Here is a 56,651-nt window from a genome sequence, read left to right on the forward strand (position 1 = left end):
GATCGGCTTCGGCGGCCGCTCGACGGCCATGCTGAACGTCCTCAACGCTCACTTCGGCATCGGCGCGGTCCTCGGCCCGGCGCTGATCGCGTGGCTGGGCCCCGGCGACTACCCGTACGCCTTCGGGGCGTGCGCGGTGCTCGCGGGAGCACTCGTCCTGTGCACGGGAGGCGTCCGCAGCGAGGCGCCGCCCGTCTCCCCGGCCGAGCCACCCGCCGCCTCCGGTGGCCTGCTCTCCCGCGTCCTCGTCGGCTTCCTGCTCCTCTACATCCTGAACGTCGGCGTCGAGGCGGGCGTCGGCGGCTGGGAACCCACCCACCTGGAGACCGTCGGCCACAGCGCCACGGTCGCCGCCTCCGCCACCTCCGTCTACTGGCTGATGATGACCGCGGGCCGCTTCCTCGTCGTCCCCCTCACCCTGCGGTACGCGCCCGAGCGCATCCTCGCGGTCAGCGCGGCCGGAATGACCGTCTGCCTGCTGCTGGCGCTGATACCGGGGGCCGCCCCGGTGGCGTACGCCGGTGTGGGCCTGTTCATCGCGCCCGTCTTCCCGACCGGCCTGCCATGGCTCAACCGGGCCCTCCCCCAGGCGAAGAGGGCCGGGGCCTGGGTGATCGCGGCCTCGATGATCGGGGGCGTGGCGGCTCCCCCGCTGCTCGGCGTGGGCATCGAGGCGTCGGGGATCCACGCCGTCCCCTGGCTGCTGACCGCCCTGTCCGCGGCCTCGCTCGTGGCCACCGTGTGGCTGATCGCACTCACCCGGAAGGCGTCCCTATGAGCGGCAGCATCCACGTCCGGGGACTGTCCCGGACCTTTCACACCACCGTGCGCCGCCCCGGTCTGGCGGGCGCGCTCAAGTCCCTGGTCAAGCCCGAACGAGTCGCGAAGGAGGCCGTCTGCGACGTCACCTTCGAGGTGGCGCCCGGCGAACTGCTGGCGCTGCTCGGCCCGAACGGCGCCGGGAAGTCCACCACCATCAAGATGCTCACCGGCATCCTCACCCCGACCTCCGGCGAGGCGCGCGTCGCGGGCGTCGTCCCGTATCAGGAGCGCGAGCGCAACGCGCGCAACATCGGCGCGGTGTTCGGGCAGCGCACCCAGCTGTGGTGGGACCTGCCGGTGCGCGAGTCCTTCGCGATCCTGCGGGACATCTACGGGGTACCGGAGCGCGAACACCGCGTCCGGCTGGGCGAGTTCGACGAACTGCTCGCCCTCTCCACCTTCTGGGACACCCGCGTACGCCATCTCTCCCTCGGCCAGCGGGTGCGCTGCGACCTCGCCGCCGCGCTGCTGCACGACCCGCCCGTGGTGTTCCTCGACGAACCCACCATCGGCATGGACGTGGTGGTCAAGGAGCAGGTGCGCGGCTTCCTCAAGCACCAGGTGGAGGAGCGCGGCCGGACCGTGCTGCTCACCACGCACGACATGACGGAGGTCGAGCGGCTCGCCGAGCGGGTCGTCCTCATCAACCACGGCCGGCTCGTCCTCGACGGCACCCTGGACGAGATCAGGCGCAGATTCGGCTCGACCTGGCAGGTGCGGGCCACGCTCACCGATCCGCAGGCGGTGATCGCCCCGCCCCCGGGCATCACGGTGCTGCGCCGCGAGGGCCCCCAGGTGGTGTTCGGGCCGGACGGGCCGGGCGCCCCCACGGTCCACCAGGCGCTCAAGCAGGTCGTCGAACGGTACGAGGTGACCGACCTCGCGATCGACGAGGCGGACCTGGAGGACGTGATGCGCGCGGCGTACGTCCAGGCGGAGGCCGCGTGAGCGCGACCGTCCCCGGCGGCTGGCGGGCCGCCCGGGTCACCCCGCTCGGCGAGCTGCACACCCCGCCCCGGATGACCGCCGCGCTGCTGCGCCTCGTCGTGCAGGTCGTGCTGGTGGCATCGCTGTGGCGCGGCCTGTACGCGACGACCGGCACCACCGCGGGCCTCACCCGCGACCAGGCGGTCACATACGCCGTCCTCGCCGTACTGGCCACCCGGATCAGGGCGTTGGACCAGTACTCGGGCCGGGACACCGTCCAGCAGCACATGCACTTCGGCACCATCGTGTACTGGTACCTGCGCCCGCTGTCCCCGCAGCGCTACTACGCGTTGCGGGCGCTGGGCGAGCAACTCTACGGATTCGTCTGGGCGTTGACCGGATACGCGGTGTGTCTGGCCGTCGGGTTCGTCCAGCCGCCCGGGTCGGCGGCCGTGGCGGCGGTGTTCGGGCTGAGTGTGCTGCTCGGCCAGTGGGTCCTGTACTACGTGATGCTGGTCATCGACCAGCTGTGCTTCTGGACGCTCCGCAACGGCGCCGCGATCCTGATCCTGGTCTTCGCGCAGAACCTGCTGTCCGGGGTGTACGCGCCCCTGTGGTTCTTCCCCGACTGGTTCATCACGCTCAGCCGCTTCCTCCCTTTCCAGGCGACGCTGAGTGTGCCGCTGTCGCTGTACGTGGGCCGGATCCCGGTGTCGCAGGCGGGCCCCCAACTCGCCCTGCAGGCAGCGTGGGTCGTGGCGCTCGCCCTGTTCACCCGGCTGCTGTGGCGCCGGGCCGCCCGGCGCGTGATCTCGCAGGGAGGCTGACCATGACGGACAGGCTGACCACGTCGTTGAAGTCCCTGCGGATCGTGTGGCGGATCACGCGTCTCAACTTCCGCGCACAGCTGGAGTACCGCTCCGAGTTCCTGCTGATGATCGCGATCGGCGCGATCTGGCAGGTGTCGGTGATCGTGTTCGCGACGGTGCTGCTGACCCGGTTCACCGGGATGGGCGGCTGGGCGAGCGAGGACGTGCTGCTGATCGCCGCGACACGGATGCTGGCGCACGGTCTGTTCGTGCTCTTCCTCGGCCGGGTGCACGGACTGGGCCGGCACATCCAGGAGGGCGTGATCGACACGTACCTGGTCCGCCCGATGCCGGTCCACCGGCAACTCCAGCTCTCCGTCTTTCCCACGAACGCGATCGGCGATCTGACGGTGGCGACCGGTCTGATGGTGGGCGCGCTGACCCGCAGCCAGCTGGACTGGAACGCGGCCCGGATCTCGTACCTCGTCGTCTGCGTCCTGGGCGGCATGCTCCTGGAGGCGGCCCTGTTCACGGTGGTGGCCTGCGCCTCGCTGCGCTTCCCCGCCGCCGACTACTGGGGGCGCTGGCTGGAGGAACTGCTCGGCACGTTCGGCAGCTATCCGCTCAACGTGCTGCCGGGCGCGGTCGGCGGCTTCCTCACCTTCGGGCTGCCGCTGGCCTTCGTCGCCTACTTCCCGGCCGCCGTGCTGACCGGCCACGGCGGCGACTCGGGGGTGCCGTACTGGCTGGCGGCGGCGTCACCGCTGGTGGGGCTGCTCGCCTATCTGGGCGCGCGACTGCTGTGGCGCTGGAGCCTCGGCCACTACTCCGGGGTCAACGGCTGACGACCGGCGGCGCCGACTCCGTCCGTACGGGGTGGGCGCACCGGGGTGAGCAGGGCCAGCACGGCGACGAGCACACAGCAGGCGCCCGCGACCACACCCACCACCGCCGTACCGTGGCGCCCCGCGGCCCAGGTGAGGACGGCCGCGCCGGCCGGGGCCGCCGCGTAGTGCAGGGTCCAGAACGCCGAGGTGACCCGCCCGAGCAGATGCTCCGGCGTCACCTCCTGCCGCAGCGACATGGAGCACGTTCCCGCCACACTCCCGAAGCCCAGGAAGACCGCGGTCAGGGCCGCGACGGCCGGCACGCCGCGGGCCCAGCCCAGGCCCGCCAGCGCGCATCCGCACACCGCCACCGAACCGATCCAGGTCGGGCCGAAGCCCAGGCGTCTGCGTACCCGGGCCACCAGGAGGGCCCCGGCGATCGTGCCGAGCGCGCCGACCGCGAACACGGTGCCGACCACGGCGTCGTCGCGGCCGAGATCGTGCTTGAGGTGGTAGATCAGCAGGTCGTTCAGGCCGAGCGTCAGGAAGCTGAAGAAGGACAGCAGGACGGTCAGCACACGCAGCACCGGGTGCCGGACCAGGAAGGACACCCCGGCGAGCAGATCCGTCCACAGTCGCCGGACCGCTCCCTCTCGGGCCGCGGTTCCCGGTGCGGGGCGGGTGGTGCCCTTGAACCGTACGAAGCCGACGCAGACGGCCGACACCCCGAAGCTCACCGCGTCGACGCCGACGGCGGCGGCCGGGCCCAGCCACGCCGCCACCAGCCCCGCGCACACCGGGCCGACCACCCCTGCCGCCGCCGCGGTCGCGTTCAGCCTGCCGTTGGCCTCCGTGATCCGCTCCACGCCGACGAGGTTGCGGACGACAGTCACGTAGGCGACGGAGAACAGCATGCCGACGGCCTCGCACAGTGGCAGGACCGCATAGAGCAGCCAGATCCGTGGTCCGAAGACCCAGACCAGCGGAATGACCGCGTACAGGGCCATGCGGACCAGGTCGCAGGTCACGAGTAGTTTCCTGCGGTCCACCCGGTCGACGACGACCCCGGCGAAGACCCCGGTCACGACCGAGGCCGCCCCACCGACGGCCGTCAACAGACCCATCTGCGCGACGGATCCGGTCGCGTGCAGCACGAGCAGTGGCAGGGCGATCAGGGCGAAGGAGTCCCCGAGGACCGACAGGGTCTGCGCGACCCAGAAGACACCGAAGTCCCGGTCCCGCCGCAGCGGTTGCGGCAGCACTTCGTCAGCAGTGGCCTCCGCGGACCGCCCCGGAGGCCTGGGCTCTCTCCCTCGCCGCGCCCTGTACGTCACCGTGTCGGCCCCCGTCACCCGATCCAGTCGTCGACCAGGCTAACGGAGGAGTTGGACCTGATGGGGCCGGCGGTGGACAAGGTACTGAAGGGCGCACGGATGCGAACGTGACTGAATCTGCACAGCGAATGCGCAGCTGCGGCACGAGTGCGTTCCGTTGGTACGGAGTTGTCCTGGTCGGGCCTGCCGTGGCAATAGCTGTCGGCTTCCTGTGCGGGGCCACATGTAGAGAAGCTGCCCCCAATTCGTGTGCATGCGTACATGGATGAGGAGCTGACTGCTTCAACTGCCGTGCTGGGAGCAGCGACCGACTGGATGCCGGCCACCCTCCGTGATTTGATCCTTCGCGCCGACGGGATCGCGCCAAGACGTCCGGAAACGGATGGCGCGCGCCTGCGGTCGCGGCCCACCGGCTATCCCCAGCCGGGCCGCTTCCCCTTGTGGAACATCCATACGAAGGGCAGTTTCATCATGAACTCCGCTCCCCAGGTTCAGACCCTTGAAATCTCTGACGCCGAGCTCGACACCGTCTCCGGCGGCCTGAGCCCGCAGGTCGGCATCGCCGCCGGCCCCACGGCGATCAGCAGCTCGGACCTCGTGGGTCAGCTCGGCGCGGTCAAGGGCCAGGTCCTGGACACCGTCGGCCAGTACCACCAGGCCGGCGTCACCGTCTCCTTCTGATCGTCAGATCGAGGAACCTCCTCATCGCGGGATCGCTGACACCGGCAGCCTGACCGCCGATCGGCGTCCACAGCGACAAGTCCCCCTACCCGCGGGTCTCCGCCGGTAGGGGGCCGGTTGCTGTGGTTGCTGCACTTCGCTGCTGTACTACGGCTGGACTCCGTCGTCCCATGCGGGCAGTGGCCGTAGAGCCTGCGGAACACCCAGGCGCTTCACACACTGGTGCCCGGCGCCTGGGGCCATGAGCGGGCGCGGCTGTACATCGTGCTGACATCCGTCAGCATTTCGGCAGGTACCGCCGTCGCCGCCTACTGCTTGTGGATCCAGCGCGGCACACGCAAAGCCACGGAGCAGCGGGTTAGAGACATGTTCGCCGACGGTGGGCGAGCCGACGGCTCCTGAGGCAAAGCCGCCTTGTTCGTACCGCCCCCCGGACATCAACTCGGGAAGCTGCGGTCAATTGGGACTGATTCGGGCGCCGACCCGGGCAAAAGCCCGCGGTTCGGCCACGTCGGGCCTGGCGGCCTTCACCGTGGTTCCCCGCTGGTCCCGGCCCTATCTGGTGCGCTTGTGGTGCGTTGGACGATCACCACCTCGTAAGGGCGGCTGCACGAGGCAGCGAAGACACACAGGTCACCCCGGGTTCGGTGAGGGCCCAGCTCGGCGGCGCATCCTGGCACTCCAAGGAAGAGGTGCTCATCTGACCAGGAGTTCTTAGGGCCCTGCGTGCTCACCCGCGTCTCGTCAGTTGGCGACCGGCTCGCGCGGTTCGGTCTCTGGCCGGTGAGACGGCGGAACTGCCACCGTTCGCCCGCCGGGCGGGCCCTGACGCAGCCACCGCTGTGGCGTGTGCCGCCGCCACCACTTCTCCGCGGGCTCCTCCACCGCGGAGTACAACGCCCAGGCCAGCACGATGACGACCACGCCCATGCCGATCAGTGCGAACAGCGTGCCGTTGTTGTCGGGCATGCGGCCCCACTGGTAGATGGCCAGCCGGCTGATCGAGTGGTGCAGGAGGTAGAAGCAGTACGACCACAGGCCGAGCTGGACCATCAGTTTGGCGTTGAGTACGCCGCGCAGTCCGCGGACCTCGCGCTGGACGAAGGCGAGGATGATCAGTGCGGCCAGGACCGCGACCACCGGCCGCACCAGATAGTCGAGCTGCGCGGCGGCCCCCGCCGGCAACAGGGCCTGGCCCTGGTAGTAGCAGTAGACGTAGGCCGCCAACAGCACCACCGGCAGCGAGGGGTGCAGCGGCAGCCGCCAGCCGCGTTTGACCGCGAGCGCGAGCGTCATGCCGAGCAGGAACTCCGGCAGGTAGACCACAGGGTGGCGCATCACCCAGGCCGCGTGGCCGGGCGAGTAGTGGGTGGTGGCGAACCAGTCGACGGCCCACATTCCCACCAGTCCGCCTGCCGTGACCGACCCGAGCCAGCGGGTGCGCAGCCTGACCGCGATCCGGCCCAGCAGCGGGAAGAGGGCGTAGAAGAGCAGTTCGACGCTGAGCGTCCAGGTGACCTCGTTCCCGGGGAGGGTCGGGGTGACGTTCGGGGACCAGGTCTGCACCAGGAAGGCGGAGGAGATCAGGCTGGGCCAGCTGATCGCGAGGTGCGCCGCCGTGTAGTAGGCGTAGGTGCCCAGCAGCAGGGCGACCAGGTGGGCGGGCCATATCCGGCCTACGCGGCGCCAGTAGAAGGCGCCTGGGTGCTCGTTCGGTTTGAAGACCCAGGTCATCAGGAAGCCGGAAAGAACGAAGAAGAGGCTGACGCCGTTTCCGCCGAATTGCGCGTAGGGGAAGATCAACGGCGCCCGTCCCAGCCCGGTCTTGCCGCCGTTCCCGGTGAAGTGGGTGGTGAAGACCGCGAAGGCCGCGAAGAAGCGCAGGCTCGTGAGGGAGTCGAGGCGATTGGGGAGAGGTGTCACCACCGCCCGTATGCCTGGCAAAGACATGGGGTGTCGCCGTAGCCCTTCGGGGGTCCGCCAGTAACCGGCGCATTATATGACCACTGACGTAAGGCTAAGTAAGCAACAGGCTTCGGCAGACAGCGACGGGGTGTCGTGTCTTTCCCTGACCGGGTGGAGCCCAACTGCTTTCCAAGTCGGGGTGGCGGGATACGAACCCACGACCTCTTCGTCCCGAAGCAACTCGGGCGGGGGCGCTGCCTTGGGCTGGTGTGGTTCTCACCTGCGTTGACAGTCCGTAGACGTTCGCGGTCGTCCGCCGGTATTCGTCGGCGTTGTCACGCAGTTGGACACTCACTCCTGCGGTAGGTCAGTTGCGTGCTACGCGACTTGGCCAAGGGTGTCCATCGGGAGCTTGGTGCGCAGGTCGGCCCGCTCGAACGAAGTCGACATATTCGTCCTGGACCATGTTCTGGTTGACCCACCTCCCCCGTACTGCACCCATGGCCTCCTCGGCGACGGCCAGTGCGGTGGACGGGTCCTCGGCCGTGGCAACGCGTCGGCCGAACTCCTCCTCACCCTCCTGGACGTTGAGTGATGGAAACTCGACCAAGTCGAAGAACGTCTCATGGCCGACGTCCTCAACAGTCGAGCCCGACTTCTTGCGCTCGACCGGCTACTACAGCGGCGAAGAGCCTCTGCGTCCGGCGTACTTCGACGGCAGCAACTCCGATAGCGCGACATTCATCCACCGTGACCGCGTCTGCTACTTGCTCCTTACCAATGGCTCTCCGTGAGCAAGCCACGCGGTCGGGGCGGATTCCAGGGGCTTCGTTGTTCCCGGGACGACCCCGATCGGTTCGGCTTGTGGCGGTTGGTGGCCACAGTCTCATCAGCCCCATCGGGCGACGATGGCTTCCTCGACGCTGAAGACCGCATCACACTCGGCGCACTGCGCGTTACCGAAGACGTAGGTCAATTTGCGCGCGATGTCCGGATGATCGTCTGCGAGTGCGCGGGAGTAGAGCCTTTCGGCCAGCCCGTCCAAAGCTGCGGGGGCCTGAGGTCGCAGCGGCACCTGCCTCGCCGTCGTGGAAGGCTCCATGTACATGCTGTCCGTGGTCGAGAAGAAGCCATACTTGCCGAAGACTATGAAGTTCTCCGCGCTGCACGAGGGACAGGGCACCTCGTATTCCTCGTCGTTCAGCCCGTCGAGCTGCTCGCCCCAGATCTCGACGCCCTCGAAACTCAGCAGCGTGCCGAGCAGGTCGACGTAATTCGTGGGGTCGTCGGCGAGTCCCGGGTCCTGGAGGGCTTCCTCGGTGAGTTGCACCAGGTCGGACATCTGGGAGGCGTAGGTCACTTGGGGATCCTCATCGCCGTACGGCTGATCTGTGCTGGCCACAATGGAGCCGGCCAGGTACAGGGGCATCCGCCGGTCCGCCGCTGACCACTGACGCGCCATCTCGGTCAGAGGGGGCAAGGCCGCATAACTCGCCGAGTAGACGGTGCCCTGATGGCACAGCCGGGACCAGAGTTTGTCCCAGCCGGAGTCCTGCGCGTCCGGACCCACTGCGTCGAGCAGGCCGGGGACGTCTTCTGCCGTGCCGTAGGCGTGGTGGAGTCGAGACCAGTCCGTCATGCCGACGATCTAAGCAGCCGAGCGCGGCACAATGCCGCGGCGGGCGGTGAGGTCGCGTGAGCCGGCCGTCTCTGGAATCCGTCAGCGACCCACGGCGATGGGCCGAGATCCCGTCCACGCCTCGTCCACGGACCCTGGCATACGGCCGCTTCGGGCGGCATCCACCCGCGCATACGCGAAGACCACGGTCTCAGCGTTTCCGCTGCTGACGGGCTCTTTGGGCACCTCATACAGGGCGCCCCGGCAGGATTCGAACCTGCGCACACGACTCCGGAGGGCCCTTCGGACTCGTAGTCGTGCTCCGGGGCGGTTGCTGATCCACCTCTGACTACCCAGATCCATGATTGTCCGACGACGTTGATGTCAGCTGTTGATGTCGACCCGTACTGGAGAGGTGGCCGTTCACGCGGGGACCGGCGGGTCTCTCGCACGGTGCGTGCATGTGAATTCGTGAACTGTGGGTGCCTGGCAGCAGTGGAACGGTTTGGTGTCCGCCTGCGTCGTCCCTCTCCGGGGCGCGGTGGCTGTGTCCCGGAGAGGGGAGACCGGATGCATACGGGCGGCTTCGCCAAGTGGACAAGGCGGTTCGAGGACGAGCGCGAGCGCAGGCGCGTCCAGGGTGATCCGGACTGGGGGCAAAGCGCGACGCTGCATCCGGCGGTGTGGGCCGGCATCCAGCGCTTCCAGGTCGGCGAGGACGGTGACGGCGCCAACCTCGTCGGCAAAGCGGACCAGGCCGGCGACGCCGACTACGCGCAGGCAGTCCGGCTCTTCATCGCCGAGGAACAGAACCACGCCCGTCTACTTGCTCGGCTGCTGGCGGCGGGCGGCATACCGACACTGACCGGCCACTGGAGCGACGTGGTCTTCGTACGGCTGCGGCGTCTCATGGGCCTACGCATGGAACTGCTGGTGCTGATGATCGCGGAAGTGGTGGCACTGCGTTATTACCGGGCCCTGCGCGATGGCACCGACGACTCGCTCACTGCGGATGTTGCGGGACGGATCCTGTCCGACGAGCAGCGCCACGTCCCGTTCCACTGCGAGCGACTGCACGCCTCCCTGGCGGAGTTGCCCCGCGCGATACGCCGCCCGGTGATGGCCCTGTGGCGACTTCTTCTGCTCGCGGTCTCTCTCGTCGTCGCCGCCGACCACGGTCCGGCACTGCGCCAACTCGACATCGGGCGCCTGCGATTCGTGGTCGATGTCATGACCTCATCCCGCGCGGTGGTCTCCGCCGTGCTGGCGCCCCGCCCAGATGCATGGACGAGCACGGGCTGACAACAGACAGCTCCACCGCTTCGGTCGCTGCCCTTTATACGAACCCCGCCGTCACGGAGTCTTCTTGAGGACCTCCTACGCGGCTAGCCTCCAGACATGAGCCTGTCGCTCGCACTGAACCTGGTGGCTGTCCTGGTGGCAGCGATCGCTCTGGCTACTTCGGTCGCTGTTTCGCGGCGCCAACTACGGCTGGCACAGAACTCCAACGTCCTGCCCATCGTCCTCCAGCTCTTCAAGGAAACGAGAGAACCCGAGTTCTCACGAGCGATCGAGTACATATCCACACGCCTCGCCATCGAGCATGCGCCTGACCACGGGTACAGGAGTCTGCCGCCTGACGTGAAGCGCGACATCCGCCGAGTCAGTCTCTTCTATGACGACGTGGGCAAGCTCGTTGCTTTTGGGGTGGTGGAGGAACGCCTGGTCATCGGCTCCTACGGCTTGAATATCGTGAACATGTGGGACGTCTTGGCCCCGTACATCTACAAAGAGCGCATGCTCACGACCAGGGCGATGCTCTATTTCGAGGATCTTGCCGCACGAGCCAAAGCAAGGCCTATGGACTCGGTCCACGCTCAGCTGCGGCTGGGACAGTGCCCGCCGTAACACTCCGTCCCGCCCGCTCCACCCACACAGCCGCACCGCACGCCCCACGGCCCAGCCACGGCCCCAACACAGCAACAAGCCCCCTACCGGCGGAGAACCCGCAGGTAGGGGCTTGATCAGTCGGAGTTACTCCTTCTTGCGGCAACGAAGATCTACCTCGCCCGTGACGCCCGCGGTGGCGTACGCCGGCAGCAGCCGTCACGGAGGGTTGGCCGCCATTCGGCAGGCACCGTTCGCGGCGCCGCCCGGCGTGCCGGCCTGGGTCAGGGCGCTCACACAGCCCCGCAGGTCACCGTGCACACCTTGGTTGCACGCCGTTCTGACGGCGTCTGAGACTTCGACGCCTGTTTGTTTGACCATGTTCGTGCAGGCCGGGATGTCCGCGTGGGCGGCGGGGGCGGCGAAGGCCGCGCCGCCGAGTGCGAGGGTCAAACCGGTGAGAACACCGGCGATACGAGCCGCCGTGTGCATGGCAGGCACCTGCTCTCCGGGGCTGGTCGGGGATTCGTGGATTCAAAGCGCCGAGCAGCGGACACGCCCGATGTACGACCGTGGACTCGGGCCCCCGCGCCCGTCGGCCCGGCAGGACTGCCCCTCCTCTGTTCGACGCTAGAACAACCCGCCGCCGCGCGCACCGCGGCCGGACGGGGGGACACTCCTGACCGGCTCAGTTCCGTAGCGGAGCGCAGGATGCGGACACCCCGGCCCGAACCTAGACTGGCGAAAGAGCAGAAAGTCCACAATTTGGGAGATACGCACCATGGCTAAGCGAGGGAACAAACGACGCGGCCGTAAGAAGAAGAAAGCCAATCACGGCAAGCGTCCCAACGCCTGAGTCGACCGAGCGGACGACCGAGGGGTCCCATGTCTTCGCCGTCCGGATCGAGGTCAAGGACTGGGATCCCGCGGCGGTGCGGGAGCACACCAAAGAGCCGGCAGAGCCGTATGAGCTCAGCGAGCGGGGAAGGTGAGCCGCAGAACGATCTCGCCGTCGTCCATCTCCCCGGTGGGCTCGAACCCGAACTCCTGGTAGAAGGGCCACGGTTCGCCTTCGCCGGGCTCGTAGCTGGTCAGCAGCTCGGTGGCGCCGTCCGCGCGGACCAGGGCGGCGATCTGTGTGAGCGCCTCTCGGCCGATTCCTCGCCGCTGGTACCGCTTGTCGACGAGCAGACGCCAGATGAAGTGCCGCCCTTTGAAAGGACCGGCCGGTGGCTTCCACGACAGCATCACGAAGCCGACCGGCTCGTCGTCACGGTACACGGCGCGATACCAGGGATTGGTCTCCGGTTTCTTTGCCGCCTCCTTGAGCGACTTGGACACGGAGGCGACGAACTGCTTCTGGTCGCCTCGGACCCGGAGGGCACGAACGGCCTCCCGGTTCGCGTCGGTGATCTCCCGTAGGTGCACACCTGGGGACTTCATGCCACACCCCTTCCGCATCCGGCAGCCGCGCCATCCGGACCGACGTGAAGAGCCGCGACCGGGCGGCATTCCCTTGTGCGTACGCGTTGTCGAGAACGCCGGGTTGGACGTCCTCGCAGCGTATTCGACACGGGCGATCCGGAGCGGGACCGGCACGCCGGGCTGGGACCGCTGCGATACCGCGGCAGCGGCTGTCCGCTGAGTGCTTCCACGAGAGCCATGAAGACGCCCACGCCGAAAACAGCGACGGCAGCGAGGCTGACAACCAGCAGCGAGCAGCAAGAAGCGATCGCCACCGTGAACCATGCCCGCCCCACGGCTCGGTGGTAGTCGGTGTCGTCGTCCCAGTCCTGATCGCCCATGTCGCCCCCTCGCAGCGCACAGTACAGAGCGGTCGGCGGAGCCAAGTCGCTGGTGTCAGACGTCAGTAACTGCCGTCAGCTCCTCGGCGTCGGAACAAGAGCCGGGTTCCGCGCATGAACAGGATGAACAGTGTCCGGGCAACCATGAAGACCGTGGTGAGCGCGAGCACATGAGCAACCACGTCGGAGATCGTGATCCCAGGGTCGGGTACGTCGAGGAGCCGCGCCAGCTCTGCGATCGCTACGACCAGCCCGAACATGAACGGCAGCCATTCCCAGTGAGTCCGTGAGCGTGACATCACGGCAGCCTGGCGCTTGCGTCGCCACCGACGAGTTCCCAGGCTGAGAATGACACTCAGGGCCATCATCGAAACGGGTGCCCATAGATCCCCCCAGTGAACGGTGATCTGCACGGTTCCTCCCCCTCGCGCTCTGAGGCCTGGCCAGATCGGCGCTGAGCCTATCGCGGGACCGGTGGCGAGAAAGCGGGCCGCCCCTCCCGAGGGCAAGGGGCGGTGTGAGTCGTACCAGTTGATGGCAGCGGCCGGAGGCCATCAACGGGTGTGCAGCCGGAAGCAAGTATCTCGCGCACCTCTCGCAGCGAGTGACAGGACGCGTCGATCGCTGACATCACCGTGTCGGTTGCTGTCTCCTGGCGGGCCTCGACGCACTGCTGACGCGCTCCGCGGATGCGCTGCGGGAGCAGGAGATTCCGCGGCCGTACTGAGCGGCGCGAAGCGAAGGAGATGTGGCTTTCAGTCGTAGAAGAACGACTCGAGATCCTCGATGGATCCTGGCCCCGTCAGGAAGCTCTCGGCCTTGGCGATCTCGTCTTCCGGTGGCGGCCCGCCCTCTCGAAGCCGCGTCATCCATATCTCGCCCTGCTCAGCGATCGCGTAGATGCCGGACAGCAGTTCGGCCATACCCGCAGGATGCGTGGGGCTGTGCCCGAGGACGGGCTGGAGTCTCCACCCACCTGCCGCGGCCGCCAACCGGAGCACTCCGGCCCAGTTGGCGATCCGCCCGATACGCACGTGCCACAAGTCTTCTGTGAACGGGGCCATCCGTCCGCCGTGCAGGGGGTTGGTGGCCGCTCGGATGTCCGCCATCACCCGCCGTTCCAGGGCGTTACGTACCCAGCGTCCTTCCTGCGTTTCCTCAATGGCGGCAGACCACCACTCCCAGGCGCCGTCGAGCCGGCCCGCGAACGTATCCATGCCGCACAGGTTTCCATGCGCGACCCCCACGGCCTCGACCAGGACCTGTCCGGCCGATCAGCTCTGGCCTTGGCCGAGAGCCTCGGGTCAGTGATCCGCGCAGCACGGGGTGGGATCCGGTACCTCGAACGGGACCAGCGTCCCGCCCGCGGCCGGCATCGCGGCCAGGACCAGTCGCCCTTCGCGCCACTCCGGTCGTACGTGATCACGGGTGATGATCCGCTGGTCCGGGTCGGGACCGTCGGGTGCCCCGAGGACGACGATCCGCTCCACCGCGGAGACGGCCAGCAGCCGGGCGACGGTCACCGTTCCGGTGAGGGCGTCGGCCCCGGCGTAGCGGACGGCACGGCCCCCGGTGCGCGCGAGGTGCTCCGCGGCGGCGTGCGCGGCGCCGGCGGCCAGCTCCTGCGGACCGTGCCGCTCGGCGCCGAGGGCGGCGCCGAACTCGCGTTCCGTGAGCGACCGCCAGGCCGCGCGCGCCACCCGCTCCGAGGGGGTGGAGAAGGACAGCGCGGTGTGCCGCCGCCCCTCCCGCACATGGTGCGTGCAGCCCACTACCCCTTCGTCCAGGCCGAGTTCGGCGGCGAGGTCGAGGAGGAGATGGTCGGCTGTCCGCAGGGTTCCGGACAAACCGGTGTCCACCCCGACGACGTACCGTTCGGTCACGACGGCAGGACCCACACCGGGTTGGAGTAGAACCACAGGTCCTTCCACGGGTCCGCGTCGCCGACGACGTCCACGGCCGGGCCCGCCGGGTCGACCGCCGCGCCCATCAGACCGGTGGCGGAACGGTTGCCGTCGGTGCCGCGCAGCCGGACGTACACCGGGCGGTCGACCGTGCCGAGGGAGTACGAGAGACGCACCACGCCCGTGGACTTGTTCACCTCGTACGACTGGACGACCTTCGCGGTCGGCGCGGTGAAGGTGTCCTTGTCCGCGACGGCGCCCGTGACATCGCCCTGGATGACGTCCACGCGAGCCAACTTCGGTACGAAGCCCGCCCAGTTGGGGCCGTCGGCGAGCGCGATGTCGACCGTCAGCGTGACCTTCTGCCCCTTCTTGACATGCAGCGCGCCGCCGAGGGTCGCCCAGCGGCTGCCGCCCGCCACCCGCGCGTCGAGGCCGCTGATGAGCTGTCCGTGGTCGACCCACACGCGCCCGGCGCGGATGCCGTCCATGACGGCGGCGTACGAGAAGCCGTCGGCGCCGACGTGGGTACGGCTGTACTGGCCGGGCCAGTAGTCGCCCTGGGTGAGGTCGATCTTGCCGCCGTAGACCGGGTCGGTGTGCTTGCCGTTGGCGGTGAAGTCACTGTCCGGTCCGCCGCGGACGGCGGTGTCCGTGTACACCTGGTGGGAGTCGGAGTTCGCGGTGATCCACCAGGGCTTGCCCTCGGCGAGGAGGCTGTCCCACAGGCCGCCGACCGTGGCGGTCATCCAGTCGAAGCCGCCCCAGGTGCGGTAGCTCTCCAGCGGGTAGCCGGCGAAGGAGTCGGCGCTCGGGTTGTTGTCGTAGATGCCCCGGGCCCGCCCCATGCCGAGCGGCGTGGCGAGGCCGGCCGCCTGGTGGCCCGGCGCGCCCTCGAAACCGACGGCGATCTGACGGCCCGAGCCGGTCGCGTCGCGCCAGCCGCGGATCTCGTGCGGCGAGTCGACACCACGACGGGCCGGGTGGTTGGCGAGCATCAGCGCGTCCTTGACCTTGCGCCGCTGCACCTGCTCCGCGAGGAAGTTGAGGCCGGCGACGGCGAGCGCCTCGTTGGCGGGCGACGACCCGCTGGTGCCCTTCACCGCGCCGTCGTAGGACGTCTCGAACGCCTTCAGGACGCTGACCTCGTTGTTGCCGGGGTGAACGAAGACGGTGCCGTGCTCGGCGCCCGGGATGTTCCACTCCAGGCCCTGGAAGACGAGCGTGTCCTCGTACTTCTCCCGGGCCTCCTTGATGTCCGGGTTGACCTTGTCGACACCGATCTTGGCGTGCGTCTCGCTGCCGTGGTCGGTGATGACCATCCAGTCCAGGCCGTGCGCGGCGCCCTGCCGGACCTGGTCGCCGACACGGTACTTGCCGTCGCTGCTGTACTGGGTGTGGATGTGGTGGTCACCGGACAGCCAGAGGAACCCGTCCCGTCGCCGACCGCTCGTGGAACTGGAGGCGTACGCCGGTGCGGCCGCCGCCTCCCCCTGCGCGAGCACGCCGCCGGCGGCGAGTCCCGCGCCGAGCAGCCCCGCACGACGCAGCAGCGAACGGCGTGACTGCTGCTCGGGGGTCAGGGCCTCGTCGGGCACGGAGGCATCGAACGCAGCGGGAAGCGACTCACTCTCGTGGCCGTGACCGTGACCGTGATCGTGGCCGTGGTGGTGATGACCGTGCCCGTCTCCGTGCGTGTGCCCGTGCCCGTGCCCCATGGTTGCCTCCTGAGTCGTGCGCCGCGAGCGCGAGAGCGCGCCACGAGGAGATTCGGTGCGGAAGGTGAACGCGGGGCGGCGGGCGCGTTATCTGCGGGCGATGGGGGCGAGTCGACTCGCCACTCGCACCTCAACTACCCACCCTGGCTCACCCGTAGCTCCGCCCACACCACCTTGTAGGCCATCCCGATCCGCTCCTCCACACCCCACCGCTCGGCCAGCGCCGCGACGAGCACCAGTCCGCGCCCGCCTTCGCCGTCCGGCTCACGCGGCACCGGCAGCCGCTCGGTCCGCCCGTCGGCCACCTCCACGCGTACGACGCCGTCGCGCAGCACCAGCCGTGCGCGAAAGCTGCGCCCGCGCACGCTGCCGTGCCGTACGGCGTTCGCGGCCAGCTCCGCCACGACCAGGCTCACGTCTTCGCTCGCCTCGCTGTCGTACGCGAACCCCCATACGTCCATCCGGTTGGCGACCAGCCGCCGCGCGAGCCGGGCCCCTCGCGGAGTGCTGCTGAAGAGCTGCGTGAACGTGCGTACGGTGACCGGCTCTTGGGCCCGGATGTCTCCTTGCATGCCTCAACGGTCCCGGGCATCACGGGGGTCTGCCAGCGACGCCACTCGTACGCCGCGTTCTGTAGGAGTTCACGCTGTGGACAGTACGAGTCACCGTCCGTGACCATACCCAGCATGACCAACAGCACCACGAACGAGCCCGAACCGTCGGACAGTCTGAAGACGTTCGGCCTGGTCCACAAGGCCTGCCGCAAGCGGGCGGGGCTGACGCAGGAGGAGTTCGCTCCCCTGGTGGGGTATCAGCCGTCCACGGTGGCGTCGATCGAACAGGGGAGGCGGTTGCCGCCGCGGGCGTATGTGGAGCGGGCGGAGGAGGTGTTGGATGCGTTCGGTGTACTGAGAGCGGCGGCGAAGTACGCTACGCGGCAGCCGGGTTTGGCGTCCTGGTTCCGCGAGTGGGCGGAGCTGGAGGAGCAGGCGATCAGTCTCTATACGTACGAATGCCGCTTGGTGCCGGGCCTGTTACAGACGGACGGTTACGCACGGGCGGTGATGTGGAACGTGCCGCAGCGGCCGACCGACGAGCAGGTCGAGCAGCGTGTGGCCGCGCGCTTCGCGCGACAGGAACTGCTCAGTACGGGTCGGGAACGGCCCACGGCGTTCAACTTCATCATCGAGCAGGCGGTGTTGGAGCGGCACACGGGCAGCGAGGAGGTCACGCGCGTCTTGATCGACCACCTGCTGGAGGTGAACGAGCGACACTGGAACGTCGAGATCCAGTTGATGCCGCTACGGCAGCCGGTGCACGCGGGACTTGACGGCCCCATGCGCTTGCTGGAGACCCCGGAGAACGAGTGGCTCGCGTACGCCGAAGGCCAGAGGACCGGGCACCTGATCAGTGACCGTAAAGCGATCAGCGTGCTCCAGCAGCGATATGCCAAGATGCGCTCACAGGCTCTCACCCCCGAAGACACGGTGAGCCTGCTCCGGGAGATGCGAGGAGCGCTATGAGCACTACCGAACTGGCCTGGTTCAAGAGCACGTACAGCGGCAGCGAGGGTGACGACTGCGTCGAAGTGGCCCTCTCCTGGCGCAAGTCGACCTACAGCAGTGGAAGTGAAGGCGACTGCGTCGAGGTCGCCACCTGTCCCACCACCATCCACATCCGCGACTCCAAGCACACCTCCGGCCCTCAACTCGCCCTCTCCCCCGCCACCTGGGCCGAGTTCGTGGAGTTCGCCGCACACGAGGGCGTGGACCGGTCCCGCTGAATCCACAGCGCGGCCCCCGCCACCAGCGCGGTGCCGCCCAGTAGCCACGGCAGCGGACCCGACGGAAGCACCCCGACGACCAGACCACTGAGCGCCCCCACGAGTTGGAGGGCCAGGGACTGGACGGACAACGCGGTGGCGCGGCCGGCGCTGGGGACACGGCGGTGGAGGAGCTCGTTCTCACTGGGTGCCGCCGCACCGATGCCGAGGTAGACGAGGGCGTAGCCACAGGCGGCGAGGACCGTGGCGAACGGTGCCGTGGACACCGCCGTGGCGCCGAGCAGAAGCAGCCCGCTCGCCCCGGCGCCGAGGCTCACCAGGACCGCGCGCTGGCCGCTGCCCGCGAGCCGGGCCGTCAGCGGAGCGAGGTGGCTGCCGACGCCGGAACTGACGAAGCCGAGGCAGGCGATGACGGCGTAGACGACGGCGCCGGACTCCGAGGCCCCGGTGAGGGCCGCGGCGCGGCCCGGGGTGAGGAGTTCGAGCGCGGCCAGGGCGCAGCCCACGGCCCCGGCGCTGAGGAACACGCGCCGGACGAGGGCGTCCCGTGCGCCCAGCCGCAGTCCGCCCACGACGGTGGCCGGGATGCCCTGGAGGATGTCGCGGACGGTGGTTTTCGCGCGGGGCGGTTCGCGCAGGGCGGTCAGGACGTACAGCACGAAGGCGATGTCGACCAGCGCGCCGAGGAGCAGCGGAACGGAGAGGGGCAGTACGAGCCCGGAGGTCGCCCCCGAGAGACCCGCCCCGAGGTCGGGGCCGAGTCCGAGGAGCCAGGGCAGGGCGCCGCCGAGGAGCGTGCCGGTGGCGAGCGCGGCGGAGGTCGCGGAGCCGCCGCGGGCGAGTCCCGTACGGAGTTCGGCGTCGGGGCCGACGTGTGCGTGGACGGTGTCGACGTACCAGGCTTCGGCGGGGCCGCTGGACAGGGCGCGGGCCGTGCCCATCAGGGCCATGCCGAGGGTGAGGACCCAGGCGGTGGTGCCCAGGGCCTGGAGGGTCAGGGCGGTCAGGTTGAGCAGTCCGGCGGCGGCCAGGACGGCGCGGCGGCCGAGTACGTCGGAGAGTCCTCCGGTGGGGAGTTCCAGCGCGGCGGCGGTGAGGGAGTGGGCGGCGAAGAAGCCCGCGATGGCGGCCATGGTCATGCCCCGCTCGGTGAAGAGCAGGATGAGGGGAGCGATGGTCAGCCCTGCGGGCAGCCAGAAGAGAGCGCAGGCCGTGACGTAACGGGAGCGGGCGGTACGTAAGTCCGGCGACGTGGTCATGACCCGGAACCACCCTCGGTCCCCGACCCCGCCGTACCCGGCCCCTCTCTTCCTGGCTTCGCGTCGGGCCCACGCGACGCCAGCGGCAGGCCCGCCGCGACGAACACGACCCGCTCGGCCCGCGGATCCTCCGCGTCGCGCGCGGCCAGTTCCTCCAGCTTCCGGTCGATCGCCTCCGAGAGTTCGGTGAGCGACTCGGGGGTCAGACGGGGCATCAGGTCGGTGATCCCAGCCGCTTCCCGCCACTCCTGGCCCAACCGCCCTTCGGCGACATCCGCCTCGTACCGTACGAGCGACGCCTCCAGGTGCTCGATCTGGCGCCTGCGCGAGAGGCTCAGGAAATCGCGGCTGGCCGGCGAAGCCTCCATGGCCTTGTTGCTCCAGGAGGTCACGGAATGCACCGCCTGCCAGCGGCGCTCCCGCCCGTCCCGGTGCGCGGCCTCGGCGACGAACGCGTACTTCGCCAGAAACCGCAGGTGATAGCTGGTGGAGGCGGACGACTCCCCGGTCCTGACCGCGAGTTCACTCGCGGTGGCCGGGCCGTCCTGCCGCAACATCCCGAGCAGCCGGATACGCAGAGGGTGGGTGAGGGCCTTCAGGGCCCCCGCGTCCCGCTCGGGATCGAGTACGCGTTTGTGCTCGTCGCTGACCATGACAGGAGGGTAGAGCGCCCCGGACGCTTTCCCAAAGTATTTTTGCAAAATTTCTTCGGGAAAGACGCCTCGCCAAGGAGGTGCCCCCTTGACAGTCGCATTTCCCCTGACAAGGCTGAGCCAGACATGAGCTCCCAACAGCCGTCCCCATACGGCCCGTTCACTGAATCCACTGCCGCAGCCGCGGTGAAGTCGGCCTGCGGCGAAATCGGCGTACCCCCCCCCCATCGATCTTGAGCTGCTGAGGATCGGCGAGAACGCGCTCTTCGCCGAGCCCGCGCAGGGGCTGGTCTACCGAGTCGCCCGGTCCGACGCGCTCACCGAGAAGGTGGCGAAGGAACTGGCCACCGCCCGCTGGCTCGTGCGGCAGGGGTTCCCTGCGATCCCGCCACGGGACGACCTGCCGCAGCCAGTCGCGGTGGAGGGTCGGCTGGTGACCTTCTGGGAGTACGTGCCACCGGGGGCCCTCCCCACGCCGGAGCTGTCCGACCTGGCCCGGCTCCTGCGAGCGCTGCACGCGCTGCCGGAGCCGGACTTCGCCGTCCCGCCGCTCAACCCCTTTCCGTTGATGCAAGGGAGGCTGGAGCGGGCCGAGTGTGTCGCGGAGGCCGACCTCGCCTTCCTCGAAGCCGCCTGTCGCGACGCGGAGGACGACTTCCACGCCCTCGTCGCCGCGGACCCTGCGGCGTATGGGCTGGTACACGGCGACGCGCACCGTGGCAATCTGCTGCGGCGCGGCGAGCGAGTGCTGCTCATCGACTACGAGGCCGTCGCCATGGGGCCCCGGGCATGGGACCTGCTACCGACAGCCACGGCCGTGGACCGTTTCGGGTTGCCACCCGCCGAGTACGCCGCATTCGTCGACACGTACGGCATGGATGTGACGAAGCATCCGGGATATCGCATCCTGCGCACCGTGCGGGAGCTCGGCATGTCCACCTGGCTGATGCAGAACGTCACTCATTCCCCCGCTGAGGCAGCCGAGTTCGCGCTGCGCATGGAGTCGTTGAGGAGAGGGAACCTTGGCGCCCGCTGGCACGCCCTCTGAACCGGACAACGCGCCCTTCGCACCGTACGTCTCCCGCGACGGCACTCGATTGACGACTGTGTATGCCACCTCGTGGACGTACGCGCCGGGCGGCAGCGGAGACGAAAGCGGTCATCCGAACCACCCGGCCGGCCTACTCAAGCTGGGGCGGCTCGCCACCTTCTACGAGCAGCACGCCGATCAATTACCCCAGGTCCTGCTGCGCGAGCAGCTCGACCCCCTGACGGTGGCCTGCCGTCGGTGGAACACCACCGCGGCGTCCGGCATCACAGCCGCCACACTCTGGTACCTGACAGCACCGTCCGGCCAGATCCTGCTGGCGCTCACCCTCGATGTCGACACTCCCCTGATCGCCTGCATCCCCCTCCTCGAAGACCTCTACTACGCGGACCTCACGTGCGACAGCGTCGGACTGGAGGAGCTCGCCGCGTCCAGGGTCGGCGCCACCACGCCGGGGCTGCTCCAGGAGCGCCACCAGCTCGTCTTCCGCGCCTCACCGACCCCGTCGGACGTCCCGTCGGCCGACACAGTGCAGCGGGTCATCTACCGGGCCGATCTCCCCGCCCGCCCCGAACACAGTTCCATCTGCCTGCCCGACGAACTGAACCGCCGCCCCACCACGACCGGCGCCCTCGGACCGTACGTCAGCCTCTTGACGGGCCATCAGGACTACGTGGAGAACGCCGCGTTCCTCTCGGTCGTGCAGGCCGTCGCCTCCGCGGCCCGCCTGCGGGAGATCCAGGTCCTCGCGGATTCCTACACCCGCCACTTCCGCAACCGCTCGGACGGCAGCGCCCGCCCCCACGAACGGCGCACGCTGCTCGAACACATCACGGACGCGCTCGGCCACCTCGAACTCGAGCTGGGCTACAGCGTGGAGACGCCCGCCGATCTGGCCACGCTGATCCCCTCCCTCAGGCCGACGGCGTACCACACCGCCCTGTACGAGGCGATGGGGGTGACCGAGCGCGCCGCCAAGATCAGCAGGGGCCTGTCCCGCCTCGCCAACTCCGCGGCGGCCGAGCTGACGTCGATCCAGTCGGCCGAGCAGCGCTCCGCCGACCGGCGCCGCGTCCGTACGGTCGCCGCCGTCACCTTCGTCACCACGGTGACCGCGACCCTGGGGCTCCTCTTCGCCTTCTTCGGCGTCAACTCCTCAGAAGTCGACACCCACCGCTCGATGTTCGACCACACCTACACCCCCGTCTACGCCCTCATCGCGTCCGTCCTCGTCCTCGCGTTCGCCCTGTACGCCACCCTGCAGGCCGTCGACCGCGCGGCCCTGCGCCGCGACCGGACCCCACTCCCCACCTGGCACGGCACCCACCGCCTCCTCGCCCACGAACTGGGCGGCTCGATCCTGAACGGCACCCCCGTCACAACGTCACTGCCACCGCTCGCGGATCCGCACCCTGCTCCCTCCCCGACCCCCTCACCACCCCCGGCCCGCCAGTCGGCCGAGCGGTGAACGGAGACTGAGGCCGGCCCGCACGAACGTACAGACAAGGGGAGCGGCATGCGACTGGCCTTCCGTGAGTTCGGTGGGCATGGCCGCAGCCCGCACCCCGGTGCGTACTCCTTCGAACGCCCGATGCCGCTGGCGAATCCGCCGCCAGGGACACCCCCCCCCTCGGAAACCGTGAGCACTTAACCGTGTAAGTGTTCACGGTCTCCAGCACCCATGGGATCGGACCGACATCACCAGACGGATTCGCCAACAGCCTCCGCAACGCCTGCCGGGACCCCTCGGCCACGACTGGGCCGCCCACCCCTGGTGATCGCGCACGGAACTGACAGTCACCTGCCTCAGGAGAGGATCGCGGAAGTGACCGGTCGGTTTCCCGAGGGCCGGTTCCTGACGATCCCCGCCGGGCATCGCGTCCATATCACCCGTCCCACCGAGTTCTGCGCGGCGGTCGAGGAGTTCCTCAAGGAATGACGACCGCCTGACGAGCAGCCCCCGATCACTCAGGTATTGGCCCCGCGTGCCGCCACCCTCCAACGGTCCAGTTCCACGCCCTGGCTGGCGATCACCAGTTCCTCCGCGAGGTTGACCGGTTGGCAGACGTGGTTGGGGACGACGGCGAGTACCGAGCCGAGGCGGGGGGCAGGTACGCCTTCCGGGAGGTGGACCACCGCGTGGTGCTCCCAGAGGGCGGTGATCGTGGCCTCGGGGTACCGCGGGAGGTAGCCGTGGCCGGTCACCCACGCGGAGCGGTCCGCGCCGAGGACCTTGCTGCCCGCGTCCAGGACGAAACGGTTCGGGGCGGGGACGCTGATGACCGTCGAGGCGGCCGAGAGGGCCAGGTCGTCGACACCGCAGCAGCCCATGGCCAGTTGCTGGGCGTCGTTGAAGACGTAGACGCCGGGCCGGAGTTCGTTGACCGGGCCGGGGCGCCAGCGGCCGGCCGTGGGGGTCGAACCGCCGCTCAACACCTGGGGTTCCAGGCCCAGTTCGCGCAGGGCCTCCGCCGCCTCGGCCAGGGCCCGTTCCTCGTCGCGGGCCGCCCGCTCCCGGGCGTCGGGGTCATGGCCGTATCCGTGTCCGGGGAAGGCGAACGCGCCGAGCACGCGGAGCCCGGCGTCCGACGCGGCCCGGGCCACCCGTCCCGCGTCCGCGGCCGGCACTCCGGTCCGCGCCGTGCCGCAGTCCACCTCGACCAGGACCTCCACCGGGCGGTCACTCCCCCGAACCGCGTCCCCCAGCCGCCGCGCCGCCTCCACCGAGTCGACGCCGACCCGTAGCGCGACCACGTCGGCCAGTCGGCGCAGGCGCCGCGCCCTGCCCTCGTCCGGCCAGAGCGGATACGCGACGAACAGGTCGTCCACGCCCGCCGCCGCGAACGCCTCCGCCTCGCTCAAAGTCGCCACCGACAGCCCGCGCGCACCCGCCCGGAGCTGCCGCCCCGCGATCTCCGCGCACTTGTGGCTCTTGGCGTGCGGCCGGAGCGCGAAGCCGCCGGTCCTGGCGGCCTCCGCCATGCGGGCGATGTTCCGGTCCAGTACGTCGGCGTCCACGACCAGCGCCGGCGTGACGAGCCCTTCGGGCAGTTGTTGCTCAAGCACCACTACGTCCTCCCCAGTCCACTACAGACTCCCACTCCCCACGTTCCTGTGTATATTAGGGTGTCGCCTAGGATCCCTAGGTAGTCAGACGGCAAGATCGTCAGGCATTCAGGCAAGGCACTGCTCCTGAGGTGGTTGGTCCCATGGCTCGTGCCGGGCTCACTCCCGACCGTGTCGTCGAGGCCGCGGCCGATCTCGCCGACGAGGTCGGGTTCGAGAACGTCACCCTGTCCGCGTTGGCGCGCCGGTTCGGGGTGAAGGACGCGAGTCTGTACTCGCACGTCAAGAACCTGCACGATCTGCGTACGCGGGTCGCTCTGCTGGCCTCGGGCGAGATGATCGACGGCATCGCCACGGCGATCGCCGGGCGGGCCGGCAAGGACGCCCTCGTCGCCTTCGCGGGCGCCTACCGGACGTACGCGCTCGCGCACCCAGGCCGCTACGCCGCCACACACACGCCGATCGACCCCGCCGTCGGCGCCGCGTCCGACGCGTTCCGGCGAACGGCCGAGATCACCTACGGCATGCTCCACGCGTACGGCCTGTCCGAGCCCGACCTCACCGACGCCGTGCGGCTGCTGCGCAGCACCTTCCACGGCTTCTGCGCCCTGGAGGCGATCGGCGGCTTTCACGCCGCCAGGGACGTACAGACCTCGTGGGAGCGGGCCCTCGACGGCCTGCACACGGCCCTGGAGCACTGGCCACGGAGCGAGCGGAAGGAAGAGGATCATGCTTGACGGGCACTACGACGGACACTACGACGTGCGGGGCAGCGGGCCCCTGCTGCTGGTCATTCCCGGCGGGGCCGGTCACCCCATGGGGCTGGACGGCGCCGTCGCGCGCCTCTCCGAGCGGTTCACCGTGGTGACGTACGACCCGCTCGGGCTGTCCCGCGGCCCGCTCGTCGGGCCGGTCGAAGACCAGCGCGTGGAGGTGTGGAGCGACCGCGCCCACCAGCTGCTCGACTCGCTCCTCCCGGACGGCGAGTCCGCCCACGTCTTCGGGAGCAGCTCCGGCGGGATCGTCGCCCTGGACCTGCTGGCCCGCCACCCGGAGCGGCTGGGGCGCGTGGTCGCGCACGAGCCACCGAGCATCGGCGTGCTGCCGGACGCGGCACGGCAGCACGCGATGATCACGGAGGTGCATGAGATTTACCGTGCGGAGGGGGTGGCGGCGGCCGCGGCCCGGCTCGGCGCCGGTCTGGAGGGCCGGAGTTGGGAGCCCGGTCCGCGTCCCGCGTCCGCTGTGGCCGACGGGGGTGAGAGCGCGCGGAACACTCAGAACACGCCGATGGACATCTTCCTCGGACACGTCCTGCGCCCCTTCACCTCCCACGCCTTGGACCTGGACGCCCTGAAGGGTCTGTCCTCCCGGCTCACGCTCGGTGCCGGAAGCGACTCACGGGGCCAACTCCCCTTCCGCACCGTCGCCTTGCTCGCCGAGCTCAGCGGCGGCGACTTCGTCGAGTTCCCCGGGGGTCACCTCGGCGTCCTCCAGCACCCGGTCGCCTTCGCGGACCGGCTGACCGAGGCGCTCTGAGTCGCCCGGCAGAGGGAGGGATCAACCAGGCGCCGCGAAGAGCTGCACTGTGTACTTTCCGCTGACGGCAACGCCGGTGTCCGTGAACGAGCAGTTGAGGATGTTGCCCTTGTGGCCCTTTGTGCTGCCCATCCAGCCGTCGACGACCTGCTTGGCGCTGGTGTCTCCCCAGGACATGTTCTCCGCTGACGGCCCCGCGTTGTAGCCGGCGTCCTTGATGCGCTGTTGGGGCGAGGAGCCGTCGGAGCCTGTGTGCGTGGTGATGTTGTTCTTGGCGGCGTCGTCCGCGAAGACCTTGGCGGCGTGCGTCAGCTGCGCGTTCTCATGGAGTGCGGGGCAGTTGGCCTTTTCGCGTTCGGCGTTGACCAGTTGCAGGACCTCGCCGGGCGAGGTCTGCAGGGCGCGCGGCACGGCGGCGGGGACGGTGACCGTCGCCGCGGCGCCTGCGGCGGCCGCTCCGGTGAGCACCAGCAGAGGGGCCGCACACGCGGCAACGCAGACACGACGTATTCGATTGCTCTTGGTTCGCACGGGATTCCCTTTCGTCAGGGGCGGTCGGCAGCTCCCCGACATCGCGTGCGACGCGACGCGAGGAACGTGACGGCACCCTCCCCGCCCTTGGCCGTCACCAGCCCGCGGCCTCTTTCGCCGCTCGGGTGAGGGGCATGACAACGCCTCCTCGTACAGATCCACCCTAAGCCCCACCACCCGGGCTCACGAGTCGGACGACCGTCTCCGGGCGGCGCCCGGGCGCCGGTCTCCGCGCAGGTCAACAAGCTGGAGCAGGCCTAGGAGGTGCGGTCCTGTGCGCTGAGTGCCTGCACCTCGTCGTACGTCGGCGCGGTGCCCCGCGGTGGGCGGCCTGAGCGGATGTCCGCCATCGCGTCCAGCGCCGCGCCCAGTGCCCGCCGGTAGAGGTACGAGCCCAGGCTGATCCTGCGCACGCCGAGGTCGGCCAGGTCGGCGACGGACGGGCCCGCGGGTGAGTAGAGGATGTTCAGCGGTACGTCGAGGGTCTTGAGCAGGGCGGAGATGCGGGTCGGGTCGGTCAGGCCGGGGACGAACACACCGTCGGCGCCCGCCTGTTGGTAGGCGTCGAGGCGGCGGACGGTCTCCCGCTCGTCGGCAGCGTCGCCGAGCCAGTGGGTGTCGGTGCGGGCGTTGACGAAGAGGTCCGGTACGGCCGCCTTGACCGCCACGATCTTCGCCGCGTGCAGGTCGGCGGGACCGAGGCCGTCCTCCAGATTGATGCCGACGGCTCCGGCGGCGGCCAGCTCGTGCGCCAACTCGGCGACCTCGGCCGGGTCTTGGCCGTATCCGTCCTCGGCATCGACGGACAGCAGGTACGGGGCGCCGCCGAGCTGCCGGGCTAGCCGCACGGTCAGATCCCGGGTCGCCGCGGCCCCGTCCGGCAGTCCGGCCGCCGCGGCGACACCGAGGCTCGTCGTACCGATCGCCGCGAAGCCCTGAGCGGCGAGGAGCGCGGCCGAGGCGTGGTCCCAGGCGTTGGGCAGCAGGAGGGGCGCGTCGGCGTGGTGGAGCGCGGCGAAGGGCGTCGCGGTCATGTCGGCCTTCCAAGTCATGTCGGCCTCCCACATCGTGTCGGTCTCCCAGGGGAGTCGCTCATACCCGCAACGCTAAGCGCGCGATCCTTCGGCGCCCGCCGAACCGTATCCGTCCACCACGCACCGCGCACCGCGCACCGAGAAGCGCGGGCAACCTTTCGACCTGCGGCAACCTTTCGGCCCACGGCGGCGACCACCCGGTATGACCAACGCAAGACCCACCACATCGCACCGCCGCCGCCACCTGGCCCGTAAGCCCCTGGCGGCCGGACTCGGGGCCGTCGGTGTCCTGGCCGGTGCCTGGTACGCGACCGCCACGCCGACGACGAGCACGACGGCCGCCGCCCCGCGGCTCGCCGCCGTCACGAACACCACGGTGAACCTGGCCGCCAAGTTCCCCTACCAGTCCGCGGGGTACAACAACTCCCGCGAGTGGACGCGCACCGCGACCGCCGTCGCCCCGAACGGCACCCTCCGCGTGGCCTGGCCCGCGTCCGACGGCGTCCACGTCACCCCGCTGACGGCCGCCGGGAAGCGCTCCGGCGCGGACACGGTCGTCAAGGGCGCCAAGGAGGTCGGCGGCCTGGTCGCGCACAACGACGGCTTCGCGCTGCTGACCCGCGTCTCCGACACGAACAAGTGGAAGGAGACGGCGGCGGCCCTCATCCGCTACAAGAACGGCACGCAGACCTTCCGTACGAAGCTCACGGGGACCGCGTCGCACGACACGGCCCCGCTGCTGGACGGTCAGCTCACCTGGAACGGCACCAAGTACGGCACGTACTTCGTCGTGCACGGCGCCGGCGGCTTCGCGGACGGCCACTTCGGCGACAAGCTCAACTACGTCAGCGCCAAGGGCGCCAAGCTGACGGGCGGCTGGAGCTGGGGGTGCAGCCACAACGAGGGCATAGCGCTGCACGCCGAGACCACCGGCGCGTTCACCTCCCTCTGCTTCGACGACTGGCGCTCGGGCCTGTTCGTCTCGACGGGCATCGGCGCCCCCGACAACGCGCCCGCCGTGCAACGCGAGCAGTGCTGGGCGGGCTACTGCGGCGGCACCTTCGCGGGCCGCACCGGCGATCTGGTGAAGTCCTCGACGGGCCGGTACGCCACCGCCTTCGCCTCCCGGGGCGCCGTCTCCGCCGCCAAGAACCCGGACGACACGAGCGGCCGCGGCTGGACGGTGAAGCCGAGGACGGCGACCCACCAGGTGGCCGTCGCCTTCCTCAAGAACCGCAACACTCCCGCGGGCAAGCCGGTCCGCCTCACCAGCGCCGCCGGCACCGAGAACGTCAACGTGCACATCGCCCCGTACGGCAAGGACCGGCTCCTCGTCTCCTGGGAGTCCCTGGAGAACGCCAAGTGCTCGGCCGGCACCTGCACCGGCACCTTCACCGGCACCCACCTGCGCCTGATCGACTGGAACGGCGCCTTCAAGACGCCGGACAAGGTGGTCCAGGCCCCGATCTCCGGCGACATCGCGACCCTGAAGGACGGCACCTTGACGTGGGCGTACGCCCCTGTCACCCCGTCCTACACGAGCGCCCTCAGCGGGGCTTCACCGACCACGACGACGCTGAAGATCGCCCGTCTGAAGCCCTGAACCGGAAGCACGCCGAGGGGCCCGAGGGCCAGCTCACGCGGACGTCGTACTCCCCCTCCACCCGCACGGACACCGCCTCCGTGAGGGGCAGGGGGTCCGGCTCGCCGGTGAGCCGGGCGAGGGCGATGAAGAGGGTGGCGCCGGTTCCCATGACACCGGCCGAGTCCGACAGACCGTGCACGGGGAGGAGTTCGGAGCGCAGGCCGTCGGCTTCCGGCCACCCCGTGACGCGCACCGGCGTTCCCGCTGCCGCTCCCGCCACCAGGTGGGCCCGCACCTCCACCGCTCCGCGCGCGACGACCAGGCTCACGACCCGCGCTCCCCCGCCCGCCGTGTGCCGGGACGCCACCCAGCCGTCCCCCGCGCCCAGCGGCTCGATGTCCGTCCGGCTCGGATCGTCACCGACGATCACGCTGTTGTCGTACGACACCGAGGGCGCGGTCGCGGTCGAGTACGCGAGCCGCGTGTAGTAGGGGTCGTAGCGGACGTCCTCGCTGCCGTGGTTGTGGAGTCGGACCAGACCGTCCGAAGTCGTGGTCTGGAGCAGCCAGTTGGGCGGCCCGACGGGGGTGACGGCGTCGGCGCGGTCCGTCGGGCCGGGCTCCTCCCGCGCCGTCCACACCTCGTGGTCCGGTGGGAGGAGCAGGCCGACGAAGCCCTTGCTCGCCCAGTAGGGGGAGGCCGGGCCCGAATAGCCCTGGAGGACCGTCTCGTCGGGGCCGTGCCAGCCGAGGGTGAGCAGGCCGCGGTCGTCGACCGCGCCCCGGTCGAGGAAGTGGCGCAGCGCGCCGGACGCCAGGCGCCGGGTCTCGCCCGGCGACAGCGGCGTACGGCCGGTGAGGGCGCCGAGCCACAGCGGGGCGGTCGTCGCGAAGCGGTAGGTGAGGGAGCGGCCCTGGCGCATCGGGGCGCCGTCGCCGCCGAACAGCCTGGCGTAGTCGCGGAGATGGCGGGACAGCCGGCCGCCGTACAGGTCGAGAAGGCGGGTGTCGTCCGCGAGCCATGCGTGCAGCACCGGGTACAGGTGCATCGCCCAGCCGTTGTAGTAGTCGAAGGCGCGGCCGGGGCCGTCGGAGTACCAGCCGTCGCCGACGTACCACTCCTCGATCCGCTCCAGGCCACGATCGATCGCGGCCGCCGACGCCTCGGGCTCGTGGCCGATCTCCGCCAGGAAGCCGCCGACCGTCACCGGGAACAACTCCCAGTTGCAGGCCCAGGGTTCGGCGGTCAGCGCGTCGCCGAGCCAGGCCGCGGCCCGCTGCCGCACTCCGTCGTCCAGGCGGTCCCACAGCAGTGGCCGGGTGAGCCGCAGCGCGAGGGCGATCGACGCGGCCTCCACGAGGGGCTGGCCGCGGTCCTCGACGCGCGGCCAGACGCCCGCCGTACCGGCGGCGAGTCCGTCGGCGTACCGCTCCAGGGCCTTCTCGTCGCGGCGGAAGGCGGCCAGGAGCAGGGTGCGGGCGTAGCCCTCCAGGCCGTCGGAGAGCCGGCCCGACCAGCTCGTGTGCTCTCCGGGAAGGTGGTAGAGGGCGCCGTTCTCGGTCGCGTACGGGGCGACCGCGGCGAGCAGGGAGTCGGCCGCCGCCTCCCAGTGGGCGCGGGTGTAGCCGGTGTACGGGCTGAGGGTGCGGTCCTCGTCTGGCATCAGTGGCGCTTCCTGGTTCGGCGGCTAGGTCGGGTGGTACCTGGGGCGCCCCGGTTCCGGACGGAACGCCCCAGGGCCTCATCCCACCCTTACCTGGCGCCCGGGCACCAGATGCTGGGCGAGGAGTTCGTCGCGGACGAGGCCCGCGTAGACCGTGGCCCCGTGCACGGAGGTGTGCGTGTTGTCCCGCTTCTCGTTGTAGAGGTAGATCGCCTTGGAGCCCTCGACGCCCAGCGACTCGACGAGGGCCTTGGTCCTGGCCGTCAGGTCGATGAGCGGCACGTGCTCGGCGGCGGCGACCGAGCGGATGACGGCCGGGTGGTCCACGCCGAGGCCGTTGACCAGCAGGGCGGTGTCGTTGTTCAGGGTGCCGTCCGCGTTGAACCAGCGGCGGACGATGGGGGTGACCAGCACCGGGTCGCCGCCTCGCGCGCGGACCCCGGCGACCAGGGTCTCCAGGTTCGCGCGGTACGTCGGCTCGTCGGTCGTCTTGTCGTTGTGCGCGAGCTGGATGAGGACCAGGTCGTGGCGCCGGATGAGCGGCTGGACGGTCGGGAAGAGCGCGGGGTTCTCGAGGTAGGTGACCGTGCTCTCCCCGGAGTCCGCGTAGTTGGCGACCGAGACGCCCTTGCGGAGGTACTGGGGCAGCTGCTGGCCCCAGCCGGTGTAGGGGTCGCCGAGCTGGTCGCAGACCGTGGAGTCGCCGACCAGGAAGATCTGGCGGGTGTGGGGGCGGGCCGGGGTGACTTCGATGTCGGCGAGCGCGGGCGCGGAGCCGCCGAGGGCCAGGTCGAGGCCGGGGGTGCCGTCGGGGCCGGTCGGCTCGCCCTCCGGGGTGCGGACGTTCACGGTGAAGCTGCGAGTGACGGGCTTGCCGGCCGCCGTGGCGGTCTCGGGCAGCAGTGCCCGGCGCGTCTCGCCGCTGACGCTCGTGCTCGCCGCCGCCTGTCCGCCGAGCCGTACGCGCACGTCGTACGTGCCGGGCGCGACGTCGAAGTGGCAGGCGGTCGCGGTGCAGTTCTCCAGGCCGAGGGGGTGGGACCCTCCGTGTGCCTGCGCGGGCGTGACCGACAGCGCGGTGGCGGCGGTCAGCGCCGCCAGCAGGGCAGTGGTGAAACGTCTCATGGCGGCTCCTCCAACGGGACGGCATGACCTGGCGGCAGGACGGTACCGCTCTCCGCAAGCGCTTTCTAGTGCTCGGCGCGTTTTCACATGATTGCCAACTCCCAGGCAGCGAAAGCCCTTTCGCGAAATCGATTCAACTGTCAGTCTTCCGGACACCCGCACACCCCCACCTCCGAAGGAGGCACCCCCATGTCCGGATCCACCGACAGATCGCTCGGACGCCGCACCTTCGTCCTCGGCGCGACCGCGGCGGCCGTGAGCGCGACGGCCCTGACCCCGACGGCCGCCGCCGCGAGCTTCGGCTACACGGACGACGGCTCGAACTACGTCATCGACACCGGCGCGAACCTCGTCTTCAAGGTCAGCAAGACCAACGGCGACCTGACCTCGCTCGTCTACCGCGGCACCGAGTACCAGGGCTACGGCGGCAAGAACTCGCACGTCGAGTCCGGCCTCGGCACCTCCACCGTGACCATCGCGCAGTCCGGTTCGACGATCCTCGTCTCCGTCGCGTACGGCACGCTCAAGCACTACTACGCGGCCCGCAGCGGCGAGAACAACGTCTATCTGTGGACCAACAAGGCCGACACGTCGGTCAGCGCCACCCGGTACATCGTGCGTGTCAAGGCGGGCCTGTTCCTCAACGACGAGCCGGACTCCTACACGTACGCGCCCACCACCATCGAGTCCGCGGACGTCTTCGCGAAGTCCGACGGCCAGACCCGCTCGAAGCACTACTCGAAGCGCCGGGTCATCGATTACGACTACATCGGCTGGACCACCGGAAGCGTCGGCCTGTGGATCGTGCGCAGCAACCACGAGAAGGCCTCCGGCGGCCCGTTCTACCGCTCTCTGCTGCGGCACCAGAGCGCCGACGGCGGCGGGCTGTACGAGATCCTGTACTACGGCGAGAACCAGACGGAGTCGGAGCGCTTCGGCCTCCAGGGTCCGTACGTCATCGCCTTCACGGACGGCGGCGCGCCCTCCTCGTCGCTCTACCCGGCGAATCTCACCACCTCCTGGGCCGACTCGCTCGGCATCTCGGGGTACGTGGCCGCCGGCGGCCGCGGCAAGGTCGCCGGGGTCGGCATCGCCGGGCGGAACACGGCGTACGCCTACACGGTCGGGCTCGCCAACTCCGCGGCGCAGTACTGGGGTTCGGCACGGGCCTCGGACGGCTACTACTCGATCGCGGGCGTGCTGCCGGGCGCGTACACCCTGACCGTCTTCAAGGGCGAACTCGCCGTGTACACCACCTCCGTGACGGTGGCCGCGGGCGCGACGACCACCCTCAACACGATCACCGTCCCCTCCTCGAACGACCCGGACAACGCGAGCGCGATCTGGCGGATCGGCGCCTGGGACGGCACACCGAGCGGGTTCAAGAACGCGGACCTGATGACGTACGCGCATCCATCGGACGTACGGGCCGCGTCCTGGACCGGCAACGTCGTCGTCGGCAGCGGCACCGAGACCTCGGCGTTCCCCTGCTATCTGTGGAAGGACGTCAACAGCGGCATCGTCGTGTACTTCAAGCTGACCGCCGCCCAGGCCGCCGCCGCGCACACCCTGCGCATCGGCGTGACCACGGCCTACGCGAACGGCCGCCCGCAGATCGTGGTCAACGACACCTGGACCTCCGCCGTCCCCTCGCCGCCCACCCAGCCGAGCACCCGGTCGCTGACCGTGGGCTCGTACCGGGGCAACAACTACACATTCTCCTACAGCGTTCCCGCGTCCGCCTGGCTGACGGACACGAGTGCGTACAACACGCTGAAGATCTACGTGGCGAGCGGCTCGGGGTCGACGTCCTTCCTCAGCGCGGGCACCTCCATCGACGCCGTCGATCTACTGACCTGACGTCATGTTCCACGCGTCCACTGCTGGTTGGTCCCTCCGTTGCAGGTGTACGTGATCAGCGCGGCGGAGTTGGCGGTGGACGCGCCGTTCACGTCCAGGCATTCGCCGCTCGCGCGGGACTTCAGGAGCACGTAGCTGCCGGAGGCGGTGACCGACCACTGCTGGGTGGTCGCGGTGGCGCAGTTCTCCTGGGTGACGCCGGTGGCGTTCTCGGTCAGGCACAGGGAGCTGTGCCGGGTCATCAGCTCGTAGTAGCCGCTGCCGACGGACTTGAACCAGAACTTCTGGTTGTTGCCGCCGTTGCAGGTGTACTGGGAGAGCGCGACGCCCGTCAGCAGGGACTGGCCGGGCACGTCGGCGCACTTGGCGGAGTGCCGGGCGGTCAGGGTCTCGTAGGTGGCGCTCGTCCCCGTGATCGTCCCGGCCGCCGTGTCGATGGTGACCTCGGGCGACCAGCTCATGCTCATGCTGGTCGAGCTGGGGAAGGTCAACGGCAGCCAGACGTAACGGGAGTCGTTGACCGTGCCGCCGAAGGAGTTGCCCCAGCGGTCGCCCATGTAGAGGTACGAGGTGCCCGAGGTCCCTTGGACCGGGAGGACATACGCGGTCTGCGAGTTGTACGTCGTCGAGTCGCCGACGTTGGTCATCGCGGTCCAGGGGCCGGCGATGCTGGTCGCGGTGGCGTACTGCTGCTGGTTGGCGTTCCAGCCGGTGGCTGCCGAGGTCAGCATGAAGTAGACGCCGCCCCGCTTGAACAGTGCCGGTGCCTCGCGGTGGCCGCCCACCCATGGGTTGGCGACCAGGCTGTCGATGCCCGTGTAGTCGGCGGTGAGCTTGTAGATCTGCAGGTCGTAGTTCTCACGGGCCGCCGACACCATGTAGCCGGTGCCGTCCGTGTCGACGAAGGTCGTGATGTCACGGGACATGTACTGGCCGAGGGGCTGGAAGCTGCCCTGGTAGGTGTAGGCGCCGTCGACCGTGTCCGAGACGGCGACGGCGGCGCGCGCCTCGCTGTAGTCGACGCCGTTCTCCTTGTGCATCCACATGACGAACTTGCCGGTGGACGCGTTGTAGATGACCTTCGGCCGCTCGATGTAGGCGGTGCCCAGCTCGGAGGCGCTGGACTGGGTCAGTACGTGGTTTCGGAACTCCCAGTTCTTCAGGTCGGTGGAGCGGTAGGCGTCCACGTACCGGAAGGTGTTGTCGGCGTTGCGGTCCTCGCCGAACCAGTAGTAGTAGCTGCCGACCTTGATCACCCCGCCGCCGTGCGCGTGCACGACGTTGCCCGAGGTGTCGCTGAACTGGGTGCCGTTGGTGATGGTCTGGGCCGCCGCCTGGGCCGGTCCGGCGGTCACCAGTGCCGCGGTGAACGCACAGCACAGGGCGACGAGGATTGCGTACACACGTCTCATCTGACGCCTCTCGGGGGGGTTCGAGATTTCGTACGGCATCTGTCATTACGAACGCCGAAAAGGTAAGGGTGTGTTACGGGAAGGTCAACGGGTCGGGCGTGACAAAGATGGACGCGAGATTTCTGTTATCGCCGCCGTCCGTGCGCGTCTCCGATGATGTGCGCAGCCATACCTACAAGACAGCAGCCGCCGTGGGCGCCCTCGCGACCGTCGCCTTCCTGGTCACCACCCCCCAGGTGGCGGCCGCCGGCACCCGCGACGTCACCGCCGACGTGCTCGCGGGGCGGGACGTGACGCTGTCCGGAGACGCGGTGGTGACCGTGCCCGCCGGGACGACCACATACAACGGCGCCTTCCACGGCGAGGGCACGCTCACCGTGCGCGGCGGCGGAACGCTGATCCTCGCCAAGGACAGCGACTTCACCCTGCCCAAGGCAAGGCAACGGCAGAGTGTGCGGACACAGGGCGGCAACCACCCCTACACCACCGTGAGCAACCCGGACCCGCCCGCGATCACCGTCGAGCGGGGCGCCACCCTCCAGTACGGCACTGGCGGCGGCACCGGCCTGATCGGCCACTTCCCCTACAACACGCCCGGCTACCGGCTGAACCAGCTCAACGTCCGCGTCGACGGCACCCTGCGCCTCTCCCTGACCCGCACCTTCAACATCGGCACCATCAGCGGCTCGGGCCTGGTCACCCAGCCGCGCGACATGTGGGGCACCCTCGACCTGGCGGGCACCCACCCCTTCTCCGGAGTGATCGACAACGGCACCGGCATGGCGGTGGGCCGCCCCGAGTATCCGGTGGCGCTCCCCCGCACCCGCGCCATCCTCAACCAGGGCTCCTGGATCATCGACACCCCTCTCCACCAGACGATCACCCTGCGTCAGAACTTCTACCAGCGCGCTTACGGCAGTGACGTCAACGTGCACTCGCGGCCCGGCAGCAAGGTCGTGCTCACCGGCCAGTACAGCTACAGCGACCAGGGCGGCGACACCGACCCGTCGTTGAGCGACCCGGACATCAACTGGCGTCCCATCGCCCATCAGTTGAACAAGCGCGGCACCAACATCGAGGGTGCGGACGTCCAGTGGGGCGACGGGACCACCCACAAGATCTTCATGCCGGGGACGAAGGACACCGTCTACATCAACCTGCACCTGGCGAGCGGCGTCCGGTCCCGGCTGACCTTCGCCTACAACGGTCCTGTCACCCTGGGCGCGCGCATCGGCGGCGGCCGGTACCACGACACGCTCGCCGCGGCCGGCGCCGGGGACGTCGTGATCAAGGGAACGTCCGGCAACGACGTGACCTTCGCGGCGGAGCAGCACTACGACGGGTCGACGACCATCGAGAAGGGCGCCGTGCTGCGGCTGGGCTCGGGCGCGCGGGGCGGTGACGGCTCGCTGATGACCGGCACCGAGCACGGACGGATCGTCGACAACGGCACACTGGTCGTCCGCAACGTCTCGACTCCCGTGTCACTGTCGCGTGTCGGCGGCCGTGGCGGGCTCACACAGTCGGGCGCCGCGACGACGACCCTGACGGGCGGCGACGTGTCCTACACGGGCCCGACCACGGTCACCAGGGGCACGCTCGCCCTCTCCTCCGGCGCCACACTCGCGCACAGCAAGGCGATCCGGCTCACCACGGCCGGCACGCGGCTGGACGTGCGTACGACGGGACTTCGGGTGTCCACGTCCCTCAGCGGCAAGGGCACGGTACGGGGCGCGGTCGTCAACGACGGCGAGGTCGCGGGCCCCCTCACGGTGACCGGCGACTACACGCAGAGCGCGAAGGGCACCCTGGTCCCGCGCGACAAGCCCCTGAAGGTGACGGGCGCGGTCCGGCTGGCCGGGGACCTGGATCTGTCGGCCGCCGGGACCGACCCCGCCGACGAGATCAGGGTGCTCGACCACACCGGTGGCGCGAGGACGGCCGGTGCCTTCTCCGGCCTGCGCGAGGGCGCCTCGGTCGAGCTCGCCGACACGACGTACCGCATCAGTTATCACGGGGGCGACGGCAACGACGTCACCCTGAAGGCCGTGCCGAAGCACCGGACCGCGGCCCCGTCCCCCGCCACGCCCGGCACTCCGTCCGTGAAGAACTCCACCGCCGTCGGCGAGAGCGAGAACACGAACTCGTGGTGGCCCCTGCTGTTCGCACCGCTGCTGGCCGCGCTCGCCGTGCCGGTGGTCCGGCGCGGGCGGTCACGACGGCGCGGCGGACGACGGCACGCGGCCTCCCGGTGAGTCATGCGACGGCCCCTGCGTCAACGGCCGGTCGGTGCCGGTGGGAAGCCCAGGAGCGGAGCGAGTTCGCGTGCCTCGGCCGCCCAGCCGGCGAGGAAGGCGAAGGCCAACCCCCGCTCCCGGTAACGCCGTTCGGCGGACACCTCCCCCTTGCCGCCGTAGTCGAGCTGCCGCGCCTCGCCCGCGCGGGCGAGCATCAGGGGTGCGAGCCAGTCGTACTTCACCGCCGAGGCACACATGCCCAGGCGTACGAGGCGTTCGTCGCCGCGCCAGCCGCTCTCGCGCAATCCGTGCACATGGGCCTCGTACGCGGCCGCCGCCAGCTCGGGCAGTCGTGCCGCGGGCAGGAACAGATCCCAGACGGTGTCGGGGACGTAGTTGCCGAGATCCTCACCGAGCGCGCCGTCGCCGGCGAACGCCCAGTCGATGAGCACGCTGTCCGGTCCCTGGGACACGACGTTGGCGGGCCACTGATCGAGGTGGCTGAAGACGCGCGGCAGGGACTCCATGATCCCGAGGAACCACTCACGGTCCTGCCGCAGCCGCACCACCGCCTCCCGCACCCCGGCCGGGAAGTGGTCGCGCACCAGCGGATGCCGCCATGCCGTGTCGTCGTCGATCAGCTCCTGGCCGTCGGTCTTCGCGCAGATGTAGTCGCGGAGGAAGCGACGGGAGAGCCAGGGCCGGTCCCAGTCGCGATCGGCTCCCGCCGTGACGCCGACGCCAACGTCGATGCCAATGCCGGTGCCGTCAGTGTCCGTGAGCGCCGCTCCGTGCGCGGCGCCCAGACGCCGGGCGTGCTCGGCATGGCGGGCGATCGACCACGTCCTTCCGGACTCCCCCGGTACGTCCTCCAGCCACAGCGCCACGTCGCCGTCCGGGCGGTCGACGGAGGCGAGCAGCCGGGGTGCCCTGATGCCCCACGGCTGCCAGGTCCGCGCGAGCCCGGACTCGTACACATGGGCCTCGCGGCGCCAGAAGTTCCAGTGCCTGGGGTCGTCGGAGGCGGCCCAGGCGCCGTCGGCGTCCTTGGCCTGGGTGAGCACCTTCAGGACGACCGAACGGTCACCGGCGGTGACCCGCCACACGCCACCGGTCACGCCGTTCTTGAGGTTGTGGACGAGGGGTTCGAGGACGGCCCGGTCCGCCGGGGTCCCTAAGATCTCCCGCACTTCGGCGCGGAGGATCTCACCATCTTCGGTGCCGAGTTGATCGACTTCACGCATGCCCCCAGGCTAGGCGGCTTCCTCGGCGCTCTCAGGGGTCCGGGCGGTCTCGTTCTGTTCAGCAGGTGGGCAGGACGGGGCGCGGCCGTCCTCATCGACTAGCGTCGTGACATGACCAGCAAGACCTCCCGCAGCGCCTCCTCCCCCTCCCTCTCCGACGCCCTCGCCGCCGGAACGGTCGTCCTGGACGGCGGTATGTCCAACCAGCTCGGGTCCGCCGGGCACGACCTGAGCGACGAGCTGTGGTCGGCGCGGCTGCTCGTCGAGCAGCCCGAGGCGATCACTCGGGCGCACCTCGCCTACTTCGAGGCGGGCGCGGACGTGGCGATCACCTCCAGCTACCAGGCCACCTTCGAGGGCTTCGCGAAGCGGGGCATCCCGCACGGGCGGGCGGCCGAACTGCTCAGCCTCAGCGTGGAGTTGGCCCGGGAGGCGAGCCGTCGCGCGCACGCGAAGGGCGTGACCCGGCCGCTGTGGACGGCCGCCTCGGTCGGCCCGTACGGGGCGATGCTCGCGGACGGTTCGGAGTACCGGGGGCGGTACGGGCTGAGCGTCGCCGAGCTGGAGCGGTTCCACCGCCCTCGCCTGGAGGTGCTGGCCGCCGCCGCGCCCGACGTACTGGCCCTGGAGACCGTGCCCGACACCGACGAGGCCGAGGCGCTGCTGCGGGCGGTGCGCGGTCTTGGCGTACCGGCGTGGCTGTCGTACACCGCCGCCGGGGACCGTACGCGGGCCGGGCAGCCCCTGGAGGAGGCCTTCGCACTGGCCGCCGACGCGGACGAGATCATCGCGGTCGGCGTGAACTGCTGCGCCCCCGAGGATGTGGACGGCGCGGTGGAGACGGCGGCGCGGGTGACGGGGAAGCCGGTGGTGGTGTACCCGAACAGCGGCGAGGTGTGGGACGCCGAGGCACGGGCGTGGAACGGGCTGTCGACCTTCACGGCCGAGCAGGTGACCGGCTGGCGGCGGGGCGGGGCGCGGCTGATCGGGGGGTGCTGTCGGGTCGGTCCCGGGGCGATCGCGTCGATCGCGCGGACGGTGGGGGAGCTTTCCGCGTAGGTCCCGGAGGAGCCTGCCAAGAGGGCGGCGAGCGACCCTCCGGTACGCCGGCCGACGGCGGCGGCCGGACCGGGTTCCCCGTCTCTCGTCACGTCCCGCTCCTCCTGCTAGCCTCCGGCCCGGGAACCGGTTGCCGTCGATGTTGCCGCACTTCCCAGGGGGCGGAGAAAAGGGGGGCCGGCATGACGAGGAAGAGCACCACGGACGCCGGGAGCCGGCGCACGATCCGGGACGTGGCGGCCCAGGCGGGAGTGTCCGCGTCGACGGTGTCGCGGGTGCTCGGCGGCGAGTACCCGGTGAGCACGGCGACGCGTACCCGGGTGATGCGGGCGGTTCGCGAGCTGGACTATGTGGCCGACGCGCGCGCCAAGGCGATCGCGGGGGCCGGCACCCCGACACTCGCGTTCGTCCTCGACGACATCACCGGGCCGTCGTTCGCGCACATGGCGCACGGCGTGGAGCGCGAGGCGAGCCGGCTCGGCCATCTGTGTCTGGTGTGCAGCACGGACGGCGACGCCGAGCACGAGCTGGAGTTCATCGAGATGATGCGCGCCCAGCGGGCCGCCGCGGTGATCCTGGTCGGCGGCGCCACGGACACCGCGGAGTACCGCGCGCGGATGGCGCGCATCGCCGACTCCCTGGCGTCGGCCGGGTCTCGGCTCGTCCTGTGCGGGCGGCCGCCACTGGACGCCGGGACGCCGGTGACGGTCATCGAGTACGACAACGAGGGCGGCGCGTACGCCCTGTGCTCGCACGTCCTCGCCCAGGGCCACCAGCGGATCCTGTTCCTCGGGGGCAAGCCGGACAGCACCACGGCCCTGGGCCGCGAGCGAGGTTACCTCGCCGCCCACCGGGCACGCGGTCTGGAACCCGACCCGGCGCTGCGTCTGGCCGGCGACTTCACCCGCGACTCGGGCCACCGCCTGATACGCCGGGCACTGGAGCTGAACCTAGACTTCACGGCGGTGATGGCCTCCACCGACATGGTCGCCTCCGGCGCCCTGACCGCGCTGCACGAGGCGGGTCTACGCGTCCCGGCCGACGTCTCCCTCGTCGGCTACGACGACATCCCCTTCGCCCGCGATCTCCACCCTCCGCTGACAACGGTCCACGTCCCGTACGAGGAACTGGGCCGCCTGGCCGTCCGTACCGCCCTCGGTCGCACCCCGGAGACCCCGGACGAACACCTTCTCCTGGGGACGCACGTGGTGGTACGCGGCTCCGTGGCAGGGCCGGGGAGCCGAATCCGCCCGTCACGGCCGGGGGGCTCCGCCGGGGCGACGGAAACGGCGTACGGCTGACAGCGGTGCCGTGCCGCGCAGGAGCGGACCGGCAGGAAGGCGCACTGTGGGTGTGGATTCCGGAGAGCCGGGCGGCCCGGCCGGCTCCGCGTCCCACAGGGCGAGTTCACGGTCGCGCGGCCCGTGGACGGTGTGCGGTTCGCCGGTGCCGAAGACACGGACCGGGTGCGAGGTCTCCCAGGCCTGCCAGCCCGGGTCGCCCTCGGCCGCGAACCGCACCCAGGCGGCGTGCATCGCGTCGGCGAGTTCCTGCGGGGCGCCCTCGCCCGCGAGCTTCGCCGACTCCGGCACGTCGGCGGTGTCGAAGACGAAGCCGAGCTCCAGAGCGTGGCAGGCGCCGAGGTCCGGCACGTTCGACGGCCAGGCGAACTCGTAGACGTACGAAGGGGTCCCCGGCGGGCGGGCATCGGCCAGCCGGTGCAGTGGGACCCGCAGGAGGTGGTCGGTGACCAGCTGGCCGACGAGGTCGGCGGTGCCCGCGTCCGGGTGGATCGCCCGATAGCCGCGGGGCACCTCGTGGCTGCAGTGGCAGCGAGCCATGGCGGCGGCCAGGGCGACCGGGCCGATCCGGTCGACGCGTTCCAGGAGACCACTGGGCGCCAGCCACAGCCGGTACTCCTCGCTGGTCCAGCCCAGGAGCAGGCCGATGTCGGGAGCGGCGCCCTCGACGAGGGCCCGAAGCGGATCGCGCGGGACGAGGTCGCCGTCGACGACGATGCCGAAGGCGGGCCCGCCGAGCACCGGGCTGCTGAGTCTGCTCACGTCGGCCTGGGTACGCAGGAGCAGGGCGCGGTCCACGGCGGCGAACGCCTCCGCCGTCGCCGGGATCTTCAGCCGGGTGGCCATCCTGCGCACCATCCGGCGCGCCTTGTCGCGGTCGCTCGCCTCGGGCGGCCCGCTCTGCAGCACGGCCCGGTGGAACAGTCCCGCGGCGCGCGGACTGGCCAGCAGCGCCCCGATGCTGATGGCTCCGGCCGACTCGCCGAACACGGTCACCCGGTCCGGGTCGCCGCCGAACTGCGCGATCGACGCGTGCACCCACTCCAGGGCGGCCAGCTGGTCGCGCAGTCCCGGGTTGGCCGGCGCGTCCGGGAAGAGGCCGTAACCCTCCACACCCAGACGGTAGTTGATCGAGACGAGGACGATCCCGTCCCGGGCGAAGGCGCGTCCGTCGTAGACGGGCACGGCCGACGAGCCGCGGGTCAGCGCTCCGCCGTGGATCCAGACCATGACGGGGAGCCGGGCCCCGGGGCCGGGCTCCGGTGTCCACACGTTCAGGTTCAGACAGTCGTCGCCGGGGACGACGGGGTCGGAGAGGAGTCGGGCGAACGCCTCGGAGTACGGCGGCTTGGGCGGTGTCGCTCCGAAGGCGCCCGCGTCGCGCACCCCCTCCCAGGGCGCGGGCGGCACCGGTGGCCGGAAGCGTCGGGGGCCGAACGGCGGGGCCGCGTACGGGATGCCACGGAAGACGGCGATCCCGTTCTCGTACCTGCCGCGCACCGCTCCGTACGGGGTGGTGACCACCGGATCCGTCTGCCGCGCCGCGTCCACCGCCATCCGACCACCAGCTCCTCGCCCTTCGTGAACGGCTTACATCAGAACATCACGCCACCTCCGACTGTTCCCCCGGACATCCCTGACCGACGCGCCCGCGGACGTCCCTACTTGGCGTACATCAACGTGCCGAAGCCGAGCTGGTCGAAGCCCCCGCTGGTCGTGCCGTAGTCCCCGCCGCCGCCCTCGGGGCGCACGCTCTCCGCCATGGCCTGGATGTACGGGACGGAGAGCCCACGTCGGCGCGCGTAGTGGTAGTACAGGATGTCCCAGACCGGCCGGATCTCGCCGCGGCTCGCGGACGAGATCACGGTCTGCGACTGCTGGGCGCAGCTCTGGCCCGTGCCCCAGGTGTACGTCGTGTAGGGCACGTCCTGGCCGAGGTTGTACTTGGCGACGTACTGGGCGCACTTCATGAACCGGTTGTCGCCGTACCCGTACAGGTCGTCGCCCTGGGACCAGGCCATCTCGCAGAAGGCGCCGAGCTCGCCCATGCCCAGCATGGTGTGGCCCTGGTCGCGGCCGCTCTCCTGGTACTGCGCGAGGCCCTGGCTGTCGTAGACGAACGGGATGGCGTGGGTGAGGGAGCCGTTGCCCGCGCCGCTCTTGAAGTAGTTCACCGCCTGGTCGTACTTGGCCGCGTCGTCGCAGAGGATGCCGATGGCCAGGATCGAGTTCATGTTGCACAGATCCCAGTTGGCCCAGTAGTTGGTGATGCAGGCGGTGTTGTGGTTGAGGAGGAAGTCGTTGTTGAGCGGGTAGAAGACGTTGAGCATCATCGTCTTGAACCGGGCGAGGTCGAACCCGGCGTAGTCACGCACGAGTTCGGCGGCGTTCGCGAACTGGTAGCCGTAGAGCCCGGCGGCCAGGAAGCGGTCGGCGTTGCCGGTGACGGTGGTGAGCGTGGCCGACCAGGCGTTGAGGATCCGGACGGCGGTGTCGGCGTTGGCGGTGGTTCCCGCGATCTTCCAGCGCAGGGCGTTCTGGTAGGCGGCGTGGATGTCGTTGTAGAGGGTGCCGTAGTTCTCGCCGGTGCCACCGCGGATGATGGTGGCCTGCGGGTTGGGGGTCCAGGTGGCGGCCGAGTGGCGGTTGGCGGTCAGGCGCTGCCAGCCGGAGAGCCACGGGTCGTCGCCCGCGGCGACCCGTACCTTGGCGCGGTTGAGCTCCCCGTAGGCGTGCAGCATTCCGGGGTGGGTGAAGGCCGCCGGTGCGGCGTCCGCGGTGCCGGCGGTCAGGGCGGCGCTGCCGGCGCCGACGGCGAGGGCGGCGGTGACACCGCCCGCGGTCTTCAGGAGACCGCGGCGACTCAATTCCGTGGGCTGGGGGTGCTGGTGGGGGGATGTGCGGCTCATCGCGGTTCAGCTCCAATCCAGTGGAGGATCTAGAGAGAGGTGATGCTCACCTCGTCGAACTCGGTGGTGCTGCGGACCAGGGGGCTGCGCGAGCAGACCACGAGGCCCACGTAGTAGGGGGCGTCACCGAAGCCGGGGATCTCTCCCGCGGCGAGGGGGGTCCAGGTGGCGCCGTCGTCGGTGGAGACGGCTGCGCTGAAGGCGGTCCCGGTGCGCTTCAGCCGCAGCAGGCCGGGGAGGGTGACCGCGGTGGTGCCCGAGAAGGCGGAGGCACCCGCCACGGTCGTGCGGAGCATGAGCTGTACGGTGGTGCCGCCCGTGACGATCACCCCGGCAGCCTGGTCGAAGGGCGACAGGGACTTGGCCATGAGCACCCCCACGCGATCGCCACTGGCGCCGGTACGCGAGAGAAGCCGGGTGGTGATCTCGCAGTCGCCGGTGACGGGCTGTCGTACGAACTGGCCCGTCATCCCTTGGCCGTTGACATTGAGGTCGACCCCCGCGCCGCGGACCGAGAAGGTTCCCCCGTCGTACGCGGTGCTGCCGGGGGTGCGGATCGCCACCACGCCGAGGGTCCCGAAGTCCCGGTCGTCGAGGACGACGTCGCCGAGGTCGCCGTACGTCCAGGGGGCGGGTGGCGGCGTGCCCACCATGAGAGTCAGGGTGCCGGATGCGGTCCCGGACGCGTTGCCCGCGGTCGTGGTGACGGTGAACTCACCTGTCCGGGTGGGAGTTCCGGAGACGAGGCCGGTGCGCCGGTCGACGCGGAGCCCGTCGGGCAGGCCGTCCGCGGTGAACCGTACGGGCTCGTGCGAGGCGCGCAGCAGATGCCGAAAGACGACGCCCTGGTTGGCGAACGCGGTGCTCGGGGAGGTGAGTTCGGGCTTGGCCGGGGTCGGCATCGTGGCGGACGCGCGCGCCGAACGCGGACCGCGGCCGCCGGTGTTGGTCTTCGCGACCGCGTAGTAATACGTCGTTCCGGGCGTCCCGGTCGCGTCCGCGTACCGGAGTCGGGTGCCGAAGCCGACCGGGCCGACGCGGGAGGCGAGCGTCTCGTACGGTCCGGCGTCGCGTGTGGAGCGCAGCACCGTGTACCGAGCCGCGGGGTCCGGGTCGGTCCAGGTCAGCTCGACGGCGTCGGCGCCGGTGGCGGCCCGCAGGTCGGTCGCGGTGCGACGGGGGCGGGGAACGGACCAGACTTCTCCGTGCGGGGAGGAGACGCTGACGTTGTCGAAGGCGCCGGTGCCCGTCTCGGCGTAGTCCTCGTCGACGCCGAGGCATGAGGTGAGGGCCAGGCCCGCGTAGGCGGTGTGCCCCAGCTCGACGTCCGTGGAGCCGACTTCGGTCCACCGGATGCCGTCCGGGGAGATGGCCCCGGTACAGCGGGGGCCCCTGCGGGTCACCCGAACCCAGTACGGGGCCCGCAGTCGGTAGCCGTCGCCCGCACCCTCGACGTACGGCGCTTCCAGCGGTGTGGCCGACTCCGGCAGCTCGCCGAGGTCGGAGATCGGAAAGGACGCGCCGGTGGTGATCGCCTGTTGCTGGGAGGCGGGCACGGGCGTGCTGCCGGTAGCGGAGACGGGCATCCCGGCCTGTGGGCGTACGGTCCACACGCCGCTCCAGGTGTGCAGCGGCAGCCCCTGGATCAGCATGGCGGCGTGCGCCGCGTCCGCGTCGAGCGAGGCGCGGACGGTGACACCGATCTTGGAGTACTGCGAGCTGAGCGGCCACACGATCCGTGCGGTGACCGCGCCGTCGCCGTGCAGCGCGAGGTGCGCCAGACGGTAGGTGTCGGCGGTGCCGGACGCCTCCAGGACGAACCGTTCGCCGTCGAAGACGGCGGCGCCCGGGATCCGCACCTTGCCGATGTCCCGGGTCGACCAGGGTTCGGGGAGACCGGCGGTGGCCGCCGCCCAGGTCGAACTGGCACTGTTGCCCAGGGAGTTGGAGGCGACGACCGTGTAGAAGTACGTCCGGCAGGCGTGTACGCCGCTGTCGGTGTACGTCGGTTTCCCGACCCCGGACGCGACCTCCTCGTACGGGCCCTCCACGGAGACGGCCCGCCGGACCGTGTAGGAGGAGGCCCACGCGGACGGCAGCCAGGTCACGGTGACGGTCTTGCCCTCGCCCACCGCCGTGACGCCCGCCGGAGCCGTCGGTACGGCCGGCGAGGGTGCTGTCGCGCCGGCGTAGGCGAAGGTGCCCCAACTGGGCAGGTCGTCGTTGCTGCCCTCGACGACGCGGGCGCCGCCGGTGCCGCGGAAGACGGAGCTTCTCGTGTACGGGGCGTCGAGGCCGCGGACGCCGGCGTAGTGCGCGTACGCCATCTCGTAGATCGGTGGCAGGGTGCCGCGCCCGGTGGCCGAGACGGTCTTCTTGATGTACTTGCCGGTGCGGTCGAGGTCGGGGACGAAGGGGACGTCGCCGCCGAGGTTGTAGCGGGCGGCGTACTCGAAGTTGGCGAGGATACGGTGGTCGTCGTACCCCCACAGATCGACGCCCTGGTTCCAGGCGACCTGGGCGGCGTCCGCGAGCAGGCCGACCGCGAGCTGTTCGTGGCCCTGGTCGCGGCCGCTCTCCTGGCCCTGTCCGGCGTCGGTGACAATGCGGTGCGGGACGCTGCCGTTGCCCGCGCCCGCCGCGGCGAAGCGCAGAGCGTCGTGGAAGAGCGTGGGCTCCTCGCAGAACACGCCTATGGCCAGCAGGGATTGAAGGGACGTCAGGTCCCAGTTGCCGTTGGCGTAGAGCGTGTAGCAGGACAGGGCCGGATACCAGACGCGCAGGAAGGACTCCTCGCAGCGCGCGATGTCGGCGTCGCTCCAGCCGTCGTAGCCGGTGTGGCGCAGCAGTTCGGCCGCGTTGACGAACTTGAAGGCCTGCAGGCCCGCGCCGAGCGGGCCGTCGGCTCCGGTGATGGCGGTGAGCGAGGCGGACCAGGCGTTGAGGATGTCGCGGGCCTTGTCGGCGTGCGCGGCGTTGCCGGTGACGGACCAGATGAGGGCGTTCTGGTAGGCCGCGGCCGAGTCGGCGACGGCCTGGGCCTGGTAGTTGGCGGGGCCGCGGCCCCAGGTGGTGATCTGGCCCGTGTTCTGCACGGTGTACGACGCGGAGGAGCGGGCGTGGGCCGCGAGCGCCGAGTAGCCGTCGTGGACCGGGGATTGCTTGGCGGCGACCGCCGCTTTCATGCGGGCGAGGTCGTCGGCGGTGTGCAGCAGGCCTGGGTGGGTGAAGAGTCCGGCGCCGGTGTGGTTCTCGGCGGCCCGGGCGGCGGTGGGCGCGAACGGTCCGCTCGCGCCCACCGCCAGCAGCAGGGCCGCGGTGCCGCCGAGGAAGCCCCGGCGGCTGGGGCCTGTCGTTCGGATCAGGTCGCAGGACAGTGGCGGCAACCGATCAACACCGCTGAGCGGGGTCTGGTGCGTGCAGCTGCAAGGCGGAGGAGGGAGTCGACGCGATGGGGGTCCCCCCGCTCGAGCGAAGTCGAGAGTGGGGGAGTCGGCGAGTGACGACAACGCGGCAGATGCGCGCACCAGACCCCGCGTCTGCGACAGGATCCGAACGACAGGTCCTAGAGGTGCGGGGGTGGTCATGACGCGGCGGCCGCCTCGGCCTCGGCGGTGGTGAGGAACTTCAGGTTGGTGACGTGCTCGTTGTAGAACCACTGGATCTCGTCGGTGGTGTAGTACCAGCTCGGCTTCTTCATCGAGTCGGCGACGACGACCCCGTTGATCACCAGGTTCTCGAACGTGACGTTGCTGATGGCGTGTTCGGCGTCGTAGCCGAGGAAGAGCGACGGTTTGGCGTGTGTGCCCGTGTAGCTGAGGTTCTTGACGTAGACGCCGTCGATACCGCGGCCCACCGAGGTGTTGTACTTCGTGTTGAACATGACCTTCATGTAAATGACCTGGCCCCAGCGGAAGTCCTCGATCCGGACGTCCTCTATGCGGACGTTCTTGATCAGGTTGGAGTCGCCGGGGTTGAGGGCGATGCAGCCCTGGTAGTTCATCTGGGGTTCGCGGTGGTCGAGGATGTCGATGTTCTTGATGACGAGGTTCTCGATCGTCTCGGGCGCGTCGGAGTTGCCGTGCGTGCCGACGTTGATCGGGTGCGCGACGTCGGCCCACAGGGTGCAGTTCTTGACGGTGATGTCGCGGGTGTCGCCGTAGTAGTCCCAGCGGTGGCAGTAGATGGCGATGCAGTCGTCGGAGTTGCGCATGAAGCAGCCGTCGAAGGTGATCCCGGTCGAGGAGAAGACGTCGAACCCGTCGCCGTTGCCCCGTGAACTGAACGCGCGCGCCTTGGTGATGTGGACGTTCTTGCTCTCCGCGAACGTGCCCGCGTAGCCGGCCGGGTTGAGGATGATGACGTCCTCGACCCGGATGTTCTTGCTGCCCTCGCAGAGGATGGCGCCGCCGGGGTTGTTGTACAGCACTCCGTGGCCGGTGAGGCGGGACCGCTCCACGTCCTTGAAGTAGACCTGCGCGGTCAGGACGGCGCCACCCGCGAGGTGGACGGTCTTGCCGCTGGGGACCAGGAGGACGTTGCCGGTGACGGTGTGGACGCCGGGGCCGAAGTAGATGACGTTCGGGTCGTCGGCGGACGGGGTGTGGTGCTCGACGCGGTTGGTGATGAGGTGCAGGGCGTCGAATATCTCGTCGTTGATCTGGACGACGACGTCCTTCGGCTCGTCGAGGGTGAACCGAAGGGTGTCACCGAGGAGTTCGGGCGTGATGCCCAGCGCGTCCGGTCTCACCCGGGCCTTGGTGGTGCCGCCCTTGAGGTAGGTGACCTCGATCTCGACCGAGCAGTCGAAGTCGAAGTACGCCATCGACGAGCTGTAGACCTTGCCCGATCCGGTGGTGGCGTTGATCTCCTCGAACTGTGGCCGGTAGATGTCGAGGGTCTGCCAGTCGCCGTCGGGGGCGGTACGGACTCGCACCTTGAAGCTGGTGTTGGTCGGCATGGCGGCCGGGCGTGGGTAAGTGACCAGCTTGGGACGGGAGTTGTGGTCGTCCGCCTGGGCCGCCGTGGCGGTCAGGCCGGACGCTCCGGCGGCGAGCACGGTGGCGCCGGCCGCCCGCAGGGCCGTACGACGGGACAGAGGCGTGTTCATGTATGACTCCTTGCGAGGGTGAACTAGCGGGAACGGAAGGTCACTTGAGGCCGGAGGTCGACATCCCGCCGACGAAACCGCGCTGGGCCACGAGGAAGATCAGCAGGATGGGTACGACGTACATCACGGAGGCCGCGGCCTGGAGGTTGGCCACCGGTGTTCCGGCGGCCTGGCGATCGCGGACCGATTGGCTGGGCAACCGGTTGTTGGGCGATGGGGCAGAGCTTCTTCCGGCGCGGAAACCGCGTCAAGCGTCTTGACGAACTTTCGAAAACAATGGGCCGTCTCAGCGAGATGAGCCGACGGGCCGGAGAGGAGCCGCGCAGTCTCCGACGGTCGGGCGAAGGGCAGATCAACGCCCTGTTGGTCACACAAGGACCCGTGCACGGAGTTCAGTTGGCGCGTCTGGCGGGAGTCTCCCGGACCACGGTCTCGACGACAGTCGGGGAGCCGGCCGGACGCAGCCCGATCACCACGGTCGACGAGGAAGCTGACGGTTCTCTCGACGTCCATGCCGGAAACCGGTTGTTTCAGCGCCCCAGTCGCCTCGCTCAACCACAGGGTCTGACCTGGAAGGGAAGGGCCGCCTGACGGAAACCGTAGCCGCGGCCCTGCGCGCATGCCAAGTAACCGTTTTCGACCCAGGGCCGAATCAGGGTGCGCGCCCGCGATACAGGCGTGGGCCGCCCCGCATCCGCGCGATCCCCAGATCGTGCCGCTTCGCCCTGCCATGACATGGGCGCATACGGCCGGACAGCTCCGCAGCCCTCCGCACGCGGCTCTCCGTGTCGCACGATTGACCCGCACTTCCTGCCAGATCTACGGTAGAAGACGTTTTCTGAAAATGTTTCCCCCAGCGCCTCAGGAGAGTCATGCCCAGCGCCCAGCTGCCGAGGGCCGTGTTCGCCATGGATCCGGTGCACCTGCCTCTGCTCTTCCCTCCGCCACTGCTGGCACGTCTCCAGCAGGCGGCCGACCTCGACCCCGTGCTCGTCGTGCGGGACTTCGCCGATCCGGCGGTGGCGGACGCGTTGTCCCGGGCCGAGGTACTGATCACCGGGTGGGGCTGCCCCCACCTCGACGCGGAGGTGCTGGCCGCGGCGCCCCGGCTGCGCACCGTCCTGCACGCCGCGGGCTCCGTCCGGTCGCTGGTCGGCGAGGCCCTGTGGCAGGGCGGAGTGACCGTCGCCAGCGCGGTGACCAGTAACGCGCTACCGGTCGCGGAGTACACCCTCGCCATGATCCTTCTCTGCGGAAAGGACACGTTCGCGCACCGCGAGCGCTTCCGCGGCACCCACGCCTACCCCTCCCCCGCCGAGACCGCCGACACGGGCAATCTCGGCCGGCGGGTGGGGATCATCGGCGCCTCACGCGTGGGCCGCCGGCTGCTGGAACTGCTACGGCCGTTCGACCTCGCCGTCTCGCTGTACGACCCCTATGTGGGCGCCACGGAAGCGGCCGCGCTCGGGGCCGAACCACTGTCCCTGGAGGACCTGTTGAGCACCAGCGACATCGTCAGCCTGCACGCCCCGGACATCCCCGAGACCCACCGCATGCTCGACCGCGACCGCCTCGCGCTCATCAGGGACGGCGGCGTACTGATCAACACCTCCCGCGGAGCCCTGGTGGACCCCGCCGCGCTCACCGACGAGTTGCTCTCCGGTCGGTTGAGTGCCGTGCTGGACGTCACCGAACCCGAGCCGCTGCCCGCCGGATCTCCGTTGTACGGCCTGCCCAACGTCTTCCTCACCCCGCACATCGCCGGCTCTCTCGGCAACGAGCTGGCACGCCTCGGCGGCATCGTCGTCGAGGAGCTGGAACGCCTGGCCGCGGGCCTGCCGCCGACCCACGAGGTACGTCACGCGGATCTGACCCGTGTCGCCTGAGTCCCGCACCGCCGACGACCCGCCCTGCCTCGAAGAAACCATGGGATACGGTTTCGGCACCGGCAGGGGCGTCCCCCCGGCACGTCCGGTCAAGCAGTCGCTAGGGCGAAGGAGCCGCTACGGTGAGTCAGCGCAAGGCATCGAGCGACGCCGGCCGGGCCACCATCCGGGACGTGGCGGAGCAGGCGGGCGTCTCGGTCGCCAGCGTCTCGCGCGTCCTGTCCGGCAACTATCCGGTCTCGGGCGAACTGCGCCGACGCGTGATGAAGGTCGTACGGGACCTGGACTACGTCACCAACGCCCACGCCCGCTCCCTCGCCGGCGGCGGCACGCCGACGGTGGCCATCCTCATCAACAACATCACGGGGGCCGCGTTCGCGCACGTGGCCAAGGGAGTCGAGGGTGCCGCCTCGCTGCGGGGCTGGCTCTCGCTGGTCGGCACCACGGGGGACGACCCGGAGCGGGAACTCGCGCTGGTGAACCTCATGCGCCAGCAGGGCGTCGCCGCGGTGATCCTGCTCGGCGGGGCGTACGACTTCGACGAGTACCAGCTGAGAATGGCCCGGTTCGCACGCTCCCTCGACGCGGCGGGCTCGCATCTCGTGCTGGTCGGCAGGCCGCCGCTGGAGGGCGACGTACCGGCCACGACGGTCGACTACGACAACGAGGGCGGCGCCTACGCCATGGCCAGCCACCTCCTGTCCGCGGGCCATCGCCGCGTCCTTGTACTGCCGGGCCCAGCCGAACTCACCACGGCACAGGGCCGGTTGAACGGTGCGCGGCGGGCCTTCGAGGCGTACGGCGTGCCCTTCGATCCGGACCTGGTGCTGCACGGTGCGTACAGCTACGAGCACGGGTACGACGCCGTCGAGGAGAGTCTGCGGCGGGGGCTCGACTTCACGGCCGTGCTCGCGGGGACCGACGTGGTCGCCGCCGGTGCCATGCAGGCCCTTCGCGCGGCCGGGATGAGAGTGCCCGAGGACGTCTCGATCGTCGGCTACGACGACATCCCCCTGGCCTCGCAACTCACTCCGCAACTGACGACCGTGCACGTCCCGTACGAGGAGATGGGCCGCGTCGCACTGCGCGCGGTGGCCGACCGGCGAGAGGGCGGCGCCGGCCGTCGCAAGGGCGGCGACGGCGAGCACCTGGTGCTGGGTACGCATGTCGTCGTACGGCACTCCGTCCAGCCACCCGCCCAGCGGTCCTAGCGTGTTTCGCAGCCGCGTTACGTAAGCGTTTTCACCACGTTTTCGCGGCTCGTCAAGAGCGTGCTCCGCGCGGGCAGAAGGCCGCGCGGCCATCACCGAAACTCCTCCGACCTGCGCACTTTCCTGCTCGTGTCGAGGCACACGGCGGCGCTACGCATCACCTCACGGACAGCCCGGCGTAACAAATTTCGGCAGACCTCTTGCTAGGGGCTTCCTACGCGGCCTACGGTCCACAGCAACCGTTTACTACCGCTTCCGCTTGGCCCGACCCCGTAATCGCGAGCCGACCCGACGGTTTTCCGGCCGCCGTTTCCCGGCCGACACGGAGCCTCCGTCCTCTCGTTCTGAGAACGCCAACCTCCCGAAGGATCACGGTCAGATGAACTCCATCAGCCCCCGCAGAAGAGTCGTCCACGCCGCCGTCGCGGGTCTCGCGCTGACCGGCCTGCTCACCGCGTGCGGTGGATCCGGTTCCAAGGACTCGTCCTCCTCCGGTCCGGTCACCCTCCCCTTCTGGGGCTGGGCCAACGGCCAGGAAGCCGTCGTCAAGGCCTTCAACGCGAGCCACAAGGACATCAAGCTCAAGTACACGAAGGTCACCGACCAGTTGACCATGCAGAAGCAGCTGACCAACGCCGTCAAGGCCGGTAACGCCCCCTGCCTCGTGCAGAACACCGCCGAGTACGTGACCACGTGGGTCTCGCAGGGCGCCCTCGCCGACATCACCAAGTACGTCGAGGCCGACAAGGACAAGTTCAACACCGGCGCCTGGTCCGGTGCCCAGGTGCAGGGCAAGGTCTACGGCGTTCCCACCAGCTCGGCGCCCGCCTTCACCATCTACCGCACCGACATCTTCCAGAAGTACGGCCTGAAGGCGTCGGCGACCTGGGACGACTTCATAGCCGCCGGGAAGGTGCTGAAGAAGCACGGAATCAAGCTCACCAACTACGCCGGTGAGGATCCGAGCACGCTCGAGGTGCTCGCGATGCAGGCCGGGGCGCACTGGTACGGCATCGACGGCGACGCGTGGAAGGTGAACTTCCAGGACGCGGGCTCCCTCGAGGCCGCGCGGACGATCCAGGAGATCATCGACAACGACCTGAACTCCAAGCTCTCCTTCGCCGACTACGCGGCCGTGCAGCGCAACTACGACAAGGGCGGCACGGCGACCCGGCAGATCTCCACCTGGCAGATGGCCGGCATGGTCCAGAACTTCACGCAGTCCAACGGGAAGTGGGCCCTGTCCCCATGGCCGACCTTCAAGGGTGAGGCGGCCAAGACCCCGGCCGGAACCAACCAGAGCGGCGGACTGACCCTGGTCACCAAGCAGTGCGAGAACCAGGAGCAGGCGGCCCGGGCGGCTCTGTGGATGTCCACCGACACCGGTGCGGTCAAGACCATGGCGAGCCCGGCCACCGGCAACGGCGTCATGCCCGCGCTGGCCGACAGCGACGCGTACGTCGGCGAGGCCATCTCCGACAAGCTGCTCGGGGACAACTACGAGCCGGGCAAAAAGGTCGTGACGGACAGCCTGAACACGGTCACCGGCGACTGGACCTTCGGCCCGGACTGGACCGCGATGTTCACGGAGATGCAGAGCGGCTGGGCCAAGGTCGTCAACAAGGACCAGAAGGTCACCGACCTGCTGGCCCACATGCAGGAGTGGACGGTGGACGACCTCAAGTCCCGCGGCATCAGCGTCAAGAACTAAAGGCTCCCCGCATGATCCGCTCCCAGCGCTGGAAGGGTGCCGCCTTCACGGTGCCCTTCCAGCTCGGCTTCGTCTTCCTGTACCTCGTCCCGATCGGCTACGCCGTCCACCAGTCCCTGTTCCTGGAACAGCAGTCCGGACTCGGCCTCGGCGGCACGACGCAGAAGTTCGTCGGCCTGGACAACTACCAGCACGGCCTGACCGATTCGGCGTTCATGAACTCCGTCCTGCGGGTGTTCCTGTTCGCCTGCGTCCAGATCCCGGTGATGCTCGCCCTCAGCCTGCTGCTGGCCCTGTCGCTGGACGCGCTCACCGCACGGGCGGCGGGCAGGTTCCGGATCCTGCTGCTGGTCCCGTACATGATCCCCGGTGTGGTCGCCGCCATCGTGTGGGTCAACCTCTACAGCCCCACCGTGGGCCCGCTGACATCGCTGGGCGACCTCTTCGGGTTCCACTGGAACTTCTTCGCGCCCTCGATGGTCTGGCCGTCCATCGGCAACCTGCTCACCTGGCACGGCATCGGCTACAACATGGTGATCATCTACTCGGCGCTCCAGGGCGTGCCCCGCGACCTGTTCGAGGCCGCACGCCTCGACGGCGCCTCCGAGGCGCGCATCGCGCGCAGCATCAAGATCCCGTACGTGCGCGGAGCCCTGGTGCTGACCGGCCTGCTGTCCATCATCCAGATGCTGCAGATCTTCAACGAGCCCGCGCTGTTCAGGAACGTCACGCCGCAGACGGTCGACGACAGCTTCACCCCGATCATGATCATCTACAACCAGGCGTTCAACGCAGGCAACTACCACTACGCCGCTGCCCTGTCGGTGCTGCTCGCCCTCATCCTCGGCGTCGCCTCCTTCCTCTTCTACCGGTTCACTTCGAAGGAGGTCGACTGACGATGCTGACGCAACACCGGAGCCAACCCACCACCGAGCGGCCCCCCGCCCGTCCCGTCCGGCGGCTCACCCGCCCCGACGGCGCCTCCCGCGGGCGGGGTGGCCAGCGCTTCCTCCTGGTCGGTCTGATCCTGGCCAGCGCCTACAGCCTCTTCCCGGTGTGGTGGCTGATCGTCGCCGCCACCAAGGACCGGACCGGGCTGTACCAGAGCAACGGCCTGTGGTTCTCCGGCCTGCACCTGTGGGACAACCTGCACCAGCTGTTCACCTACGAGGACGGCATCTTCCTGCGCTGGACCGCCAACTCCTTCCTGTACGCGGGAGTCGGCTCCCTCGGCGGCACCCTGATCGCCCTCGCCACCGGATACGGCCTGGCCCGATTCGAGTTCCCGGGGCGGGGCGTGGTGTTCGCGTGCGTCGTGGGATCCTTCCTGATCCCGCTCGCCCTGCTGACCCTCCCCCTGTACCTGCTGTTCTCGCGGATCGGGCTGGTCGACACCCCGTGGGCCATGCTCATCCCCTGTCTGATCAACCCGTTCAGCGTGTACCTGGCCAAGGTCTATGCCGAGGCCACGATCCCCTTCGAACTCCTGGAGGCGGCCCGCCTCGACGGCGCCGGAGAGCTGCGGATCTTCTTCAGCATCGTGCTGCGGATGATGACGACAGGCGGCGCCACCGTGTTCCTGCTCGCCTTCGTCAACACCTGGAACGCGTTCTTCCTCCCGCTGACCGTGCTGCGCGGCGAGAAGAACTGGACCCTCAACATCGGCCTGTACAACTGGACCGGCAAACGGCTGGAGTCCGGCATCGACCTGACGAGCCTCGTCCTGACCGGCGCGCTGCTGTCCATCGTGCCGATGGCGATCATGATGGTCGCGATGCGCCGCTACTGGCGCACCGGCGTCACCCTGGGAGCCCTCAAATGACAGCGCCCCGGGCCGTGGCGCGCAATCCCGTCATCCGCGGCTTCGCCCCGGACCCCTCGCTGATCCGGGCCGGCGAGTGGTACTACGTGGCCACCAGCTCGTTCGAGTGGTTCCCCACCATCCCCCTCCACCGGTCCCGCGACCTGGCGCACTGGGAGTACGCGGGACATGTGCGGGGCGCGGTCCCGGGGAACTCGCTGGCGGGGGTTCCCGACTCGGGCGGCATCTGGGCGCCGTCGCTGAGCTGGGACGGCGAGCGGTTCTGGGTCGTCTACTCGATCGTGCGCTCGGTGGGCACCGCCTACTTCGACCTGGACACCTACGTCACCACCGCCACCGACGTGGCCGGGGAGTGGGCCGCCCCGCGCCGTGTCGGCAGCCATGGCTTCGACCCCGCGCTCTTCCACGACGAGGGACGGCTGTGGCTGCTCAACATGCAGAGCGACCACCGTCCCGGCGGCGAGCGCTTCGCGGGGATCGTGCTGAGCGAACTCGACCGCGACACCCTCACCCCGCTCGGCGACACACACCTGCTACTCCAGCACGAACGGCTCATCGAGGGCCCCAAGTTGTTGCGGCGCGACGGCTGGTACCTTCTCGTGCTCGCGGAGGGCGGCACGGGATTCGAGCACGGCGTGCTGGTGGCACGCAGCCGGACCATCACCGGCCCGTACGAGCTCGACGGCCGGGCCCTGCTGACGACCCGGGACGCCCCTGAAGCGCCGTTGCAGAAGGCCGGGCACGCGGAACTGGTCGAGACACCGGACGGCGAGTGGTTCATGACCCATCTGGCGGCCCGCCCGCTGCGGACCCCGGACGGACCCCGTTGCACCCTCGGCCGCGAGACCGCGATCCAGGCCGTGACCTGGGACGCGGACGGCTGGCCCCGGCTGCGCCAGGGCGGCCGACACCCGGCGGTCGAGGTCGACGTACCCGCTAGGCCCTGTCGTCAAATTCCCGTCTGCCCTGCGACGCCATGCACGCTCCCCCACTGCCTGAAGGGCGTGGGAGGTGCCCCCACTCGCCGCACCGGGCACAGACCCGAGTACATCCAGTACGAGGGTCTGTGCCCGGCACGCCGAGAGCACGCACCTGACGCCGCCGGGCCCGCCCTCTGGGCGGACGACGGGAATTTGACGACAGGACCTAGCCCCGGTCCACGGCCCCCGGCTGCCGGACCCGGGACCGACGCGCTGTCCTGGCCGTGGAGCACCCTGCGCACATACCCGGATCCGTCCTGGGCCGACACCAGCGGCCGCCCCGGCTGGATCCGATTGCGCGGCCGTCAGGGCCCGGAGTCCCGGTGGGAGCAGAGCCTGCTCGCCCAGCGGATCACGGAGCACCACGCGGAGGCCGAGGTCACGGT

At 69.9% G+C, this 56,651-nt stretch carries 49 protein-coding genes, 1 tRNA gene and 1 pseudogene (2 of these 51 running past the window's edge); 26 read left to right on the forward strand and 25 right to left on the reverse strand.

Annotated features, from left to right (window positions below; all coding sequences use genetic code 11):
* The 4 genes from OG568_RS13465 to OG568_RS13480 all read left to right on the forward strand — a co-directional run.
* Positions 1-778, forward strand: partial view of an MFS transporter gene (locus OG568_RS13465; protein WP_329531686.1) — the 3' portion only. Its footprint begins 395 nt before the window's first position; 778 of the gene's 1,173 nt are visible here — the last part of the coding sequence; its start codon lies off the left edge, out of view; the stop codon is at positions 776-778.
* Entirely contained in the window at positions 775-1,770 is a 996-nt protein-coding gene (locus OG568_RS13470; protein WP_329531687.1) for an ABC transporter ATP-binding protein, read from the forward strand. The genes OG568_RS13465 and OG568_RS13470 overlap by 4 nt, the downstream gene beginning before the upstream one ends.
* A 71-nt stretch (positions 1,771-1,841) precedes the next feature.
* On the forward strand, positions 1,842-2,576 hold the full coding sequence (locus OG568_RS13475; protein WP_329536350.1) for an ABC-2 family transporter protein: 735 nt from the start codon (positions 1,842-1,844) through the stop codon (positions 2,574-2,576).
* Positions 2,577-2,578: 2 nt separating this feature from the next.
* Positions 2,579-3,403: an ABC transporter permease gene (locus tag OG568_RS13480; RefSeq protein WP_443077636.1), complete on the forward strand. Its 825-nt coding sequence runs from the start codon at positions 2,579-2,581 to the stop codon at positions 3,401-3,403.
* On the opposite strand, the gene OG568_RS13485 is transcribed toward OG568_RS13480, so the two are convergent.
* Positions 3,382-4,719, reverse strand: coding sequence for an MFS transporter (locus OG568_RS13485; RefSeq protein WP_443077865.1), 1,338 nt, complete (start codon positions 4,717-4,719; stop codon positions 3,382-3,384). The two genes, OG568_RS13480 and OG568_RS13485, sit on opposite strands and share 22 nt — an antisense overlap.
* A 471-nt stretch (positions 4,720-5,190) precedes the next feature.
* Here OG568_RS13485 and OG568_RS13490 point away from each other — a divergent pair, with 471 nt between their 5' ends.
* A complete protein-coding gene (locus OG568_RS13490; RefSeq protein ID WP_266586975.1) occupies positions 5,191-5,400 on the forward strand; it encodes a hypothetical protein in 210 nt (69 codons plus the stop codon).
* Positions 5,401-6,144: 744 nt separating this feature from the next.
* On the opposite strand, the gene OG568_RS13495 is transcribed toward OG568_RS13490, so the two are convergent.
* From OG568_RS13495 to OG568_RS13505, 3 genes are all read right to left on the reverse strand, one after another.
* On the reverse strand, positions 6,145-7,350 hold the full coding sequence (locus tag OG568_RS13495; RefSeq protein ID WP_329531688.1) for an acyltransferase family protein: 1,206 nt from the start codon (positions 7,348-7,350) through the stop codon (positions 6,145-6,147).
* A gap of 844 nt (positions 7,351-8,194) precedes the next feature.
* Positions 8,195-8,944 carry a hypothetical protein gene (locus OG568_RS13500; protein WP_329531689.1) on the reverse strand — a complete coding sequence of 250 codons (750 nt, stop codon included), beginning with the start codon at positions 8,942-8,944 and terminating at the stop codon, positions 8,195-8,197.
* A gap of 235 nt (positions 8,945-9,179) precedes the next feature.
* Positions 9,180-9,253: transfer RNA gene (locus OG568_RS13505), tRNA-OTHER, on the reverse strand.
* 240 nt (positions 9,254-9,493) lie between these two features.
* Here OG568_RS13505 and OG568_RS13510 point away from each other — a divergent pair.
* Entirely contained in the window at positions 9,494-10,225 is a 732-nt protein-coding gene (locus OG568_RS13510; protein ID WP_329531690.1) for a ferritin-like domain-containing protein, read from the forward strand.
* A 96-nt stretch (positions 10,226-10,321) separates the two neighbouring features.
* Complete coding sequence (locus tag OG568_RS13515) at positions 10,322-10,831, forward strand: DUF4760 domain-containing protein (protein ID WP_266429414.1); 510 nt, start codon at positions 10,322-10,324, stop codon at positions 10,829-10,831.
* A gap of 198 nt (positions 10,832-11,029) precedes the next feature.
* Here the strand turns inward: OG568_RS13515 and OG568_RS13520 are convergent, their stop codons facing one another.
* A complete protein-coding gene (locus OG568_RS13520) occupies positions 11,030-11,302 on the reverse strand; it encodes a hypothetical protein (RefSeq protein WP_329531691.1) in 273 nt (90 codons plus the stop codon).
* 289 nt (positions 11,303-11,591) lie between these two features.
* Here OG568_RS13520 and OG568_RS61440 point away from each other — a divergent pair, with 289 nt between their 5' ends.
* A complete protein-coding gene (locus OG568_RS61440) occupies positions 11,592-11,666 on the forward strand; it encodes a 50S ribosomal protein bL37 (protein ID WP_099504217.1) in 75 nt (24 codons plus the stop codon).
* A 116-nt stretch (positions 11,667-11,782) separates the two neighbouring features.
* Here the strand turns inward: OG568_RS61440 and OG568_RS13525 are convergent, their stop codons facing one another.
* The 6 genes from OG568_RS13525 to OG568_RS13550 all read right to left on the reverse strand — a co-directional run bounded on the left by OG568_RS13525 (position 11,783) and on the right by OG568_RS13550 (position 16,809).
* Positions 11,783-12,253, reverse strand: coding sequence for a GNAT family N-acetyltransferase (locus tag OG568_RS13525; protein WP_329531692.1), 471 nt, complete (start codon positions 12,251-12,253; stop codon positions 11,783-11,785).
* A gap of 424 nt (positions 12,254-12,677) precedes the next feature.
* Entirely contained in the window at positions 12,678-13,028 is a 351-nt protein-coding gene (locus tag OG568_RS13530; RefSeq protein WP_329531693.1) for a hypothetical protein, read from the reverse strand.
* Between the two features lie 342 nt (positions 13,029-13,370).
* Positions 13,371-13,832, reverse strand: a complete 462-nt coding sequence (locus OG568_RS13535; RefSeq protein WP_329531694.1) for a hypothetical protein — start codon at positions 13,830-13,832, stop codon at positions 13,371-13,373.
* 87 nt (positions 13,833-13,919) lie between these two features.
* Positions 13,920-14,498, reverse strand: coding sequence for a hypothetical protein (locus OG568_RS13540; protein WP_329531695.1), 579 nt, complete (start codon positions 14,496-14,498; stop codon positions 13,920-13,922).
* Positions 14,495-16,237 carry a PHP domain-containing protein gene (locus tag OG568_RS13545; RefSeq protein ID WP_329531696.1) on the reverse strand — a complete coding sequence of 581 codons (1,743 nt, stop codon included), beginning with the start codon at positions 16,235-16,237 and terminating at the stop codon, positions 14,495-14,497. The genes OG568_RS13540 and OG568_RS13545 overlap by 4 nt, the downstream gene beginning before the upstream one ends.
* Positions 16,238-16,371: 134 nt before the next feature.
* The gene (locus OG568_RS13550; RefSeq protein ID WP_329531697.1) at positions 16,372-16,809 is read right to left on the reverse strand and encodes an ATP-binding protein; all 438 of its coding nucleotides are present in this window, start codon (positions 16,807-16,809) and stop codon (positions 16,372-16,374) included.
* A 114-nt stretch (positions 16,810-16,923) separates the two neighbouring features.
* Between OG568_RS13550 and OG568_RS13555 the strand changes: the two genes are divergently transcribed.
* A complete protein-coding gene (locus OG568_RS13555) occupies positions 16,924-17,760 on the forward strand; it encodes a helix-turn-helix domain-containing protein (protein WP_329531698.1) in 837 nt (278 codons plus the stop codon).
* Positions 17,757-18,020 (forward strand): DUF397 domain-containing protein, encoded by a 264-nt coding sequence (locus tag OG568_RS13560; protein ID WP_329531699.1) that lies wholly within the window; start codon positions 17,757-17,759, stop codon positions 18,018-18,020. Before OG568_RS13555 ends, OG568_RS13560 begins: the two co-directional genes overlap by 4 nt.
* On the opposite strand, the gene OG568_RS13565 is transcribed toward OG568_RS13560, so the two are convergent.
* Together OG568_RS13565 and OG568_RS13570 are read right to left on the reverse strand one after the other, a co-directional pair.
* The gene (locus OG568_RS13565) at positions 17,942-19,279 is read right to left on the reverse strand and encodes an MFS transporter (protein ID WP_329531700.1); all 1,338 of its coding nucleotides are present in this window, start codon (positions 19,277-19,279) and stop codon (positions 17,942-17,944) included. The genes OG568_RS13560 and OG568_RS13565 overlap by 79 nt on opposite strands.
* Positions 19,276-19,932: an ArsR/SmtB family transcription factor gene (locus OG568_RS13570; RefSeq protein ID WP_329531701.1), complete on the reverse strand. Its 657-nt coding sequence runs from the start codon at positions 19,930-19,932 to the stop codon at positions 19,276-19,278. Before OG568_RS13570 ends, OG568_RS13565 begins: the two co-directional genes overlap by 4 nt.
* A gap of 328 nt (positions 19,933-20,260) precedes the next feature.
* Between OG568_RS13570 and OG568_RS13575 the strand changes: the two genes are divergently transcribed.
* The 3 genes from OG568_RS13575 (at position 20,261) to OG568_RS61445 (ending at position 22,919) form a co-directional block, all read left to right on the forward strand.
* Complete coding sequence (locus tag OG568_RS13575; RefSeq protein WP_329531702.1) at positions 20,261-20,980, forward strand: phosphotransferase enzyme family protein; 720 nt, start codon at positions 20,261-20,263, stop codon at positions 20,978-20,980.
* Positions 20,981-21,038: 58 nt separating this feature from the next.
* Complete coding sequence (locus tag OG568_RS13580; RefSeq protein ID WP_329536353.1) at positions 21,039-22,448, forward strand: hypothetical protein; 1,410 nt, start codon at positions 21,039-21,041, stop codon at positions 22,446-22,448.
* Between the two features lie 357 nt (positions 22,449-22,805).
* On the forward strand, positions 22,806-22,919 hold the full coding sequence (locus OG568_RS61445) for an alpha/beta fold hydrolase (protein WP_443077637.1): 114 nt from the start codon (positions 22,806-22,808) through the stop codon (positions 22,917-22,919).
* Positions 22,920-22,948: 29 nt separating this feature from the next.
* Here OG568_RS61445 and OG568_RS13585 read toward each other — a convergent pair whose 3' ends face one another.
* Entirely contained in the window at positions 22,949-24,046 is a 1,098-nt protein-coding gene (locus OG568_RS13585; protein ID WP_329531703.1) for an alanine racemase, read from the reverse strand.
* A gap of 143 nt (positions 24,047-24,189) precedes the next feature.
* Here OG568_RS13585 and OG568_RS13590 point away from each other — a divergent pair, with 143 nt between their 5' ends.
* Together OG568_RS13590 and OG568_RS13595 are read left to right on the forward strand one after the other, a co-directional pair.
* On the forward strand, positions 24,190-24,783 hold the full coding sequence (locus OG568_RS13590; RefSeq protein WP_266586937.1) for a TetR/AcrR family transcriptional regulator: 594 nt from the start codon (positions 24,190-24,192) through the stop codon (positions 24,781-24,783).
* The gene (locus OG568_RS13595) at positions 24,776-25,585 is read left to right on the forward strand and encodes an alpha/beta fold hydrolase (RefSeq protein WP_329531704.1); all 810 of its coding nucleotides are present in this window, start codon (positions 24,776-24,778) and stop codon (positions 25,583-25,585) included. The genes OG568_RS13590 and OG568_RS13595 overlap by 8 nt, the downstream gene beginning before the upstream one ends.
* Positions 25,586-25,606: 21 nt before the next feature.
* On the opposite strand, the gene OG568_RS13600 is transcribed toward OG568_RS13595, so the two are convergent.
* On the reverse strand, positions 25,607-26,053 hold the full coding sequence (locus OG568_RS13600; RefSeq protein WP_329531705.1) for a CAP domain-containing protein: 447 nt from the start codon (positions 26,051-26,053) through the stop codon (positions 25,607-25,609).
* 320 nt (positions 26,054-26,373) lie between these two features.
* Positions 26,374-27,150, reverse strand: coding sequence for an isocitrate lyase/PEP mutase family protein (locus OG568_RS13605; protein WP_329536354.1), 777 nt, complete (start codon positions 27,148-27,150; stop codon positions 26,374-26,376).
* Positions 27,151-27,352: 202 nt separating this feature from the next.
* Here OG568_RS13605 and OG568_RS13610 point away from each other — a divergent pair, with 202 nt between their 5' ends.
* Positions 27,353-28,753 (forward strand): hypothetical protein, encoded by a 1,401-nt coding sequence (locus tag OG568_RS13610; protein WP_329531706.1) that lies wholly within the window; start codon positions 27,353-27,355, stop codon positions 28,751-28,753.
* Here the strand turns inward: OG568_RS13610 and OG568_RS13615 are convergent.
* Complete coding sequence (locus tag OG568_RS13615) at positions 28,698-30,398, reverse strand: DUF2264 domain-containing protein (RefSeq protein WP_329531707.1); 1,701 nt, start codon at positions 30,396-30,398, stop codon at positions 28,698-28,700. The genes OG568_RS13610 and OG568_RS13615 overlap by 56 nt on opposite strands.
* A gap of 78 nt (positions 30,399-30,476) precedes the next feature.
* A complete protein-coding gene (locus OG568_RS13620) occupies positions 30,477-31,523 on the reverse strand; it encodes a rhamnogalacturonan acetylesterase (protein WP_329531708.1) in 1,047 nt (348 codons plus the stop codon).
* A gap of 189 nt (positions 31,524-31,712) precedes the next feature.
* On the opposite strand from OG568_RS13620, the gene OG568_RS13625 reads away from it, so the two are divergent.
* Positions 31,713-33,383 (forward strand): rhamnogalacturonan lyase B N-terminal domain-containing protein, encoded by a 1,671-nt coding sequence (locus tag OG568_RS13625; RefSeq protein WP_329531709.1) that lies wholly within the window; start codon positions 31,713-31,715, stop codon positions 33,381-33,383.
* Positions 33,384-33,385: 2 nt separating this feature from the next.
* Here OG568_RS13625 and OG568_RS13630 read toward each other — a convergent pair whose 3' ends face one another.
* Entirely contained in the window at positions 33,386-34,795 is a 1,410-nt protein-coding gene (locus OG568_RS13630) for an RICIN domain-containing protein (protein ID WP_329531710.1), read from the reverse strand.
* A gap of 158 nt (positions 34,796-34,953) precedes the next feature.
* Here OG568_RS13630 and OG568_RS13635 point away from each other — a divergent pair, with 158 nt between their 5' ends.
* Positions 34,954-37,050 (forward strand): autotransporter, encoded by a 2,097-nt coding sequence (locus OG568_RS13635; protein ID WP_329536355.1) that lies wholly within the window; start codon positions 34,954-34,956, stop codon positions 37,048-37,050.
* A gap of 20 nt (positions 37,051-37,070) precedes the next feature.
* Here the strand turns inward: OG568_RS13635 and OG568_RS13640 are convergent, their stop codons facing one another.
* A complete protein-coding gene (locus OG568_RS13640) occupies positions 37,071-38,276 on the reverse strand; it encodes an aminoglycoside phosphotransferase (RefSeq protein WP_329531711.1) in 1,206 nt (401 codons plus the stop codon).
* 111 nt (positions 38,277-38,387) lie between these two features.
* Between OG568_RS13640 and mmuM the strand changes: the two genes are divergently transcribed.
* Positions 38,388-39,335, forward strand: a complete 948-nt coding sequence (gene mmuM / locus OG568_RS13645; protein WP_329531712.1) for a homocysteine S-methyltransferase — start codon at positions 38,388-38,390, stop codon at positions 39,333-39,335.
* Positions 39,336-39,517: 182 nt separating this feature from the next.
* Positions 39,518-40,636, forward strand: coding sequence for a LacI family DNA-binding transcriptional regulator (locus tag OG568_RS13650; RefSeq protein ID WP_329531713.1), 1,119 nt, complete (start codon positions 39,518-39,520; stop codon positions 40,634-40,636).
* Here the strand turns inward: OG568_RS13650 and OG568_RS13655 are convergent.
* The 5 genes and pseudogenes from OG568_RS13655 to OG568_RS13675 all read right to left on the reverse strand — a co-directional run.
* On the reverse strand, positions 40,589-42,193 hold the full coding sequence (locus tag OG568_RS13655) for a carboxylesterase/lipase family protein (RefSeq protein ID WP_329531714.1): 1,605 nt from the start codon (positions 42,191-42,193) through the stop codon (positions 40,589-40,591). The genes OG568_RS13650 and OG568_RS13655 overlap by 48 nt on opposite strands.
* Before the next feature lie 104 nt (positions 42,194-42,297).
* On the reverse strand, positions 42,298-43,545 hold the full coding sequence (locus OG568_RS13660) for an alginate lyase family protein (protein WP_329531715.1): 1,248 nt from the start codon (positions 43,543-43,545) through the stop codon (positions 42,298-42,300).
* A gap of 29 nt (positions 43,546-43,574) precedes the next feature.
* Complete coding sequence (locus OG568_RS13665) at positions 43,575-46,931, reverse strand: alginate lyase family protein (RefSeq protein ID WP_329531716.1); 3,357 nt, start codon at positions 46,929-46,931, stop codon at positions 43,575-43,577.
* Between the two features lie 197 nt (positions 46,932-47,128).
* Entirely contained in the window at positions 47,129-48,655 is a 1,527-nt protein-coding gene (locus OG568_RS13670) for a glycosyl hydrolase family 28 protein (protein WP_329531717.1), read from the reverse strand.
* 40 nt (positions 48,656-48,695) lie between these two features.
* Positions 48,696-48,824: pseudogene (locus OG568_RS13675) on the reverse strand (carbohydrate ABC transporter permease); the annotation flags it as partial.
* Positions 48,825-49,527: 703 nt separating this feature from the next.
* Here OG568_RS13675 and OG568_RS13680 point away from each other — a divergent pair.
* From OG568_RS13680 to OG568_RS13705, 6 genes are all read left to right on the forward strand, one after another.
* Positions 49,528-50,541: a hydroxyacid dehydrogenase gene (locus tag OG568_RS13680; protein ID WP_266586908.1), complete on the forward strand. Its 1,014-nt coding sequence runs from the start codon at positions 49,528-49,530 to the stop codon at positions 50,539-50,541.
* Between the two features lie 122 nt (positions 50,542-50,663).
* A complete protein-coding gene (locus OG568_RS13685; RefSeq protein ID WP_329531718.1) occupies positions 50,664-51,752 on the forward strand; it encodes a LacI family DNA-binding transcriptional regulator in 1,089 nt (362 codons plus the stop codon).
* Positions 51,753-52,131: 379 nt separating this feature from the next.
* Complete coding sequence (locus OG568_RS13690) at positions 52,132-53,463, forward strand: ABC transporter substrate-binding protein (protein WP_329531719.1); 1,332 nt, start codon at positions 52,132-52,134, stop codon at positions 53,461-53,463.
* Positions 53,464-53,474: 11 nt separating this feature from the next.
* Positions 53,475-54,359: a carbohydrate ABC transporter permease gene (locus tag OG568_RS13695; RefSeq protein WP_329531720.1), complete on the forward strand. Its 885-nt coding sequence runs from the start codon at positions 53,475-53,477 to the stop codon at positions 54,357-54,359.
* A gap of 2 nt (positions 54,360-54,361) precedes the next feature.
* The gene (locus OG568_RS13700; RefSeq protein WP_329531721.1) at positions 54,362-55,285 is read left to right on the forward strand and encodes a carbohydrate ABC transporter permease; all 924 of its coding nucleotides are present in this window, start codon (positions 54,362-54,364) and stop codon (positions 55,283-55,285) included.
* Positions 55,282-56,651, forward strand: partial view of a glycoside hydrolase family 43 protein gene (locus OG568_RS13705; RefSeq protein ID WP_329531722.1) — the 5' portion only. It continues 448 nt past the right edge of the window; 1,370 of the gene's 1,818 nt are visible here — the first part of the coding sequence; the start codon lies at positions 55,282-55,284; its stop codon lies off the right edge, out of view. The genes OG568_RS13700 and OG568_RS13705 overlap by 4 nt, the downstream gene beginning before the upstream one ends.

The organism is Streptomyces sp. NBC_01450 (assembly GCF_036227505.1).
Classification (GTDB): domain Bacteria; phylum Actinomycetota; class Actinomycetes; order Streptomycetales; family Streptomycetaceae; genus Streptomyces.

What these genes read in the sequence shown, in the direction of transcription:
- OG568_RS13470 (WP_329531687.1), top strand. Translation starts at nt 775, where the DNA reads ATGAGCGGCAGCATCCACGTCCGGGGACTGTCCCGGACCTTTCACACC.
- OG568_RS13475 (WP_329536350.1), top strand. Translation starts at nt 1,842, where the DNA reads ATGACCGCCGCGCTGCTGCGCCTCGTCGTGCAGGTCGTGCTGGTGGCA.
- OG568_RS13480 (WP_443077636.1), top strand. Translation starts at nt 2,579, where the DNA reads ATGACGGACAGGCTGACCACGTCGTTGAAGTCCCTGCGGATCGTGTGG.
- OG568_RS13490 (WP_266586975.1), top strand. Translation starts at nt 5,191, where the DNA reads ATGAACTCCGCTCCCCAGGTTCAGACCCTTGAAATCTCTGACGCCGAG.
- OG568_RS13495 (WP_329531688.1), bottom strand. Translation starts at nt 7,350, where the DNA reads ATGTCTTTGCCAGGCATACGGGCGGTGGTGACACCTCTCCCCAATCGC.
- OG568_RS13500 (WP_329531689.1), bottom strand. Translation starts at nt 8,944, where the DNA reads ATGACGGACTGGTCTCGACTCCACCACGCCTACGGCACGGCAGAAGAC.
- OG568_RS13510 (WP_329531690.1), top strand. Translation starts at nt 9,494, where the DNA reads ATGCATACGGGCGGCTTCGCCAAGTGGACAAGGCGGTTCGAGGACGAG.
- OG568_RS13515 (WP_266429414.1), top strand. Translation starts at nt 10,322, where the DNA reads ATGAGCCTGTCGCTCGCACTGAACCTGGTGGCTGTCCTGGTGGCAGCG.
- OG568_RS13520 (WP_329531691.1), bottom strand. Translation starts at nt 11,302, where the DNA reads ATGCACACGGCGGCTCGTATCGCCGGTGTTCTCACCGGTTTGACCCTC.
- OG568_RS13525 (WP_329531692.1), bottom strand. Translation starts at nt 12,253, where the DNA reads ATGAAGTCCCCAGGTGTGCACCTACGGGAGATCACCGACGCGAACCGG.
- OG568_RS13535 (WP_329531694.1), bottom strand. Translation starts at nt 13,832, where the DNA reads ATGGATACGTTCGCGGGCCGGCTCGACGGCGCCTGGGAGTGGTGGTCT.
- OG568_RS13545 (WP_329531696.1), bottom strand. Translation starts at nt 16,237, where the DNA reads ATGGGGCACGGGCACGGGCACACGCACGGAGACGGGCACGGTCATCAC.
- OG568_RS13550 (WP_329531697.1), bottom strand. Translation starts at nt 16,809, where the DNA reads ATGCAAGGAGACATCCGGGCCCAAGAGCCGGTCACCGTACGCACGTTC.
- OG568_RS13555 (WP_329531698.1), top strand. Translation starts at nt 16,924, where the DNA reads ATGACCAACAGCACCACGAACGAGCCCGAACCGTCGGACAGTCTGAAG.
- OG568_RS13560 (WP_329531699.1), top strand. Translation starts at nt 17,757, where the DNA reads ATGAGCACTACCGAACTGGCCTGGTTCAAGAGCACGTACAGCGGCAGC.
- OG568_RS13565 (WP_329531700.1), bottom strand. Translation starts at nt 19,279, where the DNA reads ATGACCACGTCGCCGGACTTACGTACCGCCCGCTCCCGTTACGTCACG.
- OG568_RS13570 (WP_329531701.1), bottom strand. Translation starts at nt 19,932, where the DNA reads ATGGTCAGCGACGAGCACAAACGCGTACTCGATCCCGAGCGGGACGCG.
- OG568_RS13590 (WP_266586937.1), top strand. Translation starts at nt 24,190, where the DNA reads ATGGCTCGTGCCGGGCTCACTCCCGACCGTGTCGTCGAGGCCGCGGCC.
- OG568_RS13595 (WP_329531704.1), top strand. Translation starts at nt 24,776, where the DNA reads ATGCTTGACGGGCACTACGACGGACACTACGACGTGCGGGGCAGCGGG.
- OG568_RS13605 (WP_329536354.1), bottom strand. Translation starts at nt 27,150, where the DNA reads ATGACCGCGACGCCCTTCGCCGCGCTCCACCACGCCGACGCGCCCCTC.
- OG568_RS13610 (WP_329531706.1), top strand. Translation starts at nt 27,353, where the DNA reads ATGACCAACGCAAGACCCACCACATCGCACCGCCGCCGCCACCTGGCC.
- OG568_RS13615 (WP_329531707.1), bottom strand. Translation starts at nt 30,398, where the DNA reads ATGCCAGACGAGGACCGCACCCTCAGCCCGTACACCGGCTACACCCGC.
- OG568_RS13620 (WP_329531708.1), bottom strand. Translation starts at nt 31,523, where the DNA reads ATGAGACGTTTCACCACTGCCCTGCTGGCGGCGCTGACCGCCGCCACC.
- OG568_RS13625 (WP_329531709.1), top strand. Translation starts at nt 31,713, where the DNA reads ATGTCCGGATCCACCGACAGATCGCTCGGACGCCGCACCTTCGTCCTC.
- OG568_RS13630 (WP_329531710.1), bottom strand. Translation starts at nt 34,795, where the DNA reads ATGAGACGTGTGTACGCAATCCTCGTCGCCCTGTGCTGTGCGTTCACC.
- OG568_RS13640 (WP_329531711.1), bottom strand. Translation starts at nt 38,276, where the DNA reads ATGCGTGAAGTCGATCAACTCGGCACCGAAGATGGTGAGATCCTCCGC.
- mmuM (WP_329531712.1), top strand. Translation starts at nt 38,388, where the DNA reads ATGACCAGCAAGACCTCCCGCAGCGCCTCCTCCCCCTCCCTCTCCGAC.
- OG568_RS13650 (WP_329531713.1), top strand. Translation starts at nt 39,518, where the DNA reads ATGACGAGGAAGAGCACCACGGACGCCGGGAGCCGGCGCACGATCCGG.
- OG568_RS13655 (WP_329531714.1), bottom strand. Translation starts at nt 42,193, where the DNA reads ATGGCGGTGGACGCGGCGCGGCAGACGGATCCGGTGGTCACCACCCCG.
- OG568_RS13660 (WP_329531715.1), bottom strand. Translation starts at nt 43,545, where the DNA reads ATGAGCCGCACATCCCCCCACCAGCACCCCCAGCCCACGGAATTGAGT.
- OG568_RS13670 (WP_329531717.1), bottom strand. Translation starts at nt 48,655, where the DNA reads ATGAACACGCCTCTGTCCCGTCGTACGGCCCTGCGGGCGGCCGGCGCC.
- OG568_RS13680 (WP_266586908.1), top strand. Translation starts at nt 49,528, where the DNA reads ATGCCCAGCGCCCAGCTGCCGAGGGCCGTGTTCGCCATGGATCCGGTG.
- OG568_RS13690 (WP_329531719.1), top strand. Translation starts at nt 52,132, where the DNA reads ATGAACTCCATCAGCCCCCGCAGAAGAGTCGTCCACGCCGCCGTCGCG.
- OG568_RS13695 (WP_329531720.1), top strand. Translation starts at nt 53,475, where the DNA reads ATGATCCGCTCCCAGCGCTGGAAGGGTGCCGCCTTCACGGTGCCCTTC.
- OG568_RS13700 (WP_329531721.1), top strand. Translation starts at nt 54,362, where the DNA reads ATGCTGACGCAACACCGGAGCCAACCCACCACCGAGCGGCCCCCCGCC.